At 75.3% G+C, this 55,519-nt stretch carries 55 protein-coding genes and 1 pseudogene; 23 read left to right on the plus strand and 33 right to left on the minus strand.

Annotated elements, in window-relative coordinates:
* On the minus strand, positions 1-1,859 hold a 1,859-nt coding region (locus F1544_RS14695; protein WP_208971920.1), incomplete at its 3' end, for a glycogen debranching N-terminal domain-containing protein.
* A 131-nt stretch (positions 1,860-1,990) separates the two neighbouring features.
* On the opposite strand from F1544_RS14695, the gene F1544_RS14700 reads away from it, so the two are divergent.
* Genes F1544_RS14700 through F1544_RS14715 form a run of 4 tightly spaced genes read left to right on the plus strand, consistent with a single transcriptional unit; the run spans position 1,991 to position 6,259 of the window.
* On the plus strand, positions 1,991-2,995 hold the full coding sequence (locus tag F1544_RS14700; protein ID WP_167586666.1) for a substrate-binding domain-containing protein: 1,005 nt from the start codon (positions 1,991-1,993) through the stop codon (positions 2,993-2,995).
* A gap of 35 nt (positions 2,996-3,030) precedes the next feature.
* On the plus strand, positions 3,031-4,296 hold the full coding sequence (locus F1544_RS14705) for a sugar ABC transporter substrate-binding protein (RefSeq protein ID WP_167586668.1): 1,266 nt from the start codon (positions 3,031-3,033) through the stop codon (positions 4,294-4,296).
* Positions 4,293-5,375, plus strand: coding sequence for a carbohydrate ABC transporter permease (locus F1544_RS14710; protein ID WP_167586670.1), 1,083 nt, complete (start codon positions 4,293-4,295; stop codon positions 5,373-5,375). Before F1544_RS14705 ends, F1544_RS14710 begins: the two co-directional genes overlap by 4 nt.
* Positions 5,372-6,259, plus strand: coding sequence for a carbohydrate ABC transporter permease (locus F1544_RS14715; RefSeq protein ID WP_167586672.1), 888 nt, complete (start codon positions 5,372-5,374; stop codon positions 6,257-6,259). Before F1544_RS14710 ends, F1544_RS14715 begins: the two co-directional genes overlap by 4 nt.
* A 24-nt stretch (positions 6,260-6,283) precedes the next feature.
* On the opposite strand, the gene F1544_RS14720 is transcribed toward F1544_RS14715, so the two are convergent.
* The 6 genes from F1544_RS14720 to F1544_RS14745 are packed head-to-tail and all read right to left on the minus strand — an operon-like array spanning position 6,284 to position 11,944.
* Positions 6,284-6,883 (minus strand): metallophosphoesterase family protein, encoded by a 600-nt coding sequence (locus tag F1544_RS14720; protein WP_167586674.1) that lies wholly within the window; start codon positions 6,881-6,883, stop codon positions 6,284-6,286.
* Entirely contained in the window at positions 6,856-7,974 is a 1,119-nt protein-coding gene (locus F1544_RS14725; RefSeq protein WP_167586676.1) for a metallophosphoesterase family protein, read from the minus strand. Before F1544_RS14725 ends, F1544_RS14720 begins: the two co-directional genes overlap by 28 nt.
* 16 nt (positions 7,975-7,990) lie before the next feature.
* Positions 7,991-9,082 (minus strand): ABC transporter ATP-binding protein, encoded by a 1,092-nt coding sequence (locus tag F1544_RS14730; RefSeq protein WP_167586678.1) that lies wholly within the window; start codon positions 9,080-9,082, stop codon positions 7,991-7,993.
* Positions 9,079-9,957, minus strand: coding sequence for an ABC transporter permease (locus F1544_RS26430; RefSeq protein ID WP_308470096.1), 879 nt, complete (start codon positions 9,955-9,957; stop codon positions 9,079-9,081). Before F1544_RS26430 ends, F1544_RS14730 begins: the two co-directional genes overlap by 4 nt.
* Complete coding sequence (locus tag F1544_RS25880) at positions 9,954-10,796, minus strand: ABC transporter permease (RefSeq protein ID WP_308470097.1); 843 nt, start codon at positions 10,794-10,796, stop codon at positions 9,954-9,956. The genes F1544_RS26430 and F1544_RS25880 overlap by 4 nt, the downstream gene beginning before the upstream one ends.
* 11 nt (positions 10,797-10,807) lie before the next feature.
* Positions 10,808-11,944 carry an ABC transporter substrate-binding protein gene (locus F1544_RS14745; RefSeq protein ID WP_308470098.1) on the minus strand — a complete coding sequence of 379 codons (1,137 nt, stop codon included), beginning with the start codon at positions 11,942-11,944 and terminating at the stop codon, positions 10,808-10,810.
* A gap of 686 nt (positions 11,945-12,630) precedes the next feature.
* On the opposite strand from F1544_RS14745, the gene F1544_RS14750 reads away from it, so the two are divergent.
* Positions 12,631-13,608, plus strand: coding sequence for an HNH endonuclease signature motif containing protein (locus F1544_RS14750; RefSeq protein ID WP_167586680.1), 978 nt, complete (start codon positions 12,631-12,633; stop codon positions 13,606-13,608).
* Between the two features lie 6 nt (positions 13,609-13,614).
* On the opposite strand, the gene F1544_RS25470 is transcribed toward F1544_RS14750, so the two are convergent.
* Both F1544_RS25470 and F1544_RS14760 read right to left on the minus strand, forming a co-directional pair.
* Positions 13,615-14,763, minus strand: a complete 1,149-nt coding sequence (locus F1544_RS25470; RefSeq protein ID WP_208971921.1) for a Fic family protein — start codon at positions 14,761-14,763, stop codon at positions 13,615-13,617.
* Between the two features lie 241 nt (positions 14,764-15,004).
* The gene (locus F1544_RS14760; protein WP_167586684.1) at positions 15,005-15,685 is read right to left on the minus strand and encodes an NADPH-dependent F420 reductase; all 681 of its coding nucleotides are present in this window, start codon (positions 15,683-15,685) and stop codon (positions 15,005-15,007) included.
* A 78-nt stretch (positions 15,686-15,763) separates the two neighbouring features.
* Between F1544_RS14760 and F1544_RS26435 the strand changes: the two genes are divergently transcribed.
* Both F1544_RS26435 and F1544_RS14770 read left to right on the plus strand, forming a co-directional pair.
* Positions 15,764-17,401: a methyl-accepting chemotaxis protein gene (locus F1544_RS26435; protein ID WP_167586686.1), complete on the plus strand. Its 1,638-nt coding sequence runs from the start codon at positions 15,764-15,766 to the stop codon at positions 17,399-17,401.
* A gap of 23 nt (positions 17,402-17,424) precedes the next feature.
* Entirely contained in the window at positions 17,425-18,507 is a 1,083-nt protein-coding gene (locus tag F1544_RS14770; RefSeq protein WP_167586688.1) for a sugar ABC transporter substrate-binding protein, read from the plus strand.
* 7 nt (positions 18,508-18,514) lie between these two features.
* Here F1544_RS14770 and F1544_RS14775 read toward each other — a convergent pair whose 3' ends face one another.
* From F1544_RS14775 to F1544_RS14810, 8 genes are all read right to left on the minus strand, one after another.
* Positions 18,515-19,261 carry an SDR family NAD(P)-dependent oxidoreductase gene (locus F1544_RS14775; RefSeq protein WP_208971922.1) on the minus strand — a complete coding sequence of 249 codons (747 nt, stop codon included), beginning with the start codon at positions 19,259-19,261 and terminating at the stop codon, positions 18,515-18,517.
* Positions 19,258-19,608 carry a signal peptidase I gene (locus F1544_RS26440; RefSeq protein WP_167586690.1) on the minus strand — a complete coding sequence of 117 codons (351 nt, stop codon included), beginning with the start codon at positions 19,606-19,608 and terminating at the stop codon, positions 19,258-19,260. The genes F1544_RS14775 and F1544_RS26440 overlap by 4 nt, the downstream gene beginning before the upstream one ends.
* A 10-nt stretch (positions 19,609-19,618) precedes the next feature.
* Complete coding sequence (gene hemB, locus F1544_RS14785) at positions 19,619-20,596, minus strand: porphobilinogen synthase (RefSeq protein ID WP_167586692.1); 978 nt, start codon at positions 20,594-20,596, stop codon at positions 19,619-19,621.
* Positions 20,593-22,251, minus strand: a complete 1,659-nt coding sequence (locus F1544_RS14790; protein ID WP_373368085.1) for a bifunctional uroporphyrinogen-III C-methyltransferase/uroporphyrinogen-III synthase — start codon at positions 22,249-22,251, stop codon at positions 20,593-20,595. Before F1544_RS14790 ends, hemB begins: the two co-directional genes overlap by 4 nt.
* Positions 22,252-22,289: 38 nt before the next feature.
* Positions 22,290-23,288, minus strand: coding sequence for a hydroxymethylbilane synthase (gene hemC / locus F1544_RS14795; protein ID WP_167586694.1), 999 nt, complete (start codon positions 23,286-23,288; stop codon positions 22,290-22,292).
* Complete coding sequence (locus F1544_RS14800) at positions 23,285-24,601, minus strand: glutamyl-tRNA reductase (protein ID WP_208971931.1); 1,317 nt, start codon at positions 24,599-24,601, stop codon at positions 23,285-23,287. Before F1544_RS14800 ends, hemC begins: the two co-directional genes overlap by 4 nt.
* Positions 24,602-24,610: 9 nt before the next feature.
* The gene (locus tag F1544_RS14805) at positions 24,611-25,300 is read right to left on the minus strand and encodes a redox-sensing transcriptional repressor Rex (RefSeq protein ID WP_208971932.1); all 690 of its coding nucleotides are present in this window, start codon (positions 25,298-25,300) and stop codon (positions 24,611-24,613) included.
* A gap of 154 nt (positions 25,301-25,454) precedes the next feature.
* Positions 25,455-25,733 (minus strand): glutaredoxin family protein, encoded by a 279-nt coding sequence (locus F1544_RS14810; protein WP_167586699.1) that lies wholly within the window; start codon positions 25,731-25,733, stop codon positions 25,455-25,457.
* Positions 25,734-25,767: 34 nt separating this feature from the next.
* Between F1544_RS14810 and F1544_RS14815 the strand changes: the two genes are divergently transcribed.
* Positions 25,768-26,547 (plus strand): HAD family hydrolase, encoded by a 780-nt coding sequence (locus tag F1544_RS14815; protein WP_167586701.1) that lies wholly within the window; start codon positions 25,768-25,770, stop codon positions 26,545-26,547.
* Positions 26,548-26,584: 37 nt separating this feature from the next.
* Here the strand turns inward: F1544_RS14815 and F1544_RS14820 are convergent, their stop codons facing one another.
* The 6 genes from F1544_RS14820 to F1544_RS14845 form a co-directional block, all read right to left on the minus strand.
* A complete protein-coding gene (locus F1544_RS14820; RefSeq protein ID WP_012085056.1) occupies positions 26,585-26,683 on the minus strand; it encodes a 30S ribosomal protein bS22 in 99 nt (32 codons plus the stop codon).
* A gap of 75 nt (positions 26,684-26,758) precedes the next feature.
* The gene (locus tag F1544_RS14825) at positions 26,759-26,959 is read right to left on the minus strand and encodes a helix-turn-helix domain-containing protein (protein WP_167586703.1); all 201 of its coding nucleotides are present in this window, start codon (positions 26,957-26,959) and stop codon (positions 26,759-26,761) included.
* 138 nt (positions 26,960-27,097) lie between these two features.
* Complete coding sequence (locus tag F1544_RS14830) at positions 27,098-28,213, minus strand: acetoin utilization protein AcuC (RefSeq protein ID WP_167586757.1); 1,116 nt, start codon at positions 28,211-28,213, stop codon at positions 27,098-27,100.
* A 103-nt stretch (positions 28,214-28,316) separates the two neighbouring features.
* Positions 28,317-29,120 carry a pyrroline-5-carboxylate reductase gene (proC, locus tag F1544_RS14835; protein WP_167586705.1) on the minus strand — a complete coding sequence of 268 codons (804 nt, stop codon included), beginning with the start codon at positions 29,118-29,120 and terminating at the stop codon, positions 28,317-28,319.
* Entirely contained in the window at positions 29,117-29,926 is an 810-nt protein-coding gene (locus F1544_RS14840; RefSeq protein WP_167586707.1) for a sugar phosphate isomerase/epimerase family protein, read from the minus strand. Before F1544_RS14840 ends, proC begins: the two co-directional genes overlap by 4 nt.
* Before the next feature lie 10 nt (positions 29,927-29,936).
* Positions 29,937-30,896 (minus strand): Ppx/GppA family phosphatase, encoded by a 960-nt coding sequence (locus F1544_RS14845; protein WP_167586709.1) that lies wholly within the window; start codon positions 30,894-30,896, stop codon positions 29,937-29,939.
* 35 nt (positions 30,897-30,931) lie between these two features.
* Between F1544_RS14845 and F1544_RS14850 the strand changes: the two genes are divergently transcribed.
* From F1544_RS14850 to disA, 5 genes are all read left to right on the plus strand, one after another.
* Positions 30,932-31,726, plus strand: a complete 795-nt coding sequence (locus F1544_RS14850) for a DUF3109 family protein (RefSeq protein WP_167586711.1) — start codon at positions 30,932-30,934, stop codon at positions 31,724-31,726.
* A 10-nt stretch (positions 31,727-31,736) separates the two neighbouring features.
* Positions 31,737-32,441, plus strand: coding sequence for a class I SAM-dependent methyltransferase (locus F1544_RS14855; RefSeq protein ID WP_167586713.1), 705 nt, complete (start codon positions 31,737-31,739; stop codon positions 32,439-32,441).
* Positions 32,438-32,803: a hypothetical protein gene (locus F1544_RS14860; RefSeq protein ID WP_167586715.1), complete on the plus strand. Its 366-nt coding sequence runs from the start codon at positions 32,438-32,440 to the stop codon at positions 32,801-32,803. The genes F1544_RS14855 and F1544_RS14860 overlap by 4 nt, the downstream gene beginning before the upstream one ends.
* 55 nt (positions 32,804-32,858) lie before the next feature.
* Positions 32,859-34,241, plus strand: coding sequence for a DNA repair protein RadA (radA, locus tag F1544_RS14865; RefSeq protein ID WP_167586717.1), 1,383 nt, complete (start codon positions 32,859-32,861; stop codon positions 34,239-34,241).
* A 96-nt stretch (positions 34,242-34,337) separates the two neighbouring features.
* Positions 34,338-35,423 carry a DNA integrity scanning diadenylate cyclase DisA gene (gene disA / locus F1544_RS14870; protein ID WP_167586719.1) on the plus strand — a complete coding sequence of 362 codons (1,086 nt, stop codon included), beginning with the start codon at positions 34,338-34,340 and terminating at the stop codon, positions 35,421-35,423.
* A gap of 4 nt (positions 35,424-35,427) precedes the next feature.
* Here the strand turns inward: disA and F1544_RS14875 are convergent, their stop codons facing one another.
* Positions 35,428-36,129, minus strand: a complete 702-nt coding sequence (locus F1544_RS14875; protein WP_167586721.1) for a hypothetical protein — start codon at positions 36,127-36,129, stop codon at positions 35,428-35,430.
* 96 nt (positions 36,130-36,225) lie between these two features.
* On the opposite strand from F1544_RS14875, the gene F1544_RS14880 reads away from it, so the two are divergent.
* On the plus strand, positions 36,226-37,092 hold the full coding sequence (locus F1544_RS14880; protein WP_308470101.1) for an HhH-GPD family protein: 867 nt from the start codon (positions 36,226-36,228) through the stop codon (positions 37,090-37,092).
* 45 nt (positions 37,093-37,137) lie between these two features.
* On the opposite strand, the gene arfB is transcribed toward F1544_RS14880, so the two are convergent.
* The 5 genes from arfB to F1544_RS14905 all read right to left on the minus strand — a co-directional run bounded on the left by arfB (position 37,138) and on the right by F1544_RS14905 (position 42,645).
* Entirely contained in the window at positions 37,138-37,563 is a 426-nt protein-coding gene (gene arfB / locus F1544_RS14885; RefSeq protein ID WP_167586723.1) for an alternative ribosome rescue aminoacyl-tRNA hydrolase ArfB, read from the minus strand.
* Positions 37,563-38,984, minus strand: coding sequence for a GntT/GntP/DsdX family permease (locus tag F1544_RS14890; RefSeq protein WP_167586725.1), 1,422 nt, complete (start codon positions 38,982-38,984; stop codon positions 37,563-37,565). The genes arfB and F1544_RS14890 overlap by 1 nt, the downstream gene beginning before the upstream one ends.
* A 13-nt stretch (positions 38,985-38,997) precedes the next feature.
* Positions 38,998-39,516, minus strand: coding sequence for a gluconokinase (locus F1544_RS14895; RefSeq protein ID WP_308470102.1), 519 nt, complete (start codon positions 39,514-39,516; stop codon positions 38,998-39,000).
* Positions 39,513-40,064 carry an amino-acid N-acetyltransferase gene (locus tag F1544_RS14900; RefSeq protein ID WP_373368086.1) on the minus strand — a complete coding sequence of 184 codons (552 nt, stop codon included), beginning with the start codon at positions 40,062-40,064 and terminating at the stop codon, positions 39,513-39,515. The genes F1544_RS14895 and F1544_RS14900 overlap by 4 nt, the downstream gene beginning before the upstream one ends.
* A 73-nt stretch (positions 40,065-40,137) precedes the next feature.
* Complete coding sequence (locus F1544_RS14905) at positions 40,138-42,645, minus strand: ATP-dependent Clp protease ATP-binding subunit (protein ID WP_167586727.1); 2,508 nt, start codon at positions 42,643-42,645, stop codon at positions 40,138-40,140.
* 293 nt (positions 42,646-42,938) lie between these two features.
* On the opposite strand from F1544_RS14905, the gene F1544_RS26445 reads away from it, so the two are divergent.
* From F1544_RS26445 to F1544_RS14920, 3 genes are read left to right on the plus strand one after another with little or no spacing between them, the layout of a single operon-like run.
* Positions 42,939-43,556 carry a serine O-acetyltransferase gene (locus F1544_RS26445; protein WP_208971923.1) on the plus strand — a complete coding sequence of 206 codons (618 nt, stop codon included), beginning with the start codon at positions 42,939-42,941 and terminating at the stop codon, positions 43,554-43,556.
* A complete protein-coding gene (locus F1544_RS26450; RefSeq protein ID WP_167586729.1) occupies positions 43,553-45,511 on the plus strand; it encodes an HAD-IIIC family phosphatase in 1,959 nt (652 codons plus the stop codon). Before F1544_RS26445 ends, F1544_RS26450 begins: the two co-directional genes overlap by 4 nt.
* On the plus strand, positions 45,484-45,723 hold the full coding sequence (locus F1544_RS14920) for an acyl carrier protein (RefSeq protein WP_167586731.1): 240 nt from the start codon (positions 45,484-45,486) through the stop codon (positions 45,721-45,723). Before F1544_RS26450 ends, F1544_RS14920 begins: the two co-directional genes overlap by 28 nt.
* Before the next feature lie 13 nt (positions 45,724-45,736).
* Here F1544_RS14920 and F1544_RS14925 read toward each other — a convergent pair whose 3' ends face one another.
* The 3 genes from F1544_RS14925 to F1544_RS14935 form a co-directional block, all read right to left on the minus strand.
* The gene (locus tag F1544_RS14925) at positions 45,737-47,572 is read right to left on the minus strand and encodes a putative bifunctional diguanylate cyclase/phosphodiesterase (RefSeq protein ID WP_167586733.1); all 1,836 of its coding nucleotides are present in this window, start codon (positions 47,570-47,572) and stop codon (positions 45,737-45,739) included.
* On the minus strand, positions 47,569-48,126 hold the full coding sequence (locus F1544_RS14930; protein ID WP_167586735.1) for a heme NO-binding domain-containing protein: 558 nt from the start codon (positions 48,124-48,126) through the stop codon (positions 47,569-47,571). Before F1544_RS14930 ends, F1544_RS14925 begins: the two co-directional genes overlap by 4 nt.
* A 100-nt stretch (positions 48,127-48,226) precedes the next feature.
* On the minus strand, positions 48,227-49,417 hold the full coding sequence (locus F1544_RS14935) for a citrate/2-methylcitrate synthase (RefSeq protein ID WP_167586737.1): 1,191 nt from the start codon (positions 49,415-49,417) through the stop codon (positions 48,227-48,229).
* A 52-nt stretch (positions 49,418-49,469) separates the two neighbouring features.
* Here F1544_RS14935 and F1544_RS14940 point away from each other — a divergent pair, with 52 nt between their 5' ends.
* Positions 49,470-50,615 (plus strand): citrate/2-methylcitrate synthase, encoded by a 1,146-nt coding sequence (locus F1544_RS14940; protein ID WP_167586739.1) that lies wholly within the window; start codon positions 49,470-49,472, stop codon positions 50,613-50,615.
* 127 nt (positions 50,616-50,742) lie between these two features.
* Positions 50,743-51,381: a hypothetical protein gene (locus F1544_RS14945; protein WP_167586741.1), complete on the plus strand. Its 639-nt coding sequence runs from the start codon at positions 50,743-50,745 to the stop codon at positions 51,379-51,381.
* On the opposite strand, the gene F1544_RS26455 is transcribed toward F1544_RS14945, so the two are convergent.
* Positions 51,365-52,420 (minus strand): FUSC family protein, encoded by a 1,056-nt coding sequence (locus F1544_RS26455; protein ID WP_167586743.1) that lies wholly within the window; start codon positions 52,418-52,420, stop codon positions 51,365-51,367. The genes F1544_RS14945 and F1544_RS26455 overlap by 17 nt on opposite strands.
* 155 nt (positions 52,421-52,575) lie before the next feature.
* Here F1544_RS26455 and F1544_RS14955 point away from each other — a divergent pair, with 155 nt between their 5' ends.
* From F1544_RS14955 to F1544_RS14970, 4 genes and pseudogenes are all read left to right on the plus strand, one after another.
* On the plus strand, positions 52,576-53,985 hold the full coding sequence (locus tag F1544_RS14955) for a ferredoxin reductase family protein (RefSeq protein WP_208971924.1): 1,410 nt from the start codon (positions 52,576-52,578) through the stop codon (positions 53,983-53,985).
* A 5-nt stretch (positions 53,986-53,990) separates the two neighbouring features.
* The gene (locus tag F1544_RS14960) at positions 53,991-54,530 is read left to right on the plus strand and encodes an FMN-binding protein (protein WP_167586745.1); all 540 of its coding nucleotides are present in this window, start codon (positions 53,991-53,993) and stop codon (positions 54,528-54,530) included.
* On the plus strand, positions 54,527-55,318 hold the full coding sequence (locus F1544_RS14965) for an FAD:protein FMN transferase (RefSeq protein ID WP_208971925.1): 792 nt from the start codon (positions 54,527-54,529) through the stop codon (positions 55,316-55,318). Before F1544_RS14960 ends, F1544_RS14965 begins: the two co-directional genes overlap by 4 nt.
* Positions 55,315-55,519, plus strand: a pseudogene (locus F1544_RS14970) (hypothetical protein); the annotation flags it as partial. The gene F1544_RS14965 and the pseudogene F1544_RS14970, both read left to right, overlap by 4 nt.

Below are 55,519 nucleotides of genomic sequence, written 5' to 3' on the forward strand. Positions count from 1 at the left end.
GCCGCGACGGCCACCGCCGCGGCCGCCGACCACGCCTGCGGCCGGCACGCGGCCGGGTAGGGCACGGGCGCGGGGACGTCGGCGCGCGCGTCGCCCGAGTGCAGCTCCGGGACCCGGTAGGCGAAGGTCTCCGCCGCGGCCAGCAGGCCGTCGACGAGCACGGCCGCCTCGGCGTCGAAGCCGCCGCGCACCAGCCCGGCCACCGCGATCGCGGTGTCGTGGGCCCACACGGAACCGCCGTGGTAGCTCAGCGGGGAGAACCCCGCGTCGTCGGAGGACATCGTCCGCAGCCCGAAACCCGCGGCGAGCGCCGGAGAGGCCAGGTGCCCGGCGACGACGGCCTCCTCCGCGGCGTCGAGCAGGCCGGTGCCGAGCAGGTGGCCGATGTTCGAGGTGAGGGAGTCGACGGGACGCTTCCGCGCGTCGAGCGCGATCGCGGGCCAGCCCTGCGGGCCGCCGACCCAGAACCGCTCCCGGAACGCCGTCCGCAACCGCTGCGCCCACGCGCGGTGCCCCGCCGCGGGGCGGCCGAACGCCTCGAGGAGGTCCGCTCCCCCGACCGCGGCCGCGTAGGCGTAGCCCTGCACCTCGCAGAGCGCGATGGGCGCGGTGGCGAGGCCCCCCGCGCGCCACTGCACGGAGTCGCCGGAGTCCTTCCAGCCCTGGTTGGCCAGCCCGCTGCCGGTCGCGTCGACGTACTCGAGGAACCCGTCGCCGTCGGCGTCGCCCGGGCCCTCCTGCCACGCGAGCGCCGCCTCGAGGTGCGGCAGCAGCGCCTCGACCTCGGCGTCGGGCAGGCCCGCGCGCCAGGCGTCGTGCAGCAGGCGGACCCACAGCGATGTGGCGTCGACCGTGCCGTAGTAGACGGGTGGCAGCTGGAACTCCCCCCAGTCCGCGGGGGCGCTGCGCAGCTCGTGGAGGACCTTGCCGGGCTGCTCGGCCGCGGCCGGGTCGTCGCGGCGGCCCTGCCGCGCGGCCAGCACGCGCAGCGTCGAGGCCGCGAGGTCGGTGCCCAGGGGCAGCAGCATCTGCGCGGTCCACAGGCTGTCGCGGCCGAACAGGGTGAGGTACCAGGGGGCGCCGGCGCCCACGACGACGTCCGCGGGGCTCGCGACGGGGGCCAGTCGCAGGGCCTCCAGGTCGGCCAGGGCGCGCGACAGCCACCGCGCCAGGCGGACGTCGTCGGAGTCGAGGCGCACCGCTGCGGCCCAGCCGGCCGGGGCGGGTGGCGCCTGCAGGACGGCCGCGGCGTCGTGCGCGCGCACCGACCAGGTGGCCGTCCAGGTCCCGCCCGGCGCGAGCTCGACGGGCCACCGCAGCTCGGCGCCCGTGCCGTCGAGGACGACGTCGGCGCCCCCGGGCTCGACCTCGACGCGGACGTCGGGCCCGCTCCAGCCCAGCGGGGGGACCGGGGCGAGGGGCGGGGTCGCCCGGCCCTGCTTGACGTCGTCCATCGGCGCGAGGTCGCACACCAGCCGCACCCGCACCCTCGTGCGCACGGGACCCGCCGCCACCGAGCGCACGGTGACGCGCTCCTCGAGCCGCCCGCCGGCCACGCGGCGGCGGCGCTCGACGCGCACGGTCGGGTCGGGCGTCGCGTCACCGAGGTGGCGGGCCACGGCCACGGCGAGCTGGCCGTCGGCCCCGTCGGGCACCGTCAGCACCGGAACGGGCCGCACGCCGTCGAGGTCGAGCAGGACGGCGGACAGGACCCGGACGTCGCCCTCGTAGACGCCCTCCGCCCCCCGCGGCCCGGTGGCCGCGCCGACGTCGCCGTCCGGGCCGCACCAGACCTGGGTGGTGGCGGACAGGGCGCAGACGAGGTCGTGCAGCCACGGCTGGCGGGCGGGGTCGGTCACGGGCGCTCCTGGCGGGTCGGGCCGTCTCGACCCTTGGTTGGATCGATCAAGACGCATCTTGACAGGTCGGCGCCGCGGAACGACAGTGTCCCCGACGACGGAGTTTGAACGATCAAAACGAGGAGGACCACGTGCCGGACCCGGGACGCGCCACCCTCTCCACCGTCGCCCGGGCGGCAGGCGTCTCCCGCCAGACGGTGAGCAACGTCCTGAACACCCCCGAGCGGGTGGGCCCCGAGACGGCCGCGCGGGTGCGCGCGGCCATAGCCGCGCAGCGCTACGTCCCCTCCACGGCCGCCCGCCAGCTGCGCACCCGGCGGTCCTCCGCCCTGGGCCTGCGGCTGCAGCCCGCGGGCGACGGCATCAACGGCTCCGTCCTGGACCGCTTCCTGCACGCGCTGACCGAGCAGGCCCAGGCCGCCGGCTACCGCGTCGTGCTGTTCACCGCCCCCGACGACACGGCCGAGACCCTCGCCTACGAGCACCTGCTGCGCACGGCCGACCTCGACGGCTTCGTCCTCACCTCCACCCACCAGGGCGACCCCCGCACGGCCTGGCTCACGGAGCACGACGTGCCGTTCGTGACGTTCGGGCGGCCCTGGGACACCGTCGACGACGCGGGCCAGCCCTGGGTGGACGTCGACGGGGCCGCGGGCACGCGCGCCGCGACCGAGCACCTGCTCGCCGCGGGCCACCGCCGCACCGCCTTCCTCGGCTGGCCCGACGGCTCCGAGGTGGGCGACGACCGCCGCCGCGGCTGGGAGGAGGCCGTGGCCGCCGCCGGGGCCGAGCCCGGGCCGCGGCTGCAGTCCGTGGACGACGTGCGCGCCGCGCGCGCCCTGGTCACCGACCTCCTGCGCGACGCGGGCGACGACGCCCCCACCGCCCTGGTCTGCGCGAGCGACTCCCTCGCGCTGGGCGCGCACGGCAGCACGCTGCGCACCGGACTCCCCCTGGAGGTCGTCGGCTTCGACGACACCCCGGTGGCCGCGGCGCTGGGCCTGTCCAGCGTCGCGCAGCCGCTCGCCGAGGCCGCGGCCGCCGCGGTCGAGCAGCTGCTGGACCGCCTCGAGGGGCGCACGGCCCCCCGCGGGCGCCTGCTGGCGCCCCGCCTGGTCGTGCGCCGCCCCACCTGAGCACCACCCCGGCACCACCCGACGAAGGAGCAACGATGGTCCTGCACCACTCCCCGGCCCGGCGGCGCACGCGCGCCGCGGTCATCGCCGCCGCCACCACGCTCGGCCTGCTGCTGGCCGGCTGCGGCGGCAGCGGCTTCGACGACACGGGCGGTGCCGCCTCCCCCGACGGCGGCTCGGGCGCGAAGGAGCTGCAGGTGCTCATCGGCTCCAGCGGCCAGGCCGAGACGACCGCGGTCACGCAGGCCGCCCAGGCCTGGGGCACGTCCGCGGGCACGGAGGTGTCGGTGACCGCGGCCTCGGACCTCAACCAGCAGCTGTCGCAGGGCTTCGCGTCCTCCCAGCCGCCGGACGTGTTCTACGTCGGCTCCGACGTGGTGGCCTCCTACGCCGCCAACGGCTCGCTCGCCGCCTACGGCGCGGACCTGCCCGGCAGCGACGACTTCTACCCCAACCTGCGCTCGGCCTTCACGGTCGACGGGACGTTCTACTGCGCCCCCAAGGACTTCTCCACCCTGGCGCTGATCGTCGACGAGAAGGCCTGGACCGCGGCCGGTCTCACCGACGCCGACGTCCCGACGACCTGGGACCAGCTCGCGACCGTCGCCGGCCGCCTGACGAGCGGCGACCGCACCGGCCTCGTGACCAGCTCGGAGTACCAGCGCCTCGGCGCGTTCATGGCCGAGGCCGGCGGTTCCCTGGTCACCGACGGCAAGGCGACCGCGGACAGCGCCCAGAACGTCGAGGCCCTGCGCTACGTGAAGTCCCTGCTGTCCGCGGGGTCCATGAAGTTCGCGGCCGACGTCGGCGCGGGGGACGGCACCGAGGCCCTCGGGACCGGCAAGGCGGCCATGACGATCGAGGGCAACTGGGCCGTGGGCGGCATCGCCTCCTCCTACCCGGACCTGCAGTACAGGGTGCTCGAGCTGCCCGCCGGCCCCGCCGGCAAGGGCACGCTGTCGTTCACCAACTGCTGGGGCATCGCCGCCGACAGCAAGGCCCAGGACCAGGCCGAGGCGCTCGTCGCGTCGCTCACCTCCACCGACCAGCAGCTCGCGTTCACCGAGGCGTTCGGTGTCATGCCGTCCGTGGCCTCGGCCGCCGACGGGTTCCGCCAGCAGTTCCCCGCCCAGGCCGCCTTCCTCGCCGGCGCCGACTACGCGAAGACCGTCCCGAACGAGGCCGGCGTCTCCGACGTCGTGAAGGACCTCAACGCGCAGCTCGAGGGTCTCGCCGCGGGCGACCCGGCCGAGATCCTCGGCAGCACGCAGACGAACCTCGAGGCGGCGTTGAAGGGATGAGCCGCGACGTCGCGATCCCGGCGACGACGCCGGCGGCCGCGGGGACGCCGCCGACGACGCGCCCGCGCAGCCCCCACGGACGGCGGCAGGCCCGGGCCGGCTGGGTCTTCACCGCCCCCGCGCTGCTCCTCGTGCTGCTGTTCGTCGGACTGCCCGTGGTCATGGCCGTCTGGGTCAGCGTCTCGGGCTGGCGGGGCCGCGGCAGCCCCTTCGCCTCGGGCGTCCCGTTCGTCGGGCTCGACAACTACCGGACGCTGCTGGCGGGCGGCGGGCTGGCGACCCAGGACCTCGGCACCGCGCTGCGCAACAACTCCTGGTACGTCGTGCTCGTGGTGCCCCTGCAGACCGTCGTCGCGCTGCTGCTCGCGGTCGCGGTGAACCGGCGCACCCTGCGCGGGCGCGGCTTCTTCCGGACGGCCTTCTACTTCCCGTCCGTCACGAGCTCCGTGGCCATCGTCGTCGTGTTCCTGTTCCTGTTCTCCGCGTCCGGGGCGGTCAACCAGGTCATCGGGGTGCTGGGGATCGACGGGCCGAACTGGTTCGCCGACCCGCGCGGGGTCCTGCACGTCCTGCTGGGCGGGCTCGGCGGCGGCGAGGCCCCCGGAGCCCTGGCCGAGCACGGGTTCATCGGCATCTCCTGGTGGGAGTGGCTCGCCGGCCCGAGCGTCGCCATGAGCGCGCTCATCATGCTCGCGGTGTTCACGACGTCGGGAACGTTCATGCTGCTGTTCCTGGCGGGCCTGCAGAACATCAGCGCCGAGGTCGAGGAGGCCGCGCTCGTCGACGGCGCCTCGTCGTTCCAGCGCCTGCGCTACGTGACGGTGCCGATGCTGCGGCCCGTGCTGTTCACGGTCCTCACCCTCGGCCTCGTCGGGACCTGGCAGGTGTTCGACCAGATCTACGCGGGCACCCAGGGCGGTCCCGCGAAGACGACGATCACCCCGGCGTACCTGTCGTACACGTCGTCCTTCGTCGACCAGCGCTGGGGCCAGGGCGCGGCCATCGCGTTCATCCTCTTCGCGATCATCGTCGTGCTGACCCTCGTCCAGCGCGCCGTCCTGCGCGGTGACCGCACGTGAGCCGCACCGCGCCGGACACCGTCGCCCGCTCCGCGCCCGCACGCCGACCGGCCCGTCGGCTGCCCGTCGGCGGCCTCGTCGCCTACGCCGTCCTCGTCGTGCTCGCGGTCGTCTACGTGTTCCCCTTCCTCATCCAGGTGGCCAACGCCTTCAAGACCGACGGGGACGCCACCGCCGACCCGCTGGACCTGCTGCCGCTGCCCGGGACCACGGCCGCGTTCACCACCCTGTTCACGCAGCTGGACTTCCCGCGCGCCGCGATGAACTCCGCCGTCGTGGCCGTCGCGGTCACCCTGGGCCGGGTGTTCTTCGACTGCCTCGCCGGCTACGCGCTGGCCCGGCTGCCCTTCCGCGGCCGCGGCCTCGTCTTCGCGGGGTTCGTCGCCGTCATCGCGGTGCCGCCCGTCGTGCTGCTCATCCCCAAGTTCCTCGTCCTGAACCAGCTCGGCATCTACGACTCCTACGCGGGCATGATCGTCCCGCTGATGGCGGACGCCGGCGGGGTGTTCATCATGAAGAGCTTCTTCGAGTCGGTGCCCCGCAGCGTCGAGGAGGCGAGCTACCTCGACGGGGCCGGCACGTTCCGCACCTTCTGGTCGATCGTGCTGCCCATGGCCCGCCCGGCCGTCGTGACCATCACCATCCTCAGCTTCCAGGCGTCCTGGAACGAGCTCAGCCACTTCGTGGTCTCCCGCTCCAGCCCGGACCTCAACACGCTGACGACGCTGGTGGCGACGCTGACCAGCGGCGGGGCCTTCGGGCAGGCCAACCAGTACCCGCTGAAGCTGGCCGCGGCCGCGCTCATGACCATCCCCGTGGCCGTGCTGTTCTTCGTCTTCCAGCGCCAGGTGATGGCCGGCACGGAGGGGGCCGTCAAGGAGTGACCGCCCGCGCCGGCCGGACGCGGTTCAGGTGAGCGGGAACGGGGCGCGCAGCCCCAGCACCACGTTGCGGTCCTGGGGCGTGCCCGAGGTCGGGGAGTCGAACCCCGACCAGGGCGCGTTGCCGGCCAGCTCGCGGTGCAGCCCGGCGAGGTCCGCGGCCGCGAGCAGCGGCCCCTCGGCGGGCACGACGCGGCCCTCGTGGTCGAGCATCGTGCACGCCACCGCGAGGAACCCGTCACCGGCGTCGAGCAGCTCCACGACCCGCGCCTGGCAGGGCCAGTCCATGACCGCGCACGTCGTGACCTCCCAGAAGCCCGCCCCCGGCGCCCCCGGGCGCGGGTGGGCGCGCACGGCGTTGGTGTGGGTGTGCCCGTTCAGCCAGAGCACCACGTTGGGGAAGCGGTGCAGCAGGGCCAGGAGCTGCGGGGTGCCGTGGGCGGGAGCCCCGCCGTCGGCGAGCCGCGCACCCCGCTGGTTCGTCAGCGTGCCGGAACCGTGGTGGGAGAAGAGGACCACGAGCGCGTCGTCGTTGCCCGTGGCGACCTCGTGCCCGTCCTCACCCGTGAACCGGCTGGAGACCGCCACGAGCTCGTCGGTCAGCCAGCGGAACTGCGGGTCGTCCACGCAGCCGTCCGACCCGCCGGCGAGGGAGTTGGTGTCCAGCGCGAGAAAGCGCACCCCCTCGACGTCGCAGCTGTAGTACGCCGTGCCGTCGCGCCGGTTCGCCTCGGTGAAGCCGTGGCCCGCGGGCCGCGAGGCCGCGGAGAAGTGCATGTCGACGAACTCGCGGCGGTCGACGGGCCGCCGGGCCGGGTCGGCCGGCACCGAGAGCCCCGCGTCCCCCTCGCCGAAGAACTCGTGCGGCGCCGTCGTGAACACCTCCAGCGCCTCGGCCCGCGACACGCCGGGCCGCAGGCGGGAGGGCTTGCGGTCCCCGACCATCCGGCGGCGAGCTCGGCCGTGACGACGCCCACGCCCTGCACGAGGGCCTCGTGGTTGCCGTAGCAGGCGAGCCACGGCACGAGCAGGCCGGTCGACTCGAACTCCGCCAGCGCCTGCTCCAGCAGCCGGGGCCGGTCGAGGAAGCCGAACTGCTCGCGCCACAGGTCGTGCCCGCCGTCGGGGCGCCAGAAGATGTCGTCGGGCCAGCCCTGCGCCTGCACGCTGACGGGCTCACCACCCCCGGACCCGGGCCGCACCCGGCCCCCGTCCATGAGCGCGAGCCAGTTCCGCACCTCGTTCCACTGGGCGTTGTCGATGGCGTCGCCGGTCGTGACCACGAGGTCCAGACTTCGCCCGGACAGCGGCGCCCCCGCCCCCGCGTGCAGCCCGTTCAGCGTCGACACCATGGCCTGCATCGCGCGGGCCGTGAGGGCCTCCTGCGGGCGCTGGACCGGGACCAGCTTGGCGAAGGCCGGGTCGCCCATCTCCCGGTTGAAGAACTCGAAGCGCGCCGTGGACCCGACGTCGGGCAGCTGCAGGTCGGTGACGTGCGCCAGCGTCAGCAGCGGCCGCACCGTCCCGGCCGTCAGCGCGAACCGGTTCCCGCCGTCGGCCCCGAGCAGGTCGGCGCGCACGCGGTGGGGTTCCCCCTCGGCGGCCGCGACCCGGCGGTAGGGCTGCAGGGTCCCGTGGCGCAGCACGGCCCCCGCCCCCAGCCGGGTGTGCACGGTCAGGCCCGGCGCCCCCGGGACGGGGTGGTGGATGCCGCTCACGCCGCCAGCACTCCGCTCACGCCGCGGGGACCACGACCACGGCGTCGGGGCGCAGGGTGACGCGCGCCCGGCTGCCGACGGCGAACCGGCCGACCTCGGAGGTGGGCAGCTGGGCCAGCGCCTGCCCGGCGGCGCCGAGGTCGACCGTGACGCGGCTGACCGCGCCCAGGAACGACGTCGCGACGACCGTACCCACGAGCGGCCCGGACTCCCCCGCGTCCGCGACCGCGAGGCCCACGGCCTCGGGGCGCACCACGGCCAGCGCCCGCCCGGTGGGCGCGGCGGGGTCGACCAGCGGCAGGGACACCCCGAGCACGTCGGCCCGGCCGCCCCCGACCGTCGCGGGCAGCTTCGTGCTGAGGCCGACGAACTCGGCGACGAACGACGAGGACGGGCGGTGGTAGACGTCCGTGGGCGGAGCGAGCTGCTCGAGGCGGCCGGCGTTCATGACGCCGACGCGGTCGGCGATGGCCAGCGCCTCCTCCTGGTCGTGGGTGACGAACAGCGTCGTCGTGCCCACCTCCAGCTGCACGCGGCGGATCTCGTCGCGCAGCTGCGCGCGGACCTTGGCGTCCAGCGCGGACAGCGGCTCGTCGAGCAGCAGGACGGTGGGCTGGATCGCCAGCGCGCGCGCCAGGGCCACGCGCTGCTGCTGCCCGCCGGACATCTGGTGGGCGTAGCGGCCCGCCTGCGCGGACAGGCCCACGAGCTCCAGGACCTCCCCCGCGCGGCGCGTGCGCTCGCGGTCGGAGATCCCGCGCAGGCGCAGCCCGAAGGCGACGTTCTGCAGCGCCGTCATGTGCGGGAACAGCGAGTAGGCCTGGAACACCATGCCCATGCCGCGCTTGTTCGTGGGCAGGTGCGTGACGTCCTGACCGCCCACGACGACGCGGCCGCCGTCGGCGTCCTCGAGGCCCGCGAGCAGGCGCAGCGCCGTGGTCTTGCCGCACCCCGAGGGGCCGAGCAGGGCGACCATCTCCCCCGGGTGCAGGACGAGGTCGAGGCCGTCCAGGGCAGTGACGCTGCCGTAGGTGCGGCGCAGCGACTCCAGCCGCACCTCGACGCCGGCGCGGACCCCGGCGGTGGCGGGGGTGGCAGTGGTGGTCACGAGGAGCTCCCTCGGGTGCGGCGGCGGCTGGCGAGGGACAGCAGGAAGAGGAGCAGGAACACCGCGGCGAGCGAGGCCGTGGCCACGGCGTAGGCGACGTTGCTGTTCTGCTGGCTGAGGTTGTTCATCGCCACCTGGACGTTGACGTAGTTCAGCAGCGAGGCCACCGTGAACTCCCCCAGCACGAGGGCGACGGAGAGGACGGCGGCGTTGAGCAGGGCGGGCCCGATGTTCGGGGCGATGACCCGCAGCAGCACCGTGGCCCAGCTCGCGCCGAGGCTGCGGGCGGCCTCCGACAGCGTCCGGACGTCGATGGCGGCGAGGCCGGCGTCGATGGTCCGGTAGCTGTAGGGCAGGACGAGGACGATGTAGGCGAACGTCAGCGCCAGCGGCGACGACTGGTAGGCGCGGGGCGTGAAGTAGTTGATCCACAGGTAGATCGGCGCCCAGCCGACGACGAGGACGATCGCCGGGATCGTCAGCGGCAGCAGGCAGAGGAACTCCACCAGCCGGCTCAGCTGCGGCACGCGCAGGCGGATCCACACCATGGTCGGGACCAGCAGCGCCAGCGACAGCACCGAGGTCAGGACCGCGAGCTCGAGCGACGACAGGATCGCGCCCACGAGGTCGGGGTAGTCGACGATCTGCTGCCACCCCGCGAGGGAGCGCCCGCCGCTGATGCCGCCGGCCCCGCGGGTGGAGAACTCCACCAGCGCGAGCAGCGGGACGGCGAAGAAGGCGGCGAAGGCGACGAGCAGGACGACCCGCAGGACGGTGCGGCGCCGGGTGGCCCGCCGCCGCAGCCCGGGGACGGCCGGTGCCGTGGACGGCCCGGTGACGAGCGGCGCCACTCCGGGCGCGAGTTCGGCGCTCACCGCAGCCACCGCGCGCTGCGGCGCTGCACCAGCGCGTAGAGCGTCATGGCGACCGCGACGACGAGGATCATCCCGAGCGCGATCGCCTTGCCGGCGTTCGCCTGGCCGAGGATGACCTCGCTCGTCAGGGCGGTGCGGATCTGCAGCGGCGCGATGACCGCCCCCTGCGAGATCAGCGCCGCGGCCGTCGCGTACGCCGCGAACGCGTTCGCGAAGAGCAGGAGCAGCGCGCCGAGGAACGCCGGCGTCAGCAGGGGGACGGCCACGTGCCGGAAGTACTGCCAGGAGCTGCCGCCGAGGGTCTCGGCCGCCTCCCGCCACTGCGGGCGGACCCCGTCGAGGGCGGGCAGGAACACGAGCACCATGAGCGGGATCTGGAAGTAGCTGTAGACGAGCACCAGCCCGGGCAGCTCGTAGAGCCACCCGGTGCCGGGCCGCGGGCCCACCGCGTCGAGCGCGAGCGTCACGAGGCCCTGGTTGCCGATGGAGGCGATGAACGCGAACGCCAGCGTGACGCCGCCGAACTGCGCCAGCACCCCGCACACCGCGGTCGTCGTGCGGCGCAGCGCCCCGTCGGGGTTCCCCGTCACCACGACCCAGGCCAGCACCGCCCCGAGCACCGCGCCGATCACGGCGCTCGCGGCGGACAGGGCGATGCTGTTGACGAAGGAGTCGACGACCGTGCGCTCGCCCAGCACGCGGATGTTCGCCAGCGTCGGCCGGTTGGCGACGTCGGTGAAGGCCCCCGCCGCGACGATCACCGTCGGGGCCAGGAGGAACAGGCCGACGTAGGCGAGGAACGGCAGCGACCCCAGCCACGCGAGACGGCCGCCCGTCACGCGCCCCCGGCTCACCCGATGGCTCCGGCCCAGGTGCTCGCCAGTGCCGTCTTCGCCGTCGTCGCCTGCGCCTCGCTGAGGAAGACGGGCGTGCCCGTCACGGGCGGCAGCGCGGCGGCCGCCGTCGCGTCGATCGTGCCGGCCGCCGTCATGGCGTCCATCCGCACCGGACGGGCGCCGCCCTTGAGCCACGTGTTCTGGCCCTCGTCGGAGTACAGGAACTCCTGCCACAGCCGCGCGGCGGCCGGGTTCGGGGCCTGCTTGTTGATGGCCTGCGCGTAGTAGCCGCCCAGCGTGGCGTTCGGCGGGACGAACACCTTCCAGGTCGGGACCTCCTTGGCGTTGGCCGCCGCGAGGTAGTCCCAGTCGAAGACGACGGGCGTCTCACCGCTCTTGACGGTGGCCGACGTCGCCTGGACGGGGATGAAGTTCCCGCTGCCCTTCAGGCCCTTGAAGAACTCCACGCCCTTGCTGATGTCGTCCAGCGACCCGCCGTTGGCCAGCGACGCCATGACGACGCCGTTCAGGGCCGCGTTCGCCTGGGTCGGGTCGCCGTTCAGGGCCACGGAGTTCTTGAACGCCGCCCCCGTGAGGTCGGAGACGTCCTTGACCTCGGGGAACTTCGAGGAGTCGTACCCGACGGACATGTACCCGCCGTAGTCCTGGACCCACAGCCCCGAGGGCTCCTTCTGCGCCTCGGGGATGTCGGCCCAGCCCGCCGTCTTGTAGGGGGCGAACAGCGCGGTGTTGGCGAGGGCGACGGACATGCCGATGTCCAGCACGTCCGGCGCGCGGGAGGTGCCCTTGAGCTGGTTGACGGCGTTGATCTCGTCCTGGCTCGACCCGTCGGGCGTCGCTGAGTTCACCTTGATGCCGTACTTCGCGGTGAACGCCGAGATCATCTCGCCGTAGTTCGCCCAGTCCGGCGGGAGCGCGATGACGTTCAGCTGCCCCTCCGCCTTGGCGGCCTTGACCAGCGCGTCCATCCCGCCGGCCTCCTCCGCGGAGGTCGCCGCACCGGCGCTGCCGGAGCTCTCGCTGGGGGTGGAGCTCGGCGGCGCGGAGCAGGCCGCGAGCAGGGCGAACGACCCGGCCCCGGCCAGCGCGGTGAGGACCTGGCGGCGGGAGCGGGGGGAGCTGGCGTCCACGAACGGGCCTCCTGAGCAGGACGGCAGGGCCGAACGGCCCTGATCTTGCGGACGCTATCCCTCCGGCGCCCGCACCGGTAGCACTTCACCGAAGCGACCCCGGGAGTTAACGCGGCGCGCCGTCCGTCCACCCTCGTGGCCGGGACCTCCGGTGACGTCGAAGCCGTCGAGTCACGTTGCGCTGCAACGCGTCACGTTGATCCGGCGTTCGAACGCCTGTACGATGAGGGGGTGACCGCGACCGTTCCCGATGCCGCACCGGCGGACCTCACCGCTCCGCGCGGCGTCGTGGAACTGCTCAAGCGCGACGCGGACGCCGCCCAGGCTCGCCTGCTGCTGGGGCTCGCCGCCCGGGTGCGGGAACTGCGCGACTCCGGGCACCCCGACCTCGTCGGGCTGCGGGCCACCGGCCTGACCGTGGCGGGGCGTCCGGTCGACCTGGTGCACGCCGCGGTGGACCTGGTGACGGCGGAGTTCGCCGACGCCGCGGGCGTCTCGCTGCCGACGGCGCTGGCCACGGTGTGGGCGGCCTGGTACGACGCCCTCGACCGCGGTCCCGTGTGGCAGGCCGTGGCCGAGGGGCGCATCAGCACCGAGCAGGCCCGCGCCGTCGAACGCCGCGCGGCCCGCCTGGACCGTCGCGTGGCCGTCCTCACCGAGGTCCGCGCGACGGATCGGGCCGTCTCGTGGACCTCGACGTCGTCGAGGGCGAGCCGGTCCTCGACCCGACGGACCGTCCCGCCGTCCTGGCGCGCTTCCTGGACCAGGCGGTCCGCTGGGCCGAGGAGGGCGTGCCGGCCGAGGCGCTGTCCCGCCGCTGCGACCGGCTCGTCACGACGCTCACCCCGGGTTACGTCGCCGTGAGCGTCCGGCGGCGCGACGACACCCGGGAGCTCGTCGTGGAGGCCTGCGAGGACGACGCGCACGCCCACGTGACCGCCGTCCTGCCGCGGGCGGACGCGCTGCGGCTGCGGGCGTGGGCGAACGCCGCCGCGGACGCGACGGCCGACGCCGCGAGCACCGCCGGCCTCGCGGACGACCGCTCCCACGCGACCCGGGCGAACGACGCCGTCGCCGACCTGCTCGTCGCGGGCCTCGCCCGGGAGGTCCCCGCCCGCGGCGACGCGACCACCCCCGCCGACGCGGAGCACCCGACCGCCCGGGGCCGCACCCACCGCCCGGCCTCCAGCGTCCTGGTCCACGTCACCGTCGACGCCGCCACGCTCGCCGGGCTCGACGACCACGACGGCTGGGTGGCGGGCCTCGGCAGCGTCCCCGCCGACGTGGCGCGGGCCCTGGCCGGGGACGCCGGGGCCGCCTGGCGGGCCCTGGTCCTGGCCCCCGGCACCCGCGAGGTCGTGGACGTCGCCGCGAACGCCTACCGCCCCACCGCCGCGCTGCGCCGGTTCGTCACCGCCCGCGACGACACCTGCCGCGGCCCGGGCTGCCGGGTCCCCGCGATCGACTGCGACCTCGACCACGTCGTGGCCTGGCCCGAGGGGGCGAGCACCGCGGACAACCTGCAACCCCTGTGTCGGAGCCACCACCGGTTCAAGACCCAGTACGTGTTCGAGACGGCCGCCGGGCAACGGCGCCGCGCCGCCGCACGCCCGCACCGGTCGGCGCCCCCACCACCGGTCGACGACTCACCGCCACCGTTCTGACAGTGGTCAGCGCCGGGGCACCGCACGGTTCGGCGGCCCCACCCGGGTGTCGAAGGCTGTGCTCGCCAGCTGGCGCTCCGCGTGGTCGACCAGGGCCAGCACCTCCGAGGCCAGGTACCCCGTCGCGCCCCGCTCCAGCTGGCGACGGCGCAGGATCCCCGCTTCGGCCAGTTCCTCGACGGCTCCTCTGGCCGCAGGGCCCGAGACGGAGAGGACGCGCTGCACCGTGGCGACCGTCACGACGGGCGCTTCCGGGAGGACGGCGAGGAGCCGAGCGGTCGCCGAACCCGATCGCGGCACCTCACGCACACCCGTCGCGGCCCGGTGCCGGGCGAGCCGCACCGTCCAGTCGGCTCGCAGGTCAGACACCTCACTGACGAGGCGACCGGCCTGCTCGACCGCGACGGCCGCGGCGTCGACGAAGACCTCGAGCCACCGCTCGGTTCCCGCGACGGCCTCGACCGAGTCGGCAGGCCCTTCGTACCTGTAGGCCGACAGCCCCTCGACGTAGGTGGCTCGCAGGGTCGACAGGACGAGGCTGATGGGGAGCACCGCCTCCCGGGTCAGCCCGCGTCGCGCCAGCACCGTGTGGATCAGAGCCCGTCCGACCCGGCCGTTGCCGTCGGTGAAGGGGTGGATGGACTCGAACTGCGCGTGGACGAGTGCGGCCTGGACGAGAGGGGAGTGCACCGAACCGTTGAGGTAGTCGAGGAGGTCGGCCATGAGGTCGTCGACGTGCCTCGCTGCCGGCGGGACGAACTGCGCGTCGAGCGGATGCCAGTTCGAGCCACCGATCCAGTTCTGCACGAGACGGATGCCGTGGTGACGCTCTTCAGGGATCAGCGCACTCTGCAGCCGCACGACGTCGTCCACCGCGACGTCGTCGAGTGCGACCAGCTCCTCGGTGGCCCGGCGGACGATCGTGATGTTGTTCGCGACGAGACGGGCCTGCTCCCCCACCGTCCGGACCTGCTCCTGCTGAGCGAGCTCCGCCACGGCGACGTTGGCCGCGGACGGGGCGATCCCCTCGATCAGCGAACTGGCGATGGCTTCAGACCGGAGCAGGAAGCGGGAGACCCCCTCGAGGTCGGCCCGCCCCGGTCCGTCCGCCAGGGCCCGCACCGAGCGCTCGACGACCGCGATCCTGCGAGCCACTCGTGGAGCGACGACCAGGGGCCGGCGCGCCAGGGGATCGGGTCGGTACGTCCGGTAGGGACCGGAGCGGCGGTCGCGGACCGGCAGCCCCGTCTCGTCTCCAGGGACCCACGTCTCCGACTCCCAGGCGGCCACACCGCCAACCTTTCACCGGGAGCACCTCGGTGCAAGGTTCAGTACCTAAGGTTTCTCAGAGTCGGCACCGACGAAAGGTTGGCGGTGTTCACCGAGCCAGGGGCGGTCAGCCCCGGAACGCCTCCGGGCGCTCGCGCGGTGCCTCGGCGAGCGCCTCGGTGATGCCGTCGACGCCGGCCTCAGCGCCGTAGACGGGGGTGCCGGGCTGCTGGTGCCAGGAGTCGGCGAGCGACCCGGCGTCCACCACGTCGAAGCCGACCGCGTCCAGGAGCTGCCCGACGCGCGCCTTGGCGGCGGCGTCGTCGCCCGCGATCGGCAGGGCCCGGCGCTCCGGGTCGCCCGCGGGGCGGCCCGCGGTGAGCAGGTGCTCGGCGTGGATGCCGTTGAACGCCTTCACCCAGCGCAGCCGCGACGACGGGTCGAGGTGCTGGGCGACCCACACCGTCTCGGGGGTGCCGTCCTCGAGGGCGTCGATGCGGCCGTCGCGCTCGCGCGGGTAGTAGTTGCAGGTGTCGACGACGACCGTGCCGTCGGCGACGCCGTCCAGCAGCCCGCCCGGCAGCTGCGGGACGGCCTTCATCGGCACGGTGACGACCACGAGGTCCGCGCCCGCGGCCGCCTCGGCGTTCGTCACGGCCGTCGCGCCGGTCTCCGCCGCCAGGTCCGCGAGGCTCTCCGGACCGCGGGAGTTCGCCACGCGCACCCGGTGGCCCAGGCCCGTGAGGAGCCGCGTGAGGTTCCCGCCGATGTTGCCGGCGCCGATGATCGCGATGTCGAGGGTGTCCACGGGGCGTGTCTACCAGGGGCGGCTGGGAGGCGCCGGGTGGAGCGCTCAAGCGACCGCCGGGGGTGCCGATGGAAGATCGTGCAGCACATCGAGGACACGCCGCCAGAACGCCCGGGCCGCCGACGCTTCGCCGACCTCTCGGTCGCCACGAAGCTCGGGGTGCTCGTCACCGTCTCCGCGCTGGTGGCCGCCGCGCTGCTCAGCGTCGGGCTCGTCGGGGTCGGGGAGGTCAACAGCCGCGCGCAGGCCGTCTACCAGGACGGGCTGCTGCCCGCCGCCGACCTCGGCGCCGTGCGCTCGCAGGCCCTGCAGGCGCAGCGCGACCTCGCGAACCTGGCGCTCGCCCAGGACGACGCCGCCCGCACCGACCTCCAGGCGCGCATCACCGCCGACGACCAGGCCCTCGACGCCGCCGCGGAGCGCTACTCCGCCGCCCTCACCAGCGACGCCCAGCGCAGCGCGCTGCGGGAGTTCCACGTGTGGTGGGACTCCTACCGGCTGACCCGCGACAACTTCCTCGTGCCGCTGGCCACCTCCGACGACCCGGCCGACCGCGGCTCCTTCCAGACCCTCTACCTGGGCAACGTCGCGATCCTCGCCACGAACGCGCAGGACTCCCTCGACCGGCTGGCCGACCTCTCCAGCGCCAGCGGCCTCGCCACCGTGAACCAGGCCGCCGACGCCCACCGCCAGGCCCGGCTGCTCATGGTCGCCGTGGCCCTGGCCGGGCTCCTCGTGAGCGTGCTGCTCGCCGTCTGGATCACCCGCCTCGTCGTCCGCCCGCTGCGCGAGGTCGTCGACGTCCTGCACCGGGTCGCCGAGGGCGACCTCACCGCCACCGCGCACGTCGACCAGCGCGACGACCTGGGCCGCATGGCCGAGGCGCTCGACGTCGCCACGACCAGCATGCGCCGCACCGTGTCCGGGCTGCACGGGGAGGCCAGCGCGCTAGAGACCGCCACCGAGCACCTGCAGGCGACCACCCGGCAGATCGCGGGTTCCGCCGTCGACGTGTCCGGCCGCGCCGACACCGTCGCCGACGCCGCGGGCGAGGTCAGCAGCCACATCGCCGGCGCCGCCGCGGGTGCGGAGGAGATGGGTTCCTCCATCCGCGAGATCTCCAGCAACGCCGCCCGCGCCGCCGAGGTGGCCAGCGACGCGGTGCGCATCGCCGGCGACACCGGCGAGACCATGACGAAGCTGGGCCGCTCGTCCTCCGAGATCGGCGACGTCGTCAAGACGATCACCTCGATCGCGGAGCAGACCAACCTGCTCGCCCTCAACGCGACCATCGAGGCCGCCCGCGCCGGGGACGCCGGCAAGGGGTTCGCGGTCGTCGCCGGCGAGGTCAAGGAGCTGTCGGGGCAGACCGCGCGGGCCACCGAGAACATCGCCGCCCGCATCGAGACCATCCAGCGCGACGTCACCGAGGCCGTGGCCGCCATCGCCTCGATCGGTGAGGTCGTCGCCCAGATCAGCGACTACCAGGGCACCATCGCCACCGCCGTCGAGGAGCAGGCCGCCACGACGCAGGAGATGGGCCGCAGCGTGGCCGACGCCGCGAGCGGTGCGGGTCGCATCGCCGAGACGATCGGCACCGTGGCCGCCGCCGCGCGCAGCACCGGGTCCGGGGCGTCCGAGTCCGACCGTGCCGTGCGGGAGCTGGCCGAGATGGCCAGCCGCCTGCGCTCCACGGTCTCCCACTTCACCTACTGATCCCCGAACCGGAGAGCCCGCTCATGAAGCGCACCGCCGTCCTCGCCCTCGCGGCCGCCGCTCTGGCCACGTCGCTGACCTCCTGCTCCGGAACCGCCACGACGTCGACGGCCCCCGCCGGGTCCGCGGCGTCCACCACCGCCCACGACGTCACGTTCCTCGTCCCGAAGACGTCGCTGCGCTACGTCGCCTACGACAGCCCCTACTTCTCGGTGGAGCTCACCGCGAAGTGCCCCACCTGCACCGTGCACGTGGAGGCCGCGGAGGACCAGGCTACGCAGAACGCCCAGGGCGAGAAGGCGATCCAGGCCGGCACCGACGCGATCGTGCTCGTGGCGATCGACGGGGCCTCCGCGGGTGGGCTCCTCACGTCGGCGCACTCCGCCGACGTCCCGGTCGTCGCCTACGACCGGCTCGTGAAGGGCGCCCCCCTGGACTACTACGTCTCCTTCGACGGCAACGCCGTCGGCACCCTCGGCGGGCAGGCGATCCTCGACGCGGTCGGCAAGGACACCGCGGGCGGCGCGATCGTCATGCTCCAGGGCGACCCCGGCGACAACAACGCCGGGCTGTTCGCCGCGGGCGCGCACTCGGTGCTCGACGGCAAGGTCGACATCGCCGGCGAGCACTACGTGGCCCAGTGGAGCTCGGCGAACGCCAAGACCGAGATGGAGAAGGCCCTGGGCGAGCTCCACGGGCGCCGCCTGCTCGGCGTCTACACGGCCTACGACGGGCTGGCCGCGGGCGCGCTCGAGGCCCTCGACGAGGCCGGGATCCACGGCGTCCCCATCACCGGGCAGGACGCCGAGACCGCTGCGCTGCAGCGCATCATGGGCGGCACGCAGACCATGACGGTGTTCAAGGACCTCCCGCAGCAGGCCCGCACCACGGCCGACCTGGTCGCCGACGTCCTGGCCGGGCGCACGCCGAAGACCACCGGGACGACGGACAACGGCGCCGGGGCGGTCCCCACCGTCCTCCTGCAGCCGCAGGCGGTCGGTGCCGCGCAGATCTCCAGCGTCGTGCTGGGGGCGGACTTCACCACCGTCGACGCCCTGTGCGCGGGCGCGGCGGCCCCGGCCTGCGCGACGGCCGGGATCAGCTGAGCACCGCTCAGAGGATCGTGTAGCCGCCGTCCACGACGAGGGTCTGGCCCACGACGTAGCGCGAGGCGGGGCCCGCGAGGAACGCGACCGCCTCGGCCACGTCCTCGGGCCGGCCCAGGTCCCCGGCCGGGATCCGCGAGCGCCACACGGCCACGCGCTCCGGGTCGTGCTCGACGTCGTGGCGGGTCATGTCCGTCAGGACGTAGCCGGGTGAGACGGCGTTGACGCGGACGCCGAACGGGATCCACTCCAGCGCGACCGAGCGCATGAGCGACTCCACGGCGGCCTTCGACGCGTTGTAGGCGCCCTGGCGCTGCGGGACGTTGACGATGCGGCCCGAGATCGAGCCGACCATGACGACGGTGCCCGTCCGGCCGCCGTCGCGCACGGACCGGGCGAAGGCCTGCGCGGGCAGCAGGGTGCCCGTGAGGTTCACGGCCATCACGGCGTCCAGGCGCGCGCGGGTCAGGTCGAGGGCGTCGTCGTTGCCGGCGATGCCCGCCGCGGTGACCAGCACGTCCGCGGGGCCGAGCACCCGCTCGGCGTCGGCCAGGGCGGCCGTCACGGCGTCCGCGTCGGTGATGTCCACGACGTGCCCGCTCACCGGGACACCGCACTCGCGCGCCAGCGCCGCCGCCGTCGCGGCCACGTCCGGCAGCAGGTCGAGCAGCGCGACCGGGGCCCCGCCCTGCGCGAGGCGCCGGGCGCAGGCCAGGCCGATGCCCCGCCCGCCCCCCGTGACGACGGCGCTCACGCCGACGGCCAGCGGACGGTGATCGTGGTCGTCTCCTGCGTCGCCGAGGACTCCCACGCGTGGGACTCCCCCGGGTACCAGATGACGTAGTCGCCGGAGCGCTGCAGCACGGCCTCGCCGCCGCTGCGGAACCGGATCGTCTGCCCCCCGCTGACCAGGACGGTCAGCGACGTCTGCGGCTCCGGATCGGTCCACTCGTCGTCGCGGGAGCCGGGCGCGAGGCGCGCCCACTTCACCTCGACGTCGTCCGTGGCGAGCTCGGGCGCGTGGTCGGCCTTGAAGCCGCCGACGAGCCAGCCGCCGTCGGCCGCGCCGTCCGCGTCGGCGTTGCCCGTGTGGAAGGTCACCGGGCGCGGCTCAGCCGAGCCAGCCGCGGGCGGCCTCGAGGGCCCAGTACGTGAGGATCACCTGGGCGCCCGCGCGGCGCAGGGCCAGCAGGCTCTCCAGCGCGACGCGGTCGCGGTCGATCGCCCCGGCCTGGGCGGCGAACTCGACCATCGCGTACTCGCCGGAGACCTGGTAGCTCGCGACCGGGACGTCGGCGACGTCGGCCACGGCGCGCAGCACGTCGAGGTAGGGCAGGCCCGGCTTGACCATGACGAGGTCCGCGCCCTCGTCGAGGTCCAGGCGGACCTCGCGCAGGGCCTCGGAGACGTTCGCGGCCGGGTCCTGCTGGTAGGTGCGCCGGTCCCCCGTCAGCTGGGAGTCGACGGCCTCGCGGAACGGGCCGTAGAACGCCGACGCGTACTTCACGGCGTAGGCGAGCAGGCTGACGTCGTCGCGGCCGGCCTGGTCCAGGACCGTGCGCAGGTGCCCGATCTGGCCGTCCATCATGCCGCTGGGACCGAGCAGGTGGGCGCCCGCGCGGGCCTGGGCCAGCGCCATCGACGCGTAGCGCTCCAGCGTCCGGTCGTTGTCGACGCGGCCCGCGGCGTCCAGGACACCGCAGTGGCCGTGGTCGGTGAACTCGTCCAGGCACAGGTCCGCCATCACGACGAGGTCGTCGCCCACGGCGTCGCGCACGTCGGCCAGGGCGACGTTGAGGATGCCGTCCGGGTCGTCGGCGCCGGAGCCCAGCGCGTCGCGCTCGGTGGGCACGCCGAAGAGCATGATCCCGCCGAGGCCCGCGGCCACGGCCTCCTTCGCCGTCGCCACCAGCGAGGCGCGGCTGTGCTGCACGACGCCCGGCAGCGTGCGGATGGGCTGCGGCTCGTCCAGGCCCTCCCGCACGAACACGGGCAGCACCAGGTCGCTCGGGCGAAGGTGCACGTCGGTGACCAGGCGCCGCATCGCCGGCGTCGAGCGCAGCCGGCGGGGGCGGATCGGCAGGCTCACCGGGCGCGCCGGCGCGAGGCGGACTTGCGCTGGCTCGGGCGCAGCAGCTCCTCGCCCGACTCCGCCGCACTGGTGCGCAGGCCCTGGCCGTAGGCGGCGAGGGCGTCGACGAGGGCGTCCGAGCTGGGCTCGGACGCGAGCACGTCCACGCGCAGACCGTGCTCCTCCGCGGTCTTCGCCGTAGCCGGCCCGATGCACGCCACGACCGTCGAGGGGTGCGGCTTGCCCGCGATCCCGACGAGGTTGCGCACGGTCGAGCTGGACGTGAAGACGACCGCGTCGAAGGCGCCCGACTTGATGGCGTCGCGCACGGGCGCGGCGGGCGGGGCGGCGCGCACGGTCCGGTAGGCCGTGACGTCGTCGACCTCCCAGCCGTTCTCCACCAGGCCCGCGACGAGGGTGTCGGTGGCGATGTCGGCGCGCGGCAGGAACACCCGGTTGATGGGGTCGAGCACGTCGTCGTAGGGCGGCCACGCCTGCAGCAGCCCGGTCGCGGACTGCTCCTCCTCGGGCACCAGGTCGGGCTCGATCCCCCACTCGCGCAGCGCGTCCGCGGTGACCCCGCCCACGGCGGCGACCTTGAGGCCGCTGAACGCGCGGGCGTCGAGGCCGTACTCGGTGAACTTCTCGCGCACCGCGCGGACGGCGTTCACCGAGGTGAACCCGATCCACTCGTAGCGGCCCGTCACCAGGCCCTTGACGGCCTTCTCCATCTGCTGCGGCGTGCGCGGCGGCTCCACCGAGATGGTCGGGACGACCTCGGCGGTGGCGCCGTGCTCGGCGAGGCGCTGGGTCACGCCGCCGGCCTGCTGCTTGGTGCGGGGCACCAGCACGCGCCAGCCGAAGAGGGCCTTCGTCTCGTACCAGGAAGCCTGCTCGCGCAGGCTCACGACGTCGCCGATGACGGCCATCGTCGGGACGCCGTCGCCCGCGGCCGTCGCGGCCGCGGCGAGCTGGTCCAGCGTCGTGGTCAGCGTCGTCTGCGTCGTGGTCGTGCCGTGGGCCGTGAGCGCGACGGGGGTCGAGCCGTCGCGGCCCGCGGCGAGCAGGCCGACGGCCGCGGCGGCCAGGTCCTGGCTGCCGCCGAGCACCAGCACGGTCGCGTCCGTCGCGGCGTGCTGCGCCCAGCTCAGCGTGCGGCCGGCGGGGTGGACGATGTGGACGCTCGTCGTCGAGGCGGTCGTCATGGGCACGCCGGCGTAGGCGGGCACGGCCGTGACGGCCGAGACGCCCGGGACCACGTCGAAGCCGATGCCGGCCTTGCGGCACGCGGACAGCTCGTCCACGAGACCCGTGAACGTCGACGGGTCGCCGTCCATGAGCCGGACCACGCGGCCGCCCGCCTTGGCGGCCTTCACGACGATCTTGGCGCGGGCGGCGCGGGCCAGCGGCTGCCCGTCCTCGCCGGCCCCGGCGTCCACGACCTCGACGCCCTCGCGGCCGTAGCGGGCCACGAGGTCCTCGCGGCTGCCCTGGTCGAGGACGACGACGTCCGCGGTGCCCAGCAGGTCGACGGCACGCACCGTCAGCAGGCCCGGGTCACCGGGACCCGCGCCCACGAACGACACGTGGCCGAGGGCCTTCGCGGCGGGCCGGACCGTGCGCCGCGGTGGGGTGCGGGGCGCCGCGATGGTCGGGTCCGTCAGGACCGTCACCTCGGGGGAACCGAGGACCGTGCTGTTCGTCGTGGTGCTCACGAGCCACTCTCCGTGTCGTGACGAGGACGTGGGTGGTCCTGGGGGTGGGCCAGCAGGGTCGGGGTCGGCTGGGTCGGGGTGGTGCCGGGTCTCGAGGCGCGCGGGGGCAGGGAGAGGCCCTCGGCGAGCAGGTCCGCAGCCAGGCGGGAGCCGAGCGCGACGGCACCGGCCTCGTCGGTCACGGGCGCGGAGACCTCGCGGCGCACGAGGCCGTCGAGGCCGCCGACGGCGACGAGGAGGGTGAGGACGCCGTCCGCGCTGGTGGCGTGGGCGCCGACGGGGGCGGAGCAGCCCGCCTCGAGGGCGCCGAGGACGCAGCGCTCGGCCGCGACCGCGAGCCGGTCGGCGGGCGACTCCAGGGCGGTGAGCGCGGCGCGGACCTCGGCGTCGCCCGAGCGGCACTCCACGGCCAGCGCGCCCTGGCCCGGTGCGGGCACGAAGCCCGCCGGGTCCAGCAGCTCGCTCGCCTCGCCGAGGCGGCCGATGCGGTTCAGCCCGGCGGCCGCGAGCACGACGCCGTCGAGGCGCCCGTCGCCGACCATCCGCAGCCGCGTGTCGATGTTGCCGCGGATCGCGACGACCTCGAGGTCGGGGCGCAGGTCCAGCAGCAGGGCCCGCCGGCGCGGCGAGCCCGTCCCGACGGTGGCCCCCTGCGGCAGCGCGGCCAGCGTGCGGCCGGCGGCCACGAGGACGTCGCGCGGGTCCTCGCGCTGCGGCACCGCACCGAGGACGAGGCCGTCGGCGGGCGCGGTCGGCAGGTCCTTCAGCGAGTGCACGGCGAGGTCGACGGTGCCCGCGAGCAGCGCCTCGCGCAGCGCGGAGACGAAGACGCCGGTGCCGCCGATGACGGCCAGCGGCTCCTTCGAGACGTCGCCGTGCGTGGTGATCTCGACGAGCTCGACCTCGTGGCCCTCGCGGCGCAGGGCGTCGGCGGCCCACTCGCTCTGGGTGGTGGCGAGCAGGCTCCTGCGCGTGCCCAGCCGCAGCGGCCTCACGGCAGCCTGCCCACGGCGTCGGCGACGGTCCCGGACAGCGGGGCCTCGCCCACGCGCGCCCCGCCGGCCACCTCGAGGTCGAACAGCGCGCGCAGCGCGGCCGCGTACCCGACGCCGCCGGGGGCCTCGGCGAGCTCCTTCACGCGCACGGTCGGCGTGTGCAGCAGCTTCTCCACGATGCGGTGCACCGTGCGGTCCACCTCGGCGCGCACCTGCGGCGACAGGTCCGCGCGCTGGTCGAGGCGGCGCATCTCGGTCTCCACGACGTGGCGCGCCTGCGTGCGCAGCGCCACGACGGTCGGCGCGACGTCGGCCGCGCGCAGCTGCGCGGCGTGGGCCGCGAGCTCCTCCGCGACGATCCCGCGCACGGCGCGCAGGTCGGAGGCGACGCCCGTTCCCGCGAGGTCCTGGCCCAGGCCCTCGAGGTCGACGAGGTGCGCCCCGGGCAGGGTCGCGACGTCCGGGTCGACGTCGCGCGGCAGCGCGAGGTCGGCGAGGAACAGGGGCCGCTGCGGGCGGGTCAGGAGGGCGCTGGCGACGACGGCCACGTCCAGGACGTGCCCGACGGCGCCCGTGCAGCTGAGCACGAGGTCCGCGTCGGCGACCTCGGCGCGCAGGGTGTCCAGGCCAACGGCCCGGCCGCCGATGGCCGCGGCCAGGCGCTGCGCGCGCTCCGGCGTCCGGTTGGCGACGACGACCTGCGCCGGGTTGAGCCGGGACAGCGTCGTGGCGACCAGGGCGCTCATCGCGCCGGCGCCGACCACGAGCACGTTGCGGCCCTCGACCCCGCCGAGCACGCCCTCGGCGCGCGCGACGGCCGCGTCGACCAGCGAGGCGCCCGCGGCGTCCAGCCCGGTCTCGGCGTGCGCGCGCTTGCCGACGCGCAGGGCGGCCTGCAGCAGCCGGTCGAGCTCACCGCCCGAGCCGTCGGTGCGGTGCAGGTCGTGCAGGGCGCCGCGCAGCTGGCCGAGGATCTGGCTCTCGCCCACGGCCATCGAGTCCAGCCCGCAGGCGACGCGGAAGAGGTGCTCGACGCCCGCGTCGTCGTAGTGGACGTAGAGCTGCTCGCCCAGGTCCTCCAGCGGCACGCCGATGCGGCGCGCGAGGGCGTCGCCGACGTCGGCGACGCCGCCGTGGAAGCGGTTCACCTCGCAGTAGAGCTCGACGCGGTTGCAGGTGGAGAGCACGAACGCCTCGTCGACGTGCGCCGACGCGGTCAGCTCGGCGACGGCGGCCGCCGCGGAGGCGGCGTCGAACGCGGCGCGCTCGAGGACCTCGAGGCCCGCGGTGCGGTGGGACAGGCCCACGACCATGAGCGTCACTCAGACCACCTCCCCGACCCGGACGTGCGCCTTGCGCTGGGCGTGGAAGGCGAGGATCTGCAGCTCCGAGGCGAGGTCGACCTTGCGGACGTCGACGTGCTCGGGCACGCGGATGACCGTGGGGGCGAAGTTCAGGACGCTCGTGACGCCGGCCGCGACGAGGCGGTCGCAGACGCCCTGGGCGACGGGGGCGGGCACGGTGAGCACGCCGATGGTCGCGCCGCCCTCGCGCACGCTCTCCTCCAGGTCGTCCAGGGGCCGCACGGGCATCCCGCTGACGACCTCGCCGACCACGGTCGGGTCGACGTCGAAGAGCCCGACGACGCTGAAGCCGCGGGAGGCGAAGCCGCCGTAGCCCGCGAGCGCGTGGCCGAGGTTGCCGATGCCGACGATCACGACGCGCCAGCTGGACGTCAGGCCGAGGCGGTCGGCGATGTGCTGGTGCAGCTCGCCGACCTCGTAGCCGACGCCGCGGGTGCCGTAGCTGCCGAGGTAGGAGAGGTCCTTGCGCAGCTTCGCCGAGCCGACGCCGGCGGCGTCCGCGAGCGCCTCGGAGGACACCGTGCGCAGCCCGGCCTCGGCCAGCGTGGACAGGGCACGCAGGTACTGGGGCAGCCGGGAGACGGTCGCCTCGGGCACGTCCGCGGGGCTCGTCACAGCGGATTCGTAGAGTTTGCGCCCGGAGCGCAGGCGCGCGCTTCCCACCACGTCGTCGTCCACTGCGGTCAGACCTGACACCCTCTTCGGAGCGGTACCTGCTTCGTGCGACGTCCAGCGTAAGCGCTTGTGAAGGCCCGCACAAAGTCGTCGGGGCCTCGCGTGACGAGGGTCTCCACCGAGGCCGTCACCTGCGGCGACGCCACCACCGGCGCCCCGCGAGGGCCGCGACCAGGCGCGCCTCGTCGAGGCGGCCGAAGTCGGTCTCGGCGCCGTCGACCAGGACGACGGGCACCCGGTCGGAGTAGCGGCGCAGCAGCTCCGGGTCCGCGTCGACGTCGACCTCGGTGAACCGCTCCCCCGCCTGCTCCACCGCGCGGCGCACGACCTCCCGGCCGTCGTCGCAGAGGTGGCAGCCCACCCGCGACACCAGCTGCACGCGTGCGACGCCGTCCGCCTGCTCCACCCGTTCCCCCCGATCCGCGGCCTATGGTGACCGCATGCCTCAGCCGGCCGAGGCCGCCTTCTTCGACCTGGACAACACCATGGTCCGCGGTGCCTCGTTGTACTACCTCGCCCGCGGGCTGCACGCCCGCCACTTCTTCTCCCGCCGGGAGCTGCAGCTGTTCGCGCGCCGCGCCCTGCACTTCGCGCTGCGCGGGGAGAACCTCGGCCACCTCGTGGAGGTGCGGGAGCTGGCGCTGGCGCTGGTGGCCGGGCACCGGACGGCGGACCTGCGGGCCATCGGCGAGGAGGTCTACGACGAGTACGTCGGCGCGAAGGTGCGCCCCGGCACGCAGGCGCTGGCCTCGCGGCACCTGGCCGCGGGCGTCCCGGTGTGGCTGGTGACGGCCGCGCCCGTGGAGCTCGCCGACGTCATCGCGCGGCGGCTGGGGCTGACCGGGGCGCTGGGCACCGTGGCGGAGAACGTCGACGGCACCTACACCGGGCGGCTCATCGGCGAGCCCCTGCACGGCGAGGCCAAGGCGCACGCGGTGCGCGAGCTCGCGGCCCGACTGGGCCTGGACCTGGCCCGCTGCGCGGCCTACTCCGACTCCGCCAACGACCTGCCGCTGCTGTCGATGGTCGGGCAGCCGGTGGCGATCAACCCCGACGCGACCCTGCGCCGGCACGCGAGCGCGCACGGCTGGCCCGTGCACGAGTTCCGGCACTGGCGCACCGCGGCCCGCTGGAGCCTGCGCCTGGGCACGGCCGGCCTCGCCGGCGTGGCGGTCGTCTCCGTCGCGGGACTGCTGCAACGACGCAGCGGGCGCCCCTGACTTCAGGGACGCCCGCTGCGCGGTAGCTGGTGTCAGCTCACTTCTTGTTGCGACGCTGGTGACGCGTGCGGCGAAGCAGCTTGCGGTGCTTCTTCTTCGCCATGCGCTTGCGACGCTTCTTGATGACAGAGCCCACGGGGGTCCTCGCTCACTTCGACTTCGACGGGTCTTCTCGCGTCATGCCGCGTGACGCGGCAAACCGCGGGGGAGTCTACGCGGTGTCGATGAACGACTGGCGCAGGTAGTCGTTGACCGCCCCCTCGGGGACGCGGAACGACCGCCCGACCCGGACCGCGGGGAGGTCCCCGTTGTGCACGAGCCGGTACACCGTCATCTTCGACACGCGCATCATCGACGCCACCTCGGCCACGGTCAGGAACCGCACGTCGGTCAGCGGGTGGTCATCAGGCATCCCCACAGCACCCTTCACGTCGCGCGCGCCAGGGCGCGTTGAGAACCCACTGTAGGGGCAGGAGTGACGACCTGGAAGATCTCTGCGACCACACACTCACCGAGAGTGACAGCACGCGGCGTCACCCGGGCTCGACGCTCAGTCGAAGTCGGGGTCCAGGCCGTGCAGGGGGAAGGCCGCCCGGCGGGTCGCGAGCACCGCGCGGTCCAGCGCCGACTCCGGGTCGTAGCCGGACTCCCAGCCCGTGTAGTCCGCCGTGCGGCCGTCCGTCATCAGGGGCGGCGCGGGGTGGCCCGTGAGCTCCGCCGCGTGCGCGAGCCACTCCTCCGGCACCGGGGTCGACGGGTCCAGGGGCCGGTGGGAGGCGATCGCGACCAGGTGCGCCCACGTGCGGGGCACGACGTCGACGACCTCGTAGCCGCCGCCGCCCAGCGCGAGCCAGCGCCCGCCCGTCGCCGCGTGCGCGAGCTCGTGCATCGACTCCGACGCCCGGCGCTGGGCGTCCACGGAGACGGTGAGGTGGCCCAGCGGGTCCAGGTCGTGGGTGTCGCAGCCGTGCTGCGTGACCAGCACGTCGGGGGCGAAGGAGGTCACGAGCTGGGGCACGACGGCGTGCAGCGCCCGCAGCCAGCCCGCGTCCCCGAGCCCGGCGGGCAGGGCGAGGTTCACGGCACCGCCCAGGGCGTGCGGGCCGCCCAGCTCGTCCGCGTACCCCGTGCCGGGGAAGAGCGTGGTGCCGGACTCGTGGACGCTGATCGTCAGCACCCGCGGGTCGTCCCAGAAGGCCGCCTCGGTCCCGTCGCCGTGGTGGACGTCCAGGTCGACGTAGGCGATCCGCTCGGCCCCCGCGTCGAGCATGGCCCGCATGGCCACGGCCGCGTCGTTGTAGACGCAGAAGCCGCTCGCGCAGCCGGGCTTGGCGTGGTGCATCCCGCCGCAGAAGTTGACGCCGTGCGGCACCTCGCCGGCCAGCACCGCGCGAGCCAGGTCGACCGAGCCGCCCACGATGCGCGCCGCGGCGTCGTGCATCCCGGGGAACGCGGGGTCGTCCTCGGTGCCCAGCCCGTAGTCCGCGCGCGCCGTCCGGGGGTCCGCCGACGCGGCCCGCACGGCCCGCACGTAGGCCTCCTCGTGCACGGTCTGCAGCAGCGCGTCGTCCGCGGGCTGCGCGGAGACCACCGAGAGGCCCGGCACGTCGAACAGGCCCAGCTGGTCGCAGAGGCGGGCCGTGAGGTCCAGGCGGATCGGGGCCATGGGGTGCCAGCGCCCGAAGTCGTACTGGTTGAAGACCGGGTCCCAGACGACGCGGACCTGCTCGCCGGTGCCGGCGGCCGGGGTGGCGGGGGTGGGGCTCACGTCAGCTGCCCGACAGCTGCCGGGAGCGGGTCCAGGCGGCCTCGACGGCGGAGACCATCGCGGCCCGCACGCCCGACTCGTCGAGCTGGCGCAGGGCCGCGGCCGTCGTCCCGGCCGGTGAGGTGACCTGCTCGCGCAGGACGGTGGGGTGCTGGCCCGTCTCGCGCAGCATGGCGCCCGCGCCGACGACGGTCTGGACGACGAGCTCGGTGGCCGTGGCGCGGGGCAGCCCCAGCAGGACGCCCGCCTCGACCATGGCCTCCACGACGTAGAACACGTACGCGGGCCCCGACCCCGACAGGGCCGTGACGGCGTCGAGGTGCTTCTCGGCGAGCACCGCGGTGCGCCCGCACGAGCGCAGCAGCTGCTCCGCGAGCGCCAGGTCCTCCTCGCTGCACGAGCTGCCGGGCGCCAGGCCCGCCATGCCCTCGTCCACGAGGGAGGGGGTGTTCGGCATGACCCGCACGACGGCCGTGCCGGGGCGCAGCCGCGCCTCGCAGAACGCCGTCGTGATGCCCGCCGCGAGCGAGACCACGAGCGCGTCCGGCGCCAGGTGGCCCGCCAGGGAGTCGAGCAGGTCGCCCATGTCCTGCGGCTTCACGGCCAGCACGACGGTGGCGGCCGCGGCGGTCTCGGTCACGTCGTCGACGACCCGGACCCCGAAGCGCTCGTGCAGCTCCTCACCGCGCCCCGAGCGGCGGTCGACGACCACGACGCTGCCCGGGTCGCGCCCCGCGCGCAGCAGCCCGCCGAGCAGCGTCTGCCCCATCACCCCGGCCCCCACCAGCGCGAGCGTCTCGCTCACGCGGCGCCGCCCGGCACGTCGGCCATGGCGAGGTGGGTGCGGGCGAAGGCGAGGGCGGCGGCCAGCTCGGCCTCGCGCTCGGAGCGGCCGCGGGCCTTGCGGGTGTTGACCTCCATCACGACGTTGCCGTCGAAGCCCGAGCGGGCCAGGTGCTGCAGGACCTCGGCGCAGGGCTGCGAGCCCTCGCCCGGCACCAGGTGCTCGTCCTTGATGGAGCCCGACCCGTCGCACAGGTGCAGGTGCGCGAGGCGGTCGCCGAAGGCCTGCGCCAGGGCGAGCGCGTCCATCCCCGACGTCGCGGCGTGGGAGATGTCCAGCGTCAGGTGCTCGTAGTCGTGGTCGGTCGGGTCCCAGCCCGGCGCGTAGGCCACGACCTCCCGGCCGCGCGCCCGCCACGGGAACATGTTCTCCACGGCCAGGACCACGCCCGTGCGCCGCTCGAGCTCCCGGATGCCGTCCACGAAGCCGGAGGCGTAGTCGCGCTGCCAGCGGAACGGCGGGTGCACGACCACGGTGCTCGCGCCCAGGCCGGCCGCGAGCTCGCACGACTTCTCGACCTTGCCCCACGGGTCACCGCGGCCCCAGATGCGCTGCGTCAGCAGCAGGGTCGGGGCGTGGATGGAGAGCACGGGCAGCCCGTAGTGCTCGACGAGGCGCTGGATGGCGACGCCGTCCTGGCTGACCGGGTCGGTCCACACCATGACCTCGAGCCCGTCGTAGCCCAGACGGGAGGCGATCTCGAAGGCCGCCGTCGTGGACTCGGGGTAGGAGCACGAGGTCGAGAGGCCTACCGGGATGGATCCCATGGCCCCCACGCTAGACCGCGCTCGGCGCGCCGGGCGCCCCGGCGCTCGCCACCGGCGCGGCGATGGCGTCGAAGCGGCGCAGGATGATCCCCTCGCGCAGCGCCCACGGGCAGACCACGGCCTCCGCGACGCCCAGCAGGTCGAGGGTGGCCTCGGCCACGAGCGCCCCCGCGAGCAGCTGCGGCGCGCGCTCCTCGCTGACCCCGGGCAGCCGGTGGCGCCCCGCCAGGTCCATCTCCGCGAGCCGCGGCACCCACGGGGTCAGCTCGTCCAGGCGCAGCCGGGGCCCGGCGGCGGGGGCCGCAGCCCCCGTGACGCGGGCCAGGGTGCGCAGCGTCTTGCTGGTGGCCACCACGAGGTCGGGGGTGCCCGCGCGCGTCACCTCGCGCACGCAGCTCGCGACCTGGCGGCGCACGTAGCGGCGCGTCTCGCGCACGTCCTCCGGGCTCGGCGGGTCCCCGCGCAGCCGGTCGCGCGTGAGCCGGCCCGCACCCAGGGGCAGGGAGACCGCGGTGTCGGGGACCTCGTCGAGCCCGGCGGCGATCTCCAGCGAGCCGCCGCCGATGTCGAGGACGAGCAGCCGGCCCGCGGACCAGCCGAACCAGCGGCGGACGGCGAGGAAGGTCAGGTCGGCCTCGGCGGAGCCCGGCAGCACCTGCAGCCGCACGCCCGTCTCGGCCGCGACGTGGTCCAGGACGGCGTCGCCGTTGGCCGCCTCGCGCACGGCGGACGTCGCGAAGGCCAGCAGCTCCTCGGCCCCGGCGTCCTCGGCCGCGTGCGCCGCCGCGGCGACGGCCGAGGTCAGCGCCGCGACCCCCGCGTCGTCGATCGCCCCGTCGGCGTCCAGGTGCTCGGCCAGGCGCAGCAGGCGCTTGGTCGAGCTCGCCGGGAGCGGACGGGCGCCGGGGTGGGCGTCGACCACGAGGAGGTGGACCGTGTTGGAGCCCACGTCGAGAACGCCCAGCCGCATGCCGCGACCGTAGTGGACGACCTACCGTGGTCCGGGTGAGCGTCGAGACACCCCTGGACGGCCCGCGGCTGTGGGTCGAGTTCCCCGATCCCGAGGACGGCGGCGACGCCCCCGACACGGTCTACCGCTGCGACCTGACGTGGCTGACCTCGGACTGGTCGTGCATCTTCGGCAACGGCTGTCCCGGCATCTACGAGGACTCCGTCAACGTGGGCTGCTGCAGCCTGGGCGCGCACTTCACCGAGCCCGCGGACGAGAAGCGGGTCCGGGCGGCGGTCAAGCGGCTGACCCCCGAGACGTGGCAGCACTTCGAGACGGGCCGCAAGGCCAACGGCGGCTGGACCGAGGTCGAGGACGGCGCGCGCAAGACCCGCGTCGTCGACGGCGGCTGCATCTTCGCCAACCGGCAGGGCTTCGCGGGCGGGGCGGGCTGCGCCCTGCACGTCCTGGCGGTCACCGAGGGCGTGGACCCGCTCACGCTGAAGCCCGACGTGTGCTGGCAGCTGCCCCTCAAGCGCAGCTACCGCACCGTGACCCGCGGCGACGGCACCACCTACCTCGAGGTGAGCATCGCCGAGTACGACCGCCGCGGCTGGGGCGAGGGCGGCCACGACCTCGACTGGTACTGCACGGGCAACCCCGCGGCCCACGTCGGCACCCGCCCGGTCTTCCGCAGCATGGAGGCGGAGCTGCGGGAGCTGATCGGGGACGCGCCCTACGCCGAGCTGGCCCGGCACTGCGACTCGCTCGTGGCCCGCTCGGCGGGCGCGTCGGCGCACCGCCGGCTGCTGCCGCTGACCGTGCACCCCGCGGACCGCTCGCGCGCGTGAGGAGGCCCGCGTGAAGGGGGTCGTCCCGAGCCCGAACGTGTGGCACTCCCCCGGCGTGTACGAGCTGGAGAACCTCGCCGTGGACCGGCCGCAGCAGCTCGAGGCGGCCATGCGGGCCGTGCACGACTGGGCCGGCGCGGACGTCCTGGACGTGGGCTGCGGCACGGGCTTCCACCTGCCCCGCTTCGCCGCGAGCGCCGCGACGGTGACGGGCGTCGAGCCGCACCCGCCGCTGGTGGAGCTGGCGCGCCGGCGCACCGCGGGGCTCGAGCGGGTCCGGGTGCTGGCGGGCTCCGCCGAGGAGCTGCCGCTGCCGGACGCGAGCGTCGACGTCGTGCACGCCCGGTGGGCCTACTTCTTCGGCCCGGGCTGCGAACCGGGGCTCGCGGAGCTGGACCGCGTGCTGCGGCCCGGGGGGACGGCCTTCGTCATCGACAACGACGCCTCCCGCTCGACGTTCGGCGCCTGGTTCCGCCGCTCCCTGCCCTCGTGGGACCAGCGCGCCGTCGACCGGTTCTTCGCGCGCCGCGGGTGGGAGCAGCAGCGGCTCACGGTGAGCTGGGAGTTCGACACCCGCGCGGACCTCGAGGCGGTCGTGGGCATCGAGTTCGCGCCGCGGCTGGCGGCGGAGCTGCTGGCGGAGCACGCCGGGACCTCGGTCGACTACGCGGTGGTGCTGCGATCGCGCACGCGAGCGTGGATGATGGGGTCATGAGCCACGCGCACACGAGCACCGCCCCGACGGACGGCCAGCGGGCGCTGGCCCCCATGCGCAAGCTGCAGCCGACCCGGGGCGTCGTCGTCGCGCTCGGCGTCTGGGTCGTGGGCCTCGTGCTCGCCGGGATCGTGCCGCTGGTGCTGCTGGGCGCGAACCCCTACGAGGCCGCGAGCACGTCGCGCATCGTCGTCGGGCTGGCCTTCACGCTCGCCGGCTGCCTGGTCATGGTGTTCTCCGCGTACCTGCTCTACCGCAAGACCGGCAGCATCGGCGCCGCGATCCTCGCCTTCGTGCCCAGCTTCACCCTGGCCACGCTCGGCATGCTGATGACGACCATGAAGGTCCTCTACGGCACCTGAGACGCCCCGCCCGGCGTGAGAGGGCTTGTCGGACGCCGCGTCTAGCGTGACGACCATGCCCTCGAAGAGCACGACCCGCACCGTCCGCCCCGCCTACGCGTGCGCGGAGTGCGGCTGGCAGACGGCCAAGTGGGCCGGCCGCTGCGGCGAGTGCCAGGCCTGGGGGACGATCGCCGAGCTCGGCTCCCCCGTGGTGCGCACCACGGTCCCCGCGCAGGTCCGCGAGCCCGCCCGCCCCATCGCCGAGGTGGACGTCGAGGCCGCGCGCGCCACGCCCACCGGCGTCGAGGAGTTCGACCGCGTCCTCGGCGGTGGGCTCGTGCCCGGGGCCGTCGTCCTCATGGCGGGCGAGCCCGGCGTCGGCAAGTCCACCCTCCTGCTCGACGCGGCCTCGCGCGTGGCCTCCAGCGGGCGCACCGTCCTCTACGTCACCGCCGAGGAGTCCGCGGCGCAGGTGCGCCTGCGGGCCGAGCGCATCGGGGCGCTGCGGCCCCGGCTCCTGCTGACCTCGGAGACCGACCTCGCCACCGTGCTCGGCCACGTCGAGCACTCCGCCCCCGACCTGCTCGTCGTCGACTCGGTGCAGACCGTCGCCTCGGGTGCTGTGGAGGGCGCGGCGGGCGGCGTCACGCAGGTGCGGGAGGTCGCGGGCGCGCTCATCGCCGCCGCCAAGCGCCGCGGGATGTCGACGCTGCTCGTCGGGCACGTCACCAAGGACGGCTCGATCGCCGGCCCCCGCACGCTGGAGCACCTCGTCGACGTCGTGTGCCAGTTCGAGGGCGAGCGGCACTCCCGGCTGCGGCTGCTGCGCGCGGTGAAGAACCGCTACGGCCCGACCGACGAGGTGGGCTGCTTCGACCTGTCCGAGGACGGGATCGCGGGGCTGCCCGACCCGAGCATGCTGTTCGTCTCCGCGACGCCCGAGCGGGTGCCCGGTACCTGCATCACCGTGACGCTGGAGGGCCGCCGCCCGCTGCTCGCGGAGCTGCAGGCGCTCGTCGCGAGCGAACCCGCCCCCGGCAGCGCGCGGCGCGTGACGAGCGGGCTGGAGAGCAGCCGGATCGCCATGGTCCTCGCCGTCCTGCAGCGCCGCCTCGGCCTGAAGATCGCCGACAAGGACACCTACGTCGCCACCGTCGGCGGCGTGAAGCTCACCGAACCCTCCGTCGACCTGGCGGTGGCCCTGGCCGTGGCCAGCGCGAGCCTCGACGAACCCCTGCCGGCGGGTTTCGTGGCCTTCGGCGAGGTGGGGCTCGCCGGGGAGGTCCGCAGCGTCTCCGGTGTCCCCCGGCGGTTGTCGGAGGCCGCGCGCCTCGGGTTCACCGCGGCCGTGGTCCCCACGGGATCGGTGCCCCCGGGCAAGGCGCCGGCCGGGATCCGCGTCCACGAGGCCGCGACGCTCGCGGACGCCGTGCGCCACGCCCGGCTGGTCCGCTGAGACGCGCACCGGCGGCGCACGGCTAGACTGCGCCGCGACAGGGAGCACCAGAGATCCGATCGGCCGTGAGCGGCCCTCGTCCGCGAGGAGGGCACGGTGGCGACCGCAGACCGCACGCCCGACGACCTGCTCCGGGCCACCCTCGCGGTGCTGGCCCCGGGCACAGAACTCCGTGACGGGCTGGAGCGCATCCTCCGGGGCCGCACCGGCGCCCTGATCGTGCTGGGTTTCGACCGCACCGTCGACGCCCTGTCCACCGGCGGTTTCAGCCTCGACGTGACGTTCTCCGCGACGCGCCTGCGCGAGCTCGCGAAGATGGACGGCGCGATCGTCCTGGACCGCGACGTCTCCCGGATCCTGCGCGCGGCCGTCCAGCTCGTGCCCGACTCCTCGATCGAGACGTCCGAGTCCGGGACCCGCCACCGCACCGCCGAGCGCGTCGCGAAGCAGACCGGCTACCCCGTCATCTCCGTGTCGCAGTCCATGCGCATCGTCGCCGTCTACCTCGGAGCGCGGCGCTACGTGCTCGAGGGTTCCGACGCGATCCTCGGCCGCGCGAACCAGGCCCTCGCGACGCTGGAGCGCTACCGCGCCCGCCTCGACGAGGTCACCGGGACGCTGTCGGCGCTGGAGATCGAGGACCTCGTCACGGTCCGCGACGTCTGCTCGGTCGTGCAGCGCATCGAGATGGTCCGCCGCATCGCCGACGAGATCTCCGGCTACGTCGTCGAGCTCGGCGTCGACGGCCGGCTGCTGTCCCTGCAGCTGGACGAGCTCATCGGCGGCGTCGGCCCCGACCGCGAGCTCGTCGTTCGCGACTACTTCGAGTCGACCCGCCACGAGGGCCCGCTCGACGTGGTGCTGGAGGACCTGGCCGAGGTGGACTCCACCGACCTCGTCGACCTCACGCAGGTCGCCCGGGTGCTGGGGTTCAGCGTCGGCGGGGACTCCCTGGACTCCGCGGTCAGCCCCAAGGGCTTCCGCCTGCTCAACCGCATCCCGCGCCTGCCCGGCGCGATCGTCGAGCGCCTCGTCGACCAGTTCGGCGACCTGCAGAAGCTGCTGGCCGCGAGCATCGACGACCTGATGACCGTCGACGGCGTCGGCGAGCAGCGCGCCCGCGCCGTGCGCGAGGGCCTCTCGCGCCTGGCCGAGTCGAGCATCCTCGAGCGCTACGTCTGACGGCTCACCCCGTCAGCGAGAAGCTCACCGGCGTCAGCGGCACGTCGTTCCACGTCCCGGTGAGCGTGTAGACGCCCTCCTCGACCGCGGGCAGGCCCGTGGGGCAGCCGGGGGCGGAGCGCTCGCGGCTCCACTTCTGCGTCATGACGGTCGTGTCGGAGTCGTCGCCCTGCTCCTGGTCCTTCGCGAGCAGCCCGACGGTCGTCGCGGCCGTGGACGGGGCGCAGTCGGCCGAGGAGTACACCTGCGCGCCCGAGGCGTCCCGGACGACGAACGTCCGGGTGCCGGCGCCCACGCGCGTCTCGCAGCCGGCCCCGGCGGTGTTCTGCACGATGACCTTCAGCTGCGGGTTCGCGTTGGGGCCGTAGACCGGCACGTCGGTGGCGGCCGTGACGGACAGCTGCGCGGGTGAGCAGGCGACCGACGTGCTGGGCGTGGCCGTCGCCGCCCCCGTCTGGGTGCTGGTGCTGGGGCTGGGGGTCGCGGGGGCCGAGCTGGGCGGGGGCGTACCCGTGACCGTGGGCGAGACGGCCGCGGGGTCGATGACGCCCTGCCCCTTCGGCTGCGCGTCCGCGTCGGAGCCCAGGCTGCGCACGAGCACGGTGATCGCGACCACGAGGGCGATCAGCACGAGGACCACCACGAGGCGGCGTCGCCAGTAGGTCGTGCGGCGCTCGGGCCCGACGGGGTGCAACATGCTGCTCACGCGGCGAACCGTAGGGGGCCGGGCGCCTGCGGTGGGGGAAGGCGCGCCGCGCGGCTCGGTTGCGCCGCAAGGGATCACAGCGTGCGACCATCGGGCGTGCTCGACGCCGTCCTCGACTGGTACTCCGCGAACGCCCGGGACCTGCCGTGGCGGGATCCGGAGTGCTCGCCGTGGGGCGTCCTCGTCAGCGAGGTGATGCTCCAGCAGACGCCCGTGGTCCGCGTCCTGCCCGCCTGGGCGGCGTGGATGGAACGCTGGCCGACGCCGCCCGACCTCGCCGCGGACGCCCCGGGCGAGGCCGTGCGGGCCTGGGGACGGCTCGGCTACCCGCGGCGCGCCCTGCGCCTGCACGCCGCCGCCGCGGCCATCACCGCCGAGCACGACGGCCGCGTGCCCTCCGAGCACGCCGACCTGCTGGCGCTGCCCGGCGTGGGCGCGTACACCGCGGCTGCGGTCGCGGCCTTCGCCTTCCGGGCCCGGCACGCCGTCGTGGACACCAACGTCCGCCGGGTGCACGCGCGCGCCGTGACGGGCGCGGCCGAGCCCGCCCCGGCCCTGACCAGCGCCGAGACCCGCCTCGCGGTCGACCTGCTGCCCGCCGACCCGGAGACGTCCGCCCGCTGGGGCGTCGCCGTCATGGAGCTCGGGGCGCTGGTCTGCACGGCGCGGGCCCCGAGGTGCCCGCAGTGCCCGCTGCTCGACGAGTGCGCGTGGGTGCTCGCGGGCCGTCCGGCGCACGAGGGCCCGGCCCGGCGCGGTCAGGCCTGGGCGGGCACCGACCGGCAGGTCCGCGGGCGGCTGCTCGCGGTGCTGCGGGAGGCGCCCGGCCCCGTGGGGGCGGACGACCTCGCGGCGGCGTGGACGAGCGACGACGCGCAGCGCGAGCGCTGCCTGGCGGGGCTCGTCACCGACGGCCTGGTCGAGCCGCTCCCCGACGGCCGCTTCGCCCTGCCGGGCACCTGACCCCTCCGTGATCATGCAGGGAATACCTGCATGATCACGGAGGGGTCAGTCGTCGGTGCTGCGGCGCAGGCGCTTGACGTCGCCGCGGGCCCGCTTGCCCTCCAGCCGCCGCCGCTGCGAACCGCGCGTGGGGCGCGTCGGCCGGCGCTTCGGCGGGTCGGGCGCGACGGCCGCCGCGAGCAGCTCGGTCAGCCGCTGCGCCGCGGCGGCCCGGTTGCGCAGCTGCGCGCGGTGCTCGGAGGCCACGACGGTGACGACCCCGTCGACGAGGCGCCCCGCGAGCCGCTCCAGCGCCCGCTCGCGCAGGTCCTCGGGCAGGGCGGGCGAGCGGGCGACGTCGAAGGACAGCTCGACGCGCGAGTCCGTCGTGTTCACGCCCTGCCCGCCCGGCCCGCTCGCCCGGGAGAACCGCTCGTGCAGCTCCGCCGCCGGGACGGTGACCCGGCGGTTCACGACCAGGTCACCCTCCACTAGGCGACGGTGCTGAGCAGCAGCACCCCGAGGAGCCCGACGACGGAGATGACGGTCTCCATGACCGACCAGCTCTTCAGCGTCTGCCCGACCGTGAGGCCGAAGAACTGCTTGACCAGCCAGAAGCCCACGTCGTTGACGTGGGAGAAGAACAGCGAGCCGGCGCCGATGGCGAGCGCGAGCAGCGCGAGGTGGTTGGCGGACAGGTCCCCCGCCAGCGGCGCGACGATGCCGGCCGCGGTGATGGTGGCCACCGTCGCCGAGCCGGTGGCGACGCGGATGAGGACCGCGACGAGCCAGCCCAGGATCAGCGGCGACAGGCTGAGCGCCGCGGCCTGCTGGCCGACGAGCTCACCGACCTTCGCGTCCACGAGGACCTGCTTGAACCCGCCGCCCGCCGCGATGATCAGCAGCGTCGAGGCGATGGGCGGCAGCGAGGCGTCGATCGTGGAACCGATGCGGTGCCGGTCCATGCCGACGCCGAGGCCCAGCAGCAGGATGGCCGCGATGGCGCCCAGGAGCAGCGCCACCAGCGGCGTGCCGAGCGCGAAGAGCAGGTCGTGGACCGCGTTGCCCTTGGAGGAGACGATCTCCGCCACGGCCCGGGCCAGCATCAGCACGACGGGCAGCAGCACGACGGCCAGCGTCGCCGCGAGGCTGGGGCGGCGGGTGCCCTCCTCGGCGCCGCCGAGGTCCCCGCCCGAGGTGGGCAGGTGGCTGGCGTCCTGCGGCCCGAAGCGGGAGACCAGCGGGGCCAGCAGCGGGCCGGCGATGATGACCGTGGGGATGGCCAGCAGCAGGCCGAAGCCCAGGGTGCGCCCCAGGTCGGCGTTGAGCTGGGCGATGGCGACCAGCGGCCCCGGGTGCGGCGGCACGAAGCCGTGCAGCACCGAGAGCCCGGCCAGCGCGGGGATGCCGAGCGCGAGCACCGGGCGCCCCGTGCGCTTGGCGACCAGCAGGACGATCGGGACGATGAGGACGAGGCCGATCTCGAAGAACAGGGGCAGCCCGACCAGGGCCGCCGCACCGGCGAGCGCCCACGGCAGCCCCCGGCCCGGGACCTTGGCCACGATGCGGTCGACGATCTCGCTGGCTCCCCCGCTGTCGGCGAGGAAGCGGCCGAGCACCGCACCCAGCGCGACGAGGATGCCGACGTCGGCGAAGGTCTTGCCCGCACCGCCGGCCGTGCCGTCGGCGTCGCCGAGACCGATGGAGAACGACGCGACGATGTCCTGCACCGAGAGGCCGGCGACCAGGCCGAGCACGGCGGAGCCGAGCAGCAGGGCGATGAACGGGTTGAGCTTGGCCCACGAGACCGTGACGACGACGACGACGATGCCGAGCACCGCGGCGACGACGAGGCGGGTGTCGTGACCTGACCAGGCGGCGGCCTGCACGGCCGCGGCGACGGTTGACTGCATGGGCGGGGTCTCCTCAGACGTAGCGCTGCAGGCTGCGGAGCACCTCGGCGAGCACGGCGTCCTCGCCCCCCTCGACGGGGACGACGAAGCCTCGCTCGTCGGGCTGCAGGGGCTGGAGGGTGTCGAGCTGGCTGCGCAGCAGGGAGGCGGGCATGTAGTGGTTCTCCCGGTGCGCCATCCTGTCGGCCAGGACCGCGGCGGGCACCTCGAGCTCGCAGAAGACGACCGACGGGTGGCCGTCGGAGAGCAGGTCGCGGTAGCTGCGCTTGAGCGCGGAGCAGGTGACGACCACGCTCTCGCCCAGCTTCTCGCGGTCGCCGATCCAGGAGGCGATGTCGCGCAGCCAGGGCCAGCGGTCGTCGTCGTCCAGGGGGTGCCCCGAGCGCATCTTCTCGACGTTGGCGGGCGGGTGGAAGTCGTCGCCCTCGGAGTACTTCCAGCCCAGGGCCTCGGCGGCCCCGGTGGCGACGGTCGTCTTGCCGCTGCCCGAGACGCCCATGACGATCACGGTCGTGGTGGGGGGGTTGCTCACGCGGGGTCCTCCTGCTGGCCGGCCGCGGGGACGACCCGCAGCATCCGGGCGTTGCCCAGGGTGTTGGGTTTGACGCGAGCCAGGTCGAGGAACTCCGCGACCCCCTCGTCGTGGGAGCGCAGCATCTCGGCGTAGACCTCGGGCGCCACGGGGGTGCCCTCGATCTCCACGAAGCCGTGGGCCGCGAAGAACCGCGTCTCGAAGGTGAGGCAGAACAGCCGGGTGACGCCGAGGTCGTCGGCGCGCTGCAGCAGGGCGTCCAGCAGCCGGTGCCCGACGCCGGTGCCGCGCAGCCGCGGGTCCACGGCGAGGGTGCGGACCTCGGCGAGGTCCTCCCACAGCACGTGCACGGCCCCGCAGCCGACGACCTCGCCGTCGACCTCGGCCACGACGAACTCCTGCACGGCCTCGTAGAGGGTGATCGTCTCCTTGGCGAGCAGGATCCGCTCCTGCGCGTAGGACTCGACGAGCCGCCGCATCGCCGGGACGTCGGGCGTGCGGGCGGGGCGCACCGTCACGACGGTCCCGGCGGTGCTCACAGCGGTGATCCTCCCAGACACGCGCAGAGGCCCGGTACCCCCCGCGGGGGGTACCGGGCCTCGGCGGTCCGATCAGGTCACGTCACTCGGGGTCGGCTGCCCCGCTGGCGTCCACCGGCACGGTGACGGGCAGGTCCTCCTTGAGGGTGCCCTCGAAGGTGAACTTCTGCTCCACGCCCTCGCCCTCGGTGTCGACGAGGACGATCTGGCCGGGGCGCAGCTCGCCGAAGAGGATCTTCTCCGAGAGGACGTCCTCGACGTCGCGCTGGATGGTCCGGCGCAGCGGCCGGGCCCCCATCACGGGGTCGTAGCCCTTGGTGGCCAGGAGGATCTTGGCCGAGGGGCTCAGCTCGATCCCCATGTCCTTGTCCTTCAGGCGATCGTCGAGCTTCGCCAGCATGAGGTCGACGATCTGGATGATCTCGTCCTGCGACAGCTGGGGGAAGACGACGATGTCGTCGACGCGGTTGAGGAACTCGGGGCGGAAGTGCTGCTTGAGCTCCTCGTTGACCTTGGCCTTCATCCGGTCGTAGTTCGTCTGCGTCCCGCCCGAGGCGGCGAAGCCGGTCGCGACACCCTTGGAGATGTCCCGGGTGCCCAGGTTCGTCGTCATGATGATCACGGTGTTCTTGAAGTCCACCGAGCGGCCCTGGGAGTCGGTCAGGCGACCGTCCTCCAGGATCTGCAGGAGCGAGTTGAAGATGTCCGGGTGGGCCTTCTCGACCTCGTCGAAGAGGACCACGGAGAACGGCTTGCGGCGCACCTTCTCGGTGAGCTGCCCGCCCTCCTCGTAGCCCACGTAGCCGGGGGGCGAGCCGAAGAGCCGGGAGACGGTGTGCTTCTCCGAGAACTCGCTCATGTCGAGCTGGATGAGCGCGTCCTCCTCACCGAAGAGGAACTCGGCTAGGGCCTTGGCCAGCTCGGTCTTCCCGACGCCGGTGGGGCCGGCGAAGATGAACGACCCACCGGGGCGCTTGGGGTCCTTCAGCCCGGCGCGGGTGCGCCGGATGGCCTGGGACAGCGCACGGATCGCGTCGTTCTGACCGACGATCCGCAGGTGGAGCTCGTCCTCCATCTTGAGCAGGCGGGTGGACTCCTCCTCGGTCAGCTTGAAGACCGGGATGCCCGTCGCGGTGGCGAGGACCTCGGCGATCAGGTTCTCGTCGACCTCGGCGATGACGTCCATGTCGCCGGACTTCCACTGCTTCTCGCGCTCGCCCTTCTGCGCCAGGAGCTTCTTCTCCTTGTCGCGCAGCGACGCGGCCTTCTCGAAGTCCTGCGCGTCGATCGCGCTCTCCTTCTCGCGGCGGACGTCGGCGATGCGCTCGTCGAACTCGCGCAGGTCCGGCGGTGCGGTCATGCGGCGGATGCGCAGTCGCGCGCCCGCCTCGTCGATCAGGTCGATCGCCTTGTCGGGCAGGTAGCGGTCGTTGACGTAGCGGTCGGCCAGCGTGGCCGCCGCGACGAGCGCCGCGTCGGTGATCGAGACGCGGTGGTGCGCCTCGTACCGGTCGCGCAGGCCCTTGAGGATCTCGATGGCGTGGGCGAGGTTGGGCTCCGGGACCTGGATGGGCTGGAAGCGCCGCTCCAGGGCCGGGTCCTTCTCGATGTGCTTGCGGAACTCGTCGAGGGTCGTCGCCCCGATGGTCTGCAGCTCACCGCGCGCCAGCATCGGCTTGAGGATGGAGGCGGCGTCGATCGCGCCCTCGGCCGCACCGGCCCCGACGAGCGTGTGGATCTCGTCGATGAACAGGATGATGTCGCCGCGGGTGCGGATCTCCTTGAGGACCTTGCGCAGGCGCTCCTCGAAGTCACCGCGGTAGCGGCTGCCGGCCACGAGCGCGCCGAGGTCGAGGGTGTAGATCTGCTTGTCCTTGAGCGTCTCCGGCACCTCGCCGCGCACGACGCTCTGGGCCAGGCCCTCGACGACGGCGGTCTTGCCGACGCCGGGCTCGCCGATGAGGATCGGGTTGTTCTTCGTGCGGCGCGACAGCACCTGCATGACGCGCTCGATCTGCGGGTCGCGACCGATGACCGGGTCGAGCTTGCCCTCGCGGGCGGCCTGGGTCAGGTTGCGGCCGAACTGGTCGAGGACCAGGGAGCCGGACGGGGTGCCCTCCTGCGGGCCGCCGGCCGCCGCGGGCTCCTTGCCCTGGTAGCCCGACAGCAGCTGGATGACCTGCTGGCGCACCCGGTTGAGGTCGGCTCCGAGCTTCACGAGGACCTGGGCGGCGACGCCCTCGCCCTCGCGGATGAGGCCGAGCAGGATGTGCTCGGTCCCGATGTAGTTGTGCCCCAGCTGCAGCGCTTCGCGCAGCGAGAGCTCGAGGACCTTCTTGGCCCGCGGGGTGAAGGGGATGTGACCCGACGGGGCCTGCTGGCCCTGCCCGATGATCTCCTGGACCTGCTCGCGGACGGCGTCCAGCGAGATGCCCAGCGACTCGAGGGCCTTCGCGGCGACGCCTTCGCCCTCGTGGATCAGGCCGAGCAGGATGTGCTCGGTCCCGATGTAGTTGTGGTTGAGCATCCGGGCCTCTTCTTGGGCCAGGACGACGACCCGTCGGGCGCGGTCGGTGAACCTCTCGAACATGCGGCGCTCCTCGCGGGTGGTCGGGTCCAGGGGGCTGTCCCCCAGCGGACCACTCCGATGCTAGACCCGGGCACTGCCAGTCTCGCTCCCATCGGCTGTCACCGCGAGGTCGTGAGCTGTTCGTGTCCGGTCGTGGGTACCAACCTGCGCCCCGCAGGGGGTGTTCCGCCATCCACGTTCGCTGGTGGCGTACTGCGGGAGGGGGTGTGCTGCGGCTATCCTCACGCCACGTGAGGGTGCCGGGGGGCGCCGTCGCGGGAGGATGCCGGGAGCACCGACCTGTAGGGGGGAACGTGGCGCCTGAGACACGCGCGGCCGGGAGCACGCAGGACGGGGAGCCACAGGGCCCGCCGGACGCGCCCATCGGCCTGCTCGCGCAGCTGCGGGAGGACGTCCGGCGCAACGACGGCCTCCTGCGGCCGGGGACCCAGGCCGTCGTCGCCTACCGCCTGGGCGCCTGGTCGCGGACGTCCGCGCCGCCGTGGGCCCGCACGGTGACCCGCAAGCTGACGACGCTCGCCCACGTCCTGGTCCGCAACGCCTACGGCATCGAGCTGCCGCCCACGGCGGAGCTCGGGCGCCGCGTGAAGGTCGCCCACCAGTCCGGCATCGTCATCCACCCCCACAGCCGCATCGGCGACGACTGCACGCTGCGCCAGGGCGTCACGCTCGGCGCGGCCATCGCCGACGGCGAGCGCTTCGCCGCCCAGGCCCCCGTCCTCGGTCGCGGCGTGTCCGTCGGCGCGGGTGCGGTCGTCGTGGGCGCCGTGACGATCGGCGACGGCGCGGTGCTCGGCCCGAACGTCGTGGTCCTCACCAACGTCGGGGCCGGCAGCCGCGTCCTCGCCCCGCCGCCGCGCACCGTGGGCCTGCCCGCGGCCGTCCTCGCCCGGCAGGAGGGCGAGCGGTGAGCGCGGAGCAGGCCCGCGGCGCCACCTGGGACACCGCGGCCCCGCCGGAGCTGCTGCGCCGGGCCGGCGAGCTCGCGGAGCAGGACCCGGCGGCCGCGGTGCGCCTGCTGGGCGCCCTGACCGGCGCGACGACCGAGCTGCCGCCCTGGCTGGCCGGCGCGCGCCTCGTCGCCGGCCTGCCCGCCGGCTCCTGGGCGCGGCGCACCGTGCGCCTGGCCGTGCTGGGCAGCCACACCACGGGCCACCTCGTGCCCCTGCTGCGGCTCGCGGCCGCGGCCCACGGCATCGCCCTGGACCTCTACGAGGCGCCGTACGGGCAGTACCAGCTGGAGGTGCTGGACCCGCAGTCGCCGCTGCACGCCTTCCGCCCGGAGGTCGTGCTGCTGGCCGTCGACCAGCGCGAGGCCCGCTTCCCGGCGCACTCCGCGACGCCCGCGCAGGACCTCGAGGCCGAGGCCGCGCGCTGGCGCTCGCTGTGGTCGGCCCTGCGCGACGACCTCGGCGCGCTCGTCCTGCAGACCACCTTCGTGCCCCCCGTCGACGACGAGTTCGGCAGCTTCGCCGTCGCGCTGCCCGGCGCCCGCCGCCGGCAGCTGCGCGCCCTGAACCTCGCCCTGGGCGACGACCTGCCCCCCGGCGTGCACCTCGTCGACGCCGAGGCCGTCGCGGCCACGGCCGGCGCCCGCACCTACGCCGACGAGCGGTACTGGTTCCTGTCCAAGCACGCCGTCGGCCTCGGCGCCCTGCCCCTGCTGGCGCGCGCCGTGACCCAGGTGCTCGCCGCGGCCGTCGGCCTGCAGCGCAAGGTCGTCGTCTGCGACCTCGACGGGACCCTGTGGGGCGGGGTCGTCGGCGAGGACGGCGTCGGGGGCGTGCTCGTGGGCGACGGCCCCGCGGGTGAGGCGTTCCAGGCCTTCCAGGAGCACCTGCGGCGCCTGCAGCAGCGCGGGGTCCTGCTGGCCGTCGTGTCCAAGAACAACGACGCCGACGCCCGCGCGCCCTTCGAGCAGCGGCCCGAGATGCGGCTCGGGCTGGAGCACTTCGCGGCCTTCCTGGCCACGTGGGAGCCCAAGGCCGACCAGATCGCCCGGCTCGCCGGGGAGCTCGGCCTCGGCCTGGACTCCTTCGTCTTCGTCGACGACAACCCCGTCGAGCGCGAGCAGGTCCGGCGGGCCCTGCCCGAGGTCGGCGTCGTCGCGCTGCCCGCCGACCCCGCGGGCTTCGTCCGGGCCCTCGCGGAGTTCCCCGGCATGGAGACGGCCTCGCTGACCGAGGAGGACGCCCGGCGCACCTCCTCCTACCGGGCCCGGGCCGAGGTGGCCCGCGCCCGCGACGGGGCCGGCTCCCGCGAGGAGTTCCTCGCCGGCCTGGAGATGGTGCTGACGGTCGAGCCGGTCGGGGAGGACAACCTGCGCCGGGTCGTCCAGCTCATCGGCAAGACCAACCAGTTCAACCTGACCACACGCCGCCACACCGAGGCCGCGGTCCGCGAGCTCGCGGCCCGCCCCGGCGCGGTCGCCCAGGCCCTGCGCCTGCGCGACGCCCACGCCGACCACGGGCTGATCGGCGTGCTCCTCGCGGTGCCGGAGGAGTCCGACCTCGTCGTCGACACCTGGCTGATGTCCTGCCGCGTGCTCGGCCGGGGCCTCGAGGGCCCGGCCCTGGCGGGGCTGCTCGAGGCCGCGCGCCGCGACGGCCGGCGCCGCCTCGTGGGCGTCCACGTCCCCAGCGGGCGCAACGAGCCCGCGGCGCGCGCCTTCGCCGACGCGGGCTTCGTCCCGGACGGCGCGGCGGACGCCGACGGCAGCACCCGGTGGGTGCACCAGGTCTCCGGCGACCCGCTGCCGGGGCCGCCCGTGCTCATCGACCTGACCCCGGTGGTCGACCTGACCGCCGGCGCACCCCGCCCCCGATCCCTGGAGGACCCGTGCCCCACGACGTCGACGACCGCCTGACCCGCGTCTTCCGCGAGGTGCTGGCCGACCCCGGCCTCGAGCTGCACGACGACCTGACCGCGGAGTCGGTGCCCGCGTGGGACTCCCTCGCGCACGTCGGGCTCATGTTCAGCATCGAGTCCGAGTTCGGCATCGTCTTCAGCGACACGGAGATGTCGGGCTTCGGCACCGTCGGGGAGCTGCGCCGGGCCGTGGAGCGCAAGGTCTCCTGACGGCCCGCCGGGCCTAGGCGGCGCCGCCGGCGACCAGCGGGCGGCGCTCGTGCACCGGCGCGCGCGCCGCCAGCCACGCGTCGAGCTGCGCCGCGGGCATGGGCCGGGCCACGTGGTAGCCCTGCGCCGTCGTGCAGCCGAGGTCGGCGAGCGCCGCGAGCGTGGCGGCGTCCTCGATGCCCTCGGCGACGGAGGCCATGCCCAGCCGCGTCGCGAGCTCGATGCCGGTGCGCACGATCGCCGCGCCGCGCGGCTCGTCGAGCATGGCCGTGACGAAGGACCGGTCGATCTTCAGCTCGCCGACGGGCAGGTCGCGCAGCGAGGCCAGCGAGGTGTAGCCCGTGCCGAAGTCGTCGATCGACAGCGTCGTGCCCAGGGCCCGCAGCCGCTCCAGCACCGCCTGGGCGCGGCGCGGGTCGGCGATGATCGCGCTCTCGGTGACCTCGAGCTTCAGCAGCCGCGCCGGCAGGCCCGTGCGGGCCAGCTCGCGGGCCACGCGGTCGGGCAGCGTCTCGTCCAGCAGGCAGCGGGCGGAGACGTTGACGGAGACGACCAGCGGGCGGCCCGCGAGCTCCCAGCGGCGCGCCTGCTCGCAGGCCTGGGCGAGCACCTCGTGCGTCAGGGGGTGCACGAGGCCGCTGCTCTCGGCGAGCGGCACGAACTCCGACGGGGGCAGCCGGCCCTCCTGCGGGTGCTCCCAGCGCACGAGCGCCTCGACGCCACGCACGCGGCCGCTGCCCAGGTCGAGCAGCGGCTGGTAGTCCAGCACCAGCTCCCCCGCGTCGATGCCCGCGCGCAGCTGGGCGAGCAGCCGCAGCTTGCGCGGGTCGTGGTCGTCCAGGGACGAGCGGTAGACGGCCACCGCCTCGTGGGCGGCCTTGGCGACGTACATCGCGACGTCGGCGTGCTGCAGGAGCGCGGCCTGCGTGTCGCCGTGCTCGGGCGCCACGGCGACGCCCGCGGTCGCGGCGAGCGTGAGCGTGACGCCGTCGACGAGGAAGGGCTCGTCGAAGGCGTGCAGGACGCGGCGCACGACCCGCAGGACGTCCGCGGTGGCGGCCTCGCCCTCCTCGGGCGTGGCCAGGACGAGGCCGAACTCGTCGCCGCCCAGGCGCGCCACCAGCTCGCCCTCGCGCAGCGTCTCGCGGATGCGGGGGCCGACCTGGGTGAGCAGCTGGTCGCCGCAGTGGTGGCCGAGGGTGTCGTTGACCTCCTTGAAGCGGTCGAGGTCGAGCAGCACCACGGCGACGCTGCCGCCCGCGCGGGTCTCCTGCAGCGCCGCCGCGAGCCGGGTCGTGAAGTGCGCGCGGTTCGGCAGCCCCGTCAGGGCGTCGTGGGCGGCCTGGTGCGCCTGCTCCGCGGCGCGCGCCTCGAGCTCGCGGGCGAGGTGGCGGGCGTCGGCGAGGGCGCTGGCCTGCGCGCTCAGCATCATCACGAAGTCCGTCACCGGGTCGGCCGCCGCGAAGTGGTCCAGGCGCAGGCCGAGGCGGTCTAGGTCGGACAGCGTCGTCACCCACGGCGAGCCCAGCAGCAGGACGCCGGCGGGCAGGGTCAGCAGCTGACCGCGCAGCACGAGCGGGCCGCTCGCGGCGGCGACGAGGACGAGCCCGGTGGGGGCCGGCGCCCCGCGGCCGAAGGACCAGCCGGTGCCCCGCGGGCTGCGGACCACGAGGTGGTCGGCCACCGCGACCCCCGGCACGAGGCCGGGGCAGGCGGTGCGCAGCGACGGCCCCACGCGGACGGCCGTGCCGGCGCCGTCGAGCACGAGGTGGAAGGGGAACGCCTCCGCGAGGACCTGCTCGAGCAGGTCGCCGGGGAGGTGGCCAGGGAGGTCGCCCGGACGCGTCACGGGAGCCGCGATGCGTGCCGGACGAGGAACTCGTCGTGGTCGGCGCCGTCCGCGGTCGAGCGGGTCCGGGTCGCCGTGGCCACCTGGCCCAGCAGCTCGCCGAGCCCCTCGACGAGGCCGACGACCATCGAGGACAGACCGGGCCGGTCGGAGTAGTAGTGCAGCGTGAGGGAGGAGGCGTCGAGCTCGTCGCAGCGGAACGACGGCGGGCGCAGCTCCGGCATCGTCAGGCTGACCCGGGCGTGCAGGGCGTCCAGCCCGCGCAGGACCTCGGCGACGGAGCCGCCCGCGGCCTGCAGCAGCGGCCCCCAGCCCTGCGCGGCGGTGAAGGTCACCCAGTGCCGGCCGAAGGCGACGAGGACGTCGTCGACGCTGAGCTGGAGCTCCTCGCTCGCGGCCTGCACGAGCCGGTAGGTGATCTCGTCGGGGTAGCCGGTCATCCCGACGAAGGAGGACTCGCTCACCTGCGCGCGGGTGCGGATCGCCTCCCACGTGGCGTCGCCCCCCACGGCGCGCGCCAGGTCGGCGACGGCGGTGTTGACGAGTCCGTACACGGCAGCCTCCTCGGGACGGGGCAGGCCACGTCGGGGACCCCGCTGTCGGGCATCGGCACGCGCGGGGTGCTCCTGGAGCGTGTCGCGCCGGCTGCTCCGCTCAGCCCCGCGGCGGCACCGGCCGGGGCGGCGGGCCCGCGTAGCGCGCGGCGGGGCGCACGACCCGGCCCTCGCCGGCCTGCTCGAGGACGTTGGCGCACCACCCGACGACCCGGCTGACGGCGAAGGTGGGCGTGAACAGGACCCGCTCGAGCCCGCAGAGCTCCATCACGACGCCCGCGTAGAACTCGACGTTGGCGTGCAGCTCGCGGCCGGGCTTGAGCTCGGCCAGCACCTCCACGACGCGCCGCTCGACGGCCGTCGCGAAGTCCACGAGGTCGCCGCCGAGCTCCTGCGCCGTCTCCCGCAGCAGGACCGCGCGCGGGTCCGCCGTCCGGTAGACCGCGTGGCCGAAGCCCATGATCCGCTCCCCCGCCGCGACGCGGGCGCGGACCCAGGCGTCCAGGCGGTCCGGGGAGCCGATGTCGTCGAGGGCCGCGAGGGCCCGGTCCGGTGCGCCGCCGTGCAGCGGTCCCGAGAAGGCGCCCAGGGCGGCCACGACGGCGGCCGCGACGTCGGCGCCCGTGGAGGCCACGACGCGGGCCGTGAACGTCGAGGCGTTGAAGCCGTGGTCGAGCGTGGCGACGAGGTAGCGCTCGACGGCGCGCACGTGGCGCGCGTCCGCCTCGCGGCCCGCGAGCATCCACAGCCAGTTCGCGGCGGTGCCGAGGTCGGCGCGCGGCGCGACGGGGGCGAGACCGGCCCGCAGGCGGTGCAGGGCGGCCAGGACGGTCGGGGTGGCGGCGCACAGCCGCAGCGCGTCGCGGGCCCGCTGCTCCGGTCCGAGGTCGAGGACGGGCCGCATCCCCTCCTCGGCGGCGAGCAGGGACAGCGCCGTGCGCAGGCCGGTCAGGGGCGCGGCCGCCGCACCGGCCGCGGCGATCCCGGGCAGGGCGGCCAGCACGGCCGGGCCGAGGGCGCGGGCCCCGCGCACCTCGGCCGCGAAGCCGGCGTGCTCGTCCGCCGAGGGCAGGTGCCCCCGGTGCAGGAGGAACCAGCCGTCCTCGACGTCGCGGGTGCGGGCCAGCTCCACGCCGGAGTACCCGCGGTAGTGGTAGCTGCCCTCCTGGCCGAGGACGTCGCCCAGCCGGGTCTCGGTGACCACCACGCCGCGGAGCCCGGCGGGGGCGAGGGGCGGCGCGGGGCGCGCTCCCGAGGTCGTCGTGGTGGTCGTCGCCGCAGTCGTCGTCATGCCGGGACTGTCCGGTACTTGACGCGAGTCGTCAACGTTGATCGGATCAACCGTGACCACCGTCCTGACCACCGCCGAGGCCGCGCACCGCCTCGGGGTGAAGCCCCAGACGCTGTACGCCTACGTCAGCCGCGGGCTGCTCACGAGCCGGCGCCGGCCCGGGACCCGCGGCAGCGTCTTCGACGCCGACGAGGTCGACCGCCTCGCGGGCCGCGGCCGCGCCGACCGGGTGCCCACGGGCGTGGTCGAGACCGTGCGCACGGCGATCACCTCCCTCGACGGCGACGACCTGCACTACCGCGGGCACCGCGCGGTCGACCTGGCCCGCACGGCCTCCTTCGAGGCCGTGGCCCGGCTGCTCTGGACGGGCGAGCTCACCGACGGCCCGTTCGAGGCGCCCGCCGACCTCGTCGCGCTCGTGCGCCGGGCCGTCGCCGTCCTGCCGCCCACGGCCCGCCGCAGCGACCACCTGCGGGTCGGGGTCGCCGTGCTCGGGGCCGCGGACCCGCTGCGCGCGGACCCCTCGCCCGCCGCCTTCGCCCGCACCGGCGCCCGGGTCATCGCCGTGCTGACGGCCGCCCTGGCGGCGCGCGAGCACCCGACGGTGGCCGGGCGGCTGTCGTCGGCCCTGCCCGGCGCCCCGGCCCCCGAGCTCCTCGACCCCGTCCTCGTGCTGCTCGCCGACCACGGCCTGGCCGTGTCCACCCTCGCGGCCCGGGTCGCCGCGAGCGCCCGCGCGACGCCCTACTCCGTGCTCGCGGCGGGCCTGGCCGCGGCGGACGGCGACGCGCACGGGTCCGCCAGCACCGTCGCGCACCGCTTCCTCGCCGAGGCGCTCGCGGACCCCCTGGCCGCGCTGGCGGAGCGCTGGCGCGCGGGCGTCGCGGTCCCCGGCTTCGGGCACGTCCTCTACGCGACCCGCGACCCGCGCGCCGAGGCGCTGCTCGAGACCCTGCCCGACGGCGCGGTGCGCGAGGCCGTGGAGGTGCTGCGCGACGCCGTGGACGACCTCCCCAACGTGGACCTGGCCCTGGCGGCCTTCCAGCACGCCCACGGCCTGCCCGGCGACGCGGGCGAGCTGCTCTTCGAGGTGGCCCGTCTGGCCGGCTGGGTCGCCCACGGCCTCGAGGAGCTCGCCGAGCCCAGCGTCCGGTTCCGCGCCGCGGGCCTCTACACGGGTGAGCCGCCCCGCCGCTGAGCGGGTGCTGGGGGAACGCTGCGCTGCACAGGAACCCGGGGGCACCGGGCACAGGCCCGGCACAGGCGCCGGGGCGAGCGTCCTGGAGACGACCGGACCAGCCGGTCGACGCAGAGGGGAGCAGGTCGTGAGGAAGAAGATCGCGACAGCACTGGCCATCGGCGCCATCGGCATCGGGGGGCTGGCCGTGTCGGGGTCGGCGTCCGCCGCCGACGACGCCACCAGCGGGGCGCCGACGTCCCGCATCGAGGCCATCAAGGACGCGCTCGCGGGTCTCGTGGGCGACGGGTCGATCTCACAGGACCAGGCGGACGAGGTCGCCACCACGCTGGGGTCCGCGGACCTCGGCCCGGGCGGCGGGCACGGTCCCCACGGCCGCGCCGGCGGGCCCGACCTGGCCACCGCCGCCACCACGCTGAAGCTCAGCGAGGACGACCTGCGCACCGCGCTGCAGGGCGGGAAGACGCTCGCCCAGGTGGCGGCCGACCAGGACGTCGCGGTCGACGACCTCGTCGCGGCGCTGGTGGACGCGGAGAAGGCGCGCATCGCCACGCAGGTGAGCGACGGCGACCTGACCCAGGCGCAGGCCGACGAGCGGCTGGCGGACCTGACGCAGCGGGTCACCGATCGGGTCAACAGCGCCGGCCGGCCCGGTGGCCGCGGTCCGGCCGGGGACGCCCCGGCGGCCCCGGCGGCCCCGGACGCCCCGGCGGCTCCCACGGCCCCCAGCGCCTCCCCCAGCGCGACGGCTACGTCGGGGACGTGACGCGGGGCGGCGGGTCCGCCCGCCGCCCCCGCGTCACGACGGCACCGGCCAGCCCGACGGCGACGCCGATCAGCGTCTCCACCACGCGGTCCCGCAGCAGCGCCCCCACGGGCTGCGGGGCCGCCAGCTGCACCGAGACCAGCGCGAGCGGGGTGATGAACACCAGGGCCGCGCCGTAGTTGCGGGTGACCAGCAGCTCGGTCGCGGCCTGCAGCGCGACGACCACCGCGATGACCGCGGGCACGGGCAGCGACAGCTGCAGCAGGACCGCGGCGAGCACCACGCCCACGAGCGTCCCGGCGGCCCGGTGGACGCCGCGCAGCACCTGCCCCCGCAGCGACGGCGCCGACAGGGGCACGACGGCCGCGACCATGGCCCACGAGGCGTGCCCCAGGCCGCCGGCCACCGCGAGGCCGCCCGCGACCCCCACGACGAGGGCGCACCGCACGACGTGGACGACGCGCCGGTGCGCCACCCACGGCGGCGGCGGCGCGGGCGCCGGGACGGCGGGCGCCAAGACCCGCTCGAGCAGGCCCAGCAGCACGGCGAGGACCGCGGCCCCGGCCGCGACGGCCACCGCGCGCACGAGGCCCGTCGCGCTGGTCGGCACCGACCCGCAGGCCGCGACGGCGAAGACGGCGAACAGCGGGCCCGGCGGGCGCCAGTGGAACCGGTCGGACAGGGCCGCGGCGAGCGCCGCCCACAGGGCCGCGACGACGACCGCGAGCGTCAGCCGGTGCGGGCTCGTGCCGACGGCCGCCCCGGAGGCGACCGCGGCCGTGAGCACGACGCCGAGGCCCGCCTGCACCCGCCAGCGCCCGGCCACGGCGGCGCGGCCGCCGTGCACCGACGCGAAGGTCCCGAAGGTGGCGTACAGCGCCAGCTCCAGGTGCCCCAGCGAGGCCAGCACCACCAGCGACACGAGCAGGCAGCCGCCCGCGCGCACGGCGACGCGGTGCGCGCCCGGCGCCGGCTCCACGGTGAGCAGCTCCGCGACCAGGGCCGAGCCCGGGCCCCGCTCCGCGCGGTGCGATCCCACGTCCTGTCGACCTCCTCCGTCGCCGTCGGTGTGCCGTCCATGGTGGCGGACCCCGTGCGGCCCCGGACGCACAGAGTCCCCTCAGGTCCTGCCTGGGTCCCCGCGAGGTCGGGCGCCGACGCTGGGCGCAGGCACTCGGACGATGGAGGACACCCGTGGACGCGAGCACCCTGCTCCCCGCACCGCCGGCCCGGCCCGCACCCGCGGTCGACGGCCGGCGCGCGCGCCGCGACGCGACCGTGCGGCTCGCCGCAGGCACGGCCCTGTGGGGCGCGCTGCTCCTGGTCACGTGGTGGTGGGCCGCCGACGGCGGGCTGCGCGACCTCGGCGGCTGGGCCGGCGGCCTCACCTCGGTCGGGCGCTGGAGCGGCCTGACGGCCTCGCTCCTGCTGCTCGTGCAGGTGCTGCTCATGGCCCGGGTCGCCGTGCTGGAGCAGGCCTTCGGCCAGGACCGGCTCGCCCGGGTGCACCGCTGGGTCGGCTTCACCTCCTTCGACCTGCTCCTCGTCCACCTCGTGACGATCGTCTGGGGCTACGCGGCCGGGGAGGTGGGGCAGGTCCCCGCGACCACCTGGGACCTCGTCGTGCACTACCCGGCGGTGCTGCTGGCGACGGCCGCGACGCTGGCCCTGGTCGCCGTCGTGGTGACCAGCGTCCGGGCCGCCCGCCGCCGGCTGCGCTACGAGTCGTGGCACCTCGTCCACCTCTACGGCTACCTGGGCGCCGGGCTCGCGCTGCCGCACCAGCTCTGGACCGGTCAGCAGTTCCTCGCCTCCCCCGCCCGGACGGTGTTCTGGTGGGGCGCGTGGGCCGCGGCCGCGGCCGCCGTCCTCGTGTGGCGGATCGCGCTCCCCCTGCGGCGCAGCCTCCGGCACCGCCTCGTCGTGACCTCGGTGGTCCGCGAGGACACCGACGTCGTCTCCGTCTACCTGACCGGGCACGACCTGGCGGGGCTCGGCGCCGAGGCGGGGCAGTTCCTGGGGTTCCGGTTCCTCGACGGCCCCGGCTGGACCCGCAACCACCCCTACTCGCTGTCCGCGGCGCCGGACGGCCGCAGCCTGCGGATCAGCGTGCGCACCGAGGGCGACGGCGGGCAGCGGCTGCTGCGGCTGCGCCCGGGCACCCGCGCCCTGGTCGAGGGCCCGCACGGCCGGCTCAGCGCCCGGGCCCGCACCCGCCCCGGGGTCGTGCTGATCGGCGCCGGGGTCGGCGTGACGCCCCTGCGCGCGCTCGCCGAAGCCCTGCCCTACGCGCCGGGCGAGGCCGTCCTGCTGCACCGCCACCGCGGCCGGCCCCTGTTCGCCGCGGAGTTCACCGTGCTGGCCCGCGAGCGCGGTCTGCGCGTGGTGGACCTGCCGGGCTCGCGGCGTGCCGAGGGTTCCTGGCTGGGGCCGGGCACCCCGCCCGTGGACGACACCCGCGCGCTGCGGCTGCTCGTCCCCGACATCGCCGACCGCGACGTGTTCGTCTGCGGCCCCCGCGCGTGGGCGGCCGACGTCCACCGCGCCGCCACCGCCGCGGGCGTCCCCGCCGAGCGGCTCCACCTCGAGGACTTCGGAGCGTGAGCACCATGAGCACCCCCGTCCCGGAGGCCCGCCGCCGGCGGCGCCTCGTCGTCACCGGCATGAGCACCCTCACCGCGCTCGTCCTCCTCTTCGGCTACCACACCTCCACCGACCCCACCGCGAGCGCCGGGACCGTCGCGGTGGGCACCGCGGTCGCGGGGTCCGGTTCCACGAGCTCGGGTTCCACGGGTTCGGGTTCCACGAGCTCGGGTTCCACGAGTTCCGGGTCGACGGGTTCCGGTTCGGCGAGTTCGGGTTCGGCGGCGGGCACGACCACCGTCACCGGCGACGCGGCCGACACCCGCTGGGGCCCGGTGCAGGTGCGGATCACCACGGACGGCTCCACCATCACCGCGGTCGACGTCGTCGAGTTCCCGACGGGGAACGGCCGGGACCAGGAGATCAACGCCTACGCCGTGCCGGAGCTGGTGCAGGAGACCCTGAGCGCCCAGAGCGCCGACATCGACATGGTCAGCGGCGCCACGGTCACCAGCACCGGATACCTGCAGTCCCTGCAGAGCGCGCTCGACCAGGCGGGGCTGTGACCACCGCGACGGGTTCCCGGACCGTCCGCCGCGTCGCCCACGTCATGGGGTTCCCCGTGAGCCTGGCCGTCCGCGGCCGGCACGCCGACGACGCCGCCGGACGGCGCGCGTGGGAGGACGCCGTGGACTCCCTCGCCCGGGCGGAGAGCGTGTTCAGCACCTACCGGGCGGACTCGTGGATCTCCCGGCTGGACCGCGGCGAGGTGGACGTCGTCGACTGCCCGCCCGAGGTCGCGGAGGTGCTCGCCCTGGGCGACGCGGCCGCCGACGCCTCCGGCGGCGCGTTCAGCGTCCACCGCCCGCGCCGCGACGGCGGGTTCGGGCTCGACCCGAGCGGCGTCGTCAAGGGCTGGGCGCTGGAGCGGTCCGCCGCGGCCCTGCGGGCGCTGGACGAGACGGACTTCTGCCTGTCCGGCGGCGGGGACCTGTTGTGCCGCACGCTCGACCCCGCCGCGGAACCCTGGCGGATCGGGATCGAGGACCCGTTCGCGCCGCAGCGGCTCCTGGCGCGGGTCCCGGTGTCGACGGGGGCCGTCGCCACCTCCGGCACCGCCCACCGCGGCGCCCACGTCGTGGACGCGCGCACCGGCGCCGCCCCCGCGGCCGTCGCCCAGGTCACCGTCGTCGGGGCCTCCCTCACGTGGGCCGACATCGACGCGACGGCCGCGTTCGCCCTCGGACCCGACGCCGCCACCTGGCTGTCCACGCGCGCGGGCCGCACCGGCCTCGTCGTGTGGGCCGACGGCACGACCACCCCCGTACCCGACGTCCAGAGGAGCCAGTGGTGAACCAGCAGCAGCCCAGCGGATCGCGGTGGGAACCCACCGACGGCCGTTACCCGACCGAGCCCCTGCAGGGCGTCGTCGTGACCGCCCCCCGCCCCCTCGACGCGCCGCCCCCGGCCGGGTCGTGGCCCGCGGCACCTCCCACCCGCGACCCGCGCCGCCGGCACCGGCTCGTGCTGGCCGGGGCCGCGCTGGGCCTCGTGC

Origin of the sequence: Kineococcus rubinsiae (assembly GCF_011839805.1) — a bacterium.
GTDB lineage: Bacteria > Actinomycetota > Actinomycetes > Actinomycetales > Kineococcaceae > Kineococcus > Kineococcus rubinsiae.

Coding starts and splice junctions, on each gene's coding strand:
- F1544_RS14705 (WP_167586668.1), top strand. CDS start 3,031: ATGGTCCTGCACCACTCCCCGGCCCGGCGGCGCACGCGCGCCGCGGTC.
- F1544_RS14710 (WP_167586670.1), top strand. CDS start 4,293: ATGAGCCGCGACGTCGCGATCCCGGCGACGACGCCGGCGGCCGCGGGG.
- F1544_RS14770 (WP_167586688.1), top strand. CDS start 17,425: ATGAAGCGCACCGCCGTCCTCGCCCTCGCGGCCGCCGCTCTGGCCACG.
- F1544_RS14800 (WP_208971931.1), bottom strand. CDS start 24,601: ATGGTCGTGGGCCTGTCCCACCGCACCGCGGGCCTCGAGGTCCTCGAG.
- F1544_RS14815 (WP_167586701.1), top strand. CDS start 25,768: ATGCCTCAGCCGGCCGAGGCCGCCTTCTTCGACCTGGACAACACCATG.
- F1544_RS14825 (WP_167586703.1), bottom strand. CDS start 26,959: ATGCCTGATGACCACCCGCTGACCGACGTGCGGTTCCTGACCGTGGCC.
- F1544_RS14830 (WP_167586757.1), bottom strand. CDS start 28,213: ATGGCCCCGATCCGCCTGGACCTCACGGCCCGCCTCTGCGACCAGCTG.
- F1544_RS14840 (WP_167586707.1), bottom strand. CDS start 29,926: ATGGGATCCATCCCGGTAGGCCTCTCGACCTCGTGCTCCTACCCCGAG.
- F1544_RS14845 (WP_167586709.1), bottom strand. CDS start 30,896: ATGCGGCTGGGCGTTCTCGACGTGGGCTCCAACACGGTCCACCTCCTC.
- F1544_RS14860 (WP_167586715.1), top strand. CDS start 32,438: ATGAGCCACGCGCACACGAGCACCGCCCCGACGGACGGCCAGCGGGCG.
- radA (WP_167586717.1), top strand. CDS start 32,859: ATGCCCTCGAAGAGCACGACCCGCACCGTCCGCCCCGCCTACGCGTGC.
- F1544_RS14890 (WP_167586725.1), bottom strand. CDS start 38,984: ATGCAGTCAACCGTCGCCGCGGCCGTGCAGGCCGCCGCCTGGTCAGGT.
- F1544_RS14905 (WP_167586727.1), bottom strand. CDS start 42,645: ATGTTCGAGAGGTTCACCGACCGCGCCCGACGGGTCGTCGTCCTGGCC.
- F1544_RS14935 (WP_167586737.1), bottom strand. CDS start 49,417: ATGACGACGACTGCGGCGACGACCACCACGACGACCTCGGGAGCGCGC.
- F1544_RS14960 (WP_167586745.1), top strand. CDS start 53,991: ATGAGCACCCCCGTCCCGGAGGCCCGCCGCCGGCGGCGCCTCGTCGTC.